This is a genomic window from Sorangium sp. So ce327 (genome assembly GCF_051530205.1).
Taxonomy (GTDB): Bacteria; Myxococcota_A; Polyangia; order Polyangiales; family Polyangiaceae; genus Sorangium; species Sorangium cellulosum_B.
Genome location: NZ_CP150330.1, coordinates 5,832,821 through 5,890,491, shown reverse-complemented (window position 1 = coordinate 5,890,491; position 57,671 = coordinate 5,832,821). Strand labels below are relative to the sequence as shown.

General features: G+C 72.0%; 43 protein-coding genes (2 of these 43 running past the window's edge). 23 read left to right on the top strand and 20 right to left on the bottom strand.

The window, feature by feature from the left end:
- On the top strand, positions 1-985 hold the final stretch of the coding sequence (locus WME95_RS22120; RefSeq protein WP_437910442.1) for a hypothetical protein. The gene continues 1,100 nt to the left of window position 1, outside the view; the window shows 985 of its 2,085 coding nt (coding positions 1,101-2,085); the start codon falls outside the window, past its left edge; the stop codon is at positions 983-985.
- An 87-nt stretch (positions 986-1,072) separates the two neighbouring features.
- On the opposite strand, the gene WME95_RS22115 is transcribed toward WME95_RS22120, so the two are convergent.
- Entirely contained in the window at positions 1,073-2,959 is a 1,887-nt protein-coding gene (locus tag WME95_RS22115) for an aconitase family protein (RefSeq protein WP_437910441.1), read from the bottom strand.
- 610 nt (positions 2,960-3,569) lie between these two features.
- Here WME95_RS22115 and WME95_RS22110 point away from each other — a divergent pair.
- The 5 genes from WME95_RS22110 to WME95_RS22090 all read left to right on the top strand — a co-directional run bounded on the left by WME95_RS22110 (position 3,570) and on the right by WME95_RS22090 (position 10,361).
- Complete coding sequence (locus WME95_RS22110; RefSeq protein ID WP_272099801.1) at positions 3,570-3,917, top strand: roadblock/LC7 domain-containing protein; 348 nt, start codon at positions 3,570-3,572, stop codon at positions 3,915-3,917.
- Entirely contained in the window at positions 3,914-4,381 is a 468-nt protein-coding gene (locus WME95_RS22105; protein WP_437748006.1) for a type II 3-dehydroquinate dehydratase, read from the top strand. Before WME95_RS22110 ends, WME95_RS22105 begins: the two co-directional genes overlap by 4 nt.
- Before the next feature lie 39 nt (positions 4,382-4,420).
- The gene (gene accB / locus WME95_RS22100) at positions 4,421-4,945 is read left to right on the top strand and encodes an acetyl-CoA carboxylase biotin carboxyl carrier protein (RefSeq protein WP_437910440.1); all 525 of its coding nucleotides are present in this window, start codon (positions 4,421-4,423) and stop codon (positions 4,943-4,945) included.
- Between the two features lie 21 nt (positions 4,946-4,966).
- Complete coding sequence (gene accC, locus WME95_RS22095; RefSeq protein ID WP_437554476.1) at positions 4,967-6,313, top strand: acetyl-CoA carboxylase biotin carboxylase subunit; 1,347 nt, start codon at positions 4,967-4,969, stop codon at positions 6,311-6,313.
- Positions 6,314-6,530: 217 nt separating this feature from the next.
- Entirely contained in the window at positions 6,531-10,361 is a 3,831-nt protein-coding gene (locus WME95_RS22090; RefSeq protein WP_437910439.1) for an FAD-dependent oxidoreductase, read from the top strand.
- A 136-nt stretch (positions 10,362-10,497) separates the two neighbouring features.
- On the opposite strand, the gene yhbY is transcribed toward WME95_RS22090, so the two are convergent.
- Positions 10,498-10,800 (bottom strand): ribosome assembly RNA-binding protein YhbY, encoded by a 303-nt coding sequence (gene yhbY, locus WME95_RS22085; RefSeq protein ID WP_437554472.1) that lies wholly within the window; start codon positions 10,798-10,800, stop codon positions 10,498-10,500.
- A 371-nt stretch (positions 10,801-11,171) separates the two neighbouring features.
- Here yhbY and WME95_RS22080 point away from each other — a divergent pair, with 371 nt between their 5' ends.
- The 3 genes from WME95_RS22080 to meaB all read left to right on the top strand — a co-directional run bounded on the left by WME95_RS22080 (position 11,172) and on the right by meaB (position 13,474).
- The gene (locus WME95_RS22080) at positions 11,172-11,966 is read left to right on the top strand and encodes an arginyltransferase (protein WP_437910438.1); all 795 of its coding nucleotides are present in this window, start codon (positions 11,172-11,174) and stop codon (positions 11,964-11,966) included.
- A gap of 62 nt (positions 11,967-12,028) precedes the next feature.
- Entirely contained in the window at positions 12,029-12,331 is a 303-nt protein-coding gene (locus WME95_RS22075) for a hypothetical protein (RefSeq protein ID WP_437910437.1), read from the top strand.
- 66 nt (positions 12,332-12,397) lie between these two features.
- A complete protein-coding gene (gene meaB / locus WME95_RS22070; protein ID WP_437910436.1) occupies positions 12,398-13,474 on the top strand; it encodes a methylmalonyl Co-A mutase-associated GTPase MeaB in 1,077 nt (358 codons plus the stop codon).
- A gap of 51 nt (positions 13,475-13,525) precedes the next feature.
- On the opposite strand, the gene WME95_RS22065 is transcribed toward meaB, so the two are convergent.
- The 3 genes from WME95_RS22065 to WME95_RS22055 form a co-directional block, all read right to left on the bottom strand.
- On the bottom strand, positions 13,526-13,807 hold the full coding sequence (locus tag WME95_RS22065) for a hypothetical protein (RefSeq protein WP_437910435.1): 282 nt from the start codon (positions 13,805-13,807) through the stop codon (positions 13,526-13,528).
- A 156-nt stretch (positions 13,808-13,963) separates the two neighbouring features.
- Positions 13,964-14,725, bottom strand: coding sequence for an endonuclease III (nth, locus tag WME95_RS22060; RefSeq protein ID WP_437910434.1), 762 nt, complete (start codon positions 14,723-14,725; stop codon positions 13,964-13,966).
- Positions 14,726-14,885: 160 nt separating this feature from the next.
- Entirely contained in the window at positions 14,886-16,100 is a 1,215-nt protein-coding gene (locus tag WME95_RS22055) for a Fic family protein (RefSeq protein ID WP_437910433.1), read from the bottom strand.
- On the opposite strand from WME95_RS22055, the gene WME95_RS22050 reads away from it, so the two are divergent.
- Positions 16,081-17,118: a hypothetical protein gene (locus WME95_RS22050; protein WP_437910432.1), complete on the top strand. Its 1,038-nt coding sequence runs from the start codon at positions 16,081-16,083 to the stop codon at positions 17,116-17,118. The genes WME95_RS22055 and WME95_RS22050 overlap by 20 nt on opposite strands.
- Here WME95_RS22050 and WME95_RS22045 read toward each other — a convergent pair.
- A complete protein-coding gene (locus WME95_RS22045) occupies positions 17,055-22,352 on the bottom strand; it encodes a protein kinase domain-containing protein (protein ID WP_437910431.1) in 5,298 nt (1,765 codons plus the stop codon). The two genes, WME95_RS22050 and WME95_RS22045, sit on opposite strands and share 64 nt — an antisense overlap.
- Positions 22,353-22,671: 319 nt before the next feature.
- Here WME95_RS22045 and WME95_RS22040 point away from each other — a divergent pair, with 319 nt between their 5' ends.
- From WME95_RS22040 to WME95_RS22025, 4 genes are all read left to right on the top strand, one after another.
- Entirely contained in the window at positions 22,672-22,971 is a 300-nt protein-coding gene (locus tag WME95_RS22040) for an FtsB family cell division protein (RefSeq protein WP_437300928.1), read from the top strand.
- Positions 22,972-23,250: 279 nt separating this feature from the next.
- Positions 23,251-24,885, top strand: a complete 1,635-nt coding sequence (locus WME95_RS22035) for a hypothetical protein (protein ID WP_437910430.1) — start codon at positions 23,251-23,253, stop codon at positions 24,883-24,885.
- Between the two features lie 490 nt (positions 24,886-25,375).
- The gene (locus WME95_RS22030; RefSeq protein WP_437910429.1) at positions 25,376-26,944 is read left to right on the top strand and encodes a pre-peptidase C-terminal domain-containing protein; all 1,569 of its coding nucleotides are present in this window, start codon (positions 25,376-25,378) and stop codon (positions 26,942-26,944) included.
- 363 nt (positions 26,945-27,307) lie between these two features.
- A complete protein-coding gene (locus tag WME95_RS22025) occupies positions 27,308-28,426 on the top strand; it encodes a DUF1566 domain-containing protein (RefSeq protein ID WP_437910428.1) in 1,119 nt (372 codons plus the stop codon).
- A gap of 97 nt (positions 28,427-28,523) precedes the next feature.
- Here WME95_RS22025 and WME95_RS22020 read toward each other — a convergent pair whose 3' ends face one another.
- The 3 genes from WME95_RS22020 to WME95_RS22010 all read right to left on the bottom strand — a co-directional run bounded on the left by WME95_RS22020 (position 28,524) and on the right by WME95_RS22010 (position 33,785).
- A complete protein-coding gene (locus WME95_RS22020) occupies positions 28,524-29,402 on the bottom strand; it encodes a class I SAM-dependent methyltransferase (protein WP_437910427.1) in 879 nt (292 codons plus the stop codon).
- A gap of 45 nt (positions 29,403-29,447) precedes the next feature.
- The gene (locus WME95_RS22015) at positions 29,448-31,016 is read right to left on the bottom strand and encodes a serine/threonine-protein kinase (protein ID WP_437910426.1); all 1,569 of its coding nucleotides are present in this window, start codon (positions 31,014-31,016) and stop codon (positions 29,448-29,450) included.
- Between the two features lie 366 nt (positions 31,017-31,382).
- Positions 31,383-33,785 carry a DEAD/DEAH box helicase gene (locus WME95_RS22010; RefSeq protein WP_437910425.1) on the bottom strand — a complete coding sequence of 801 codons (2,403 nt, stop codon included), beginning with the start codon at positions 33,783-33,785 and terminating at the stop codon, positions 31,383-31,385.
- A 642-nt stretch (positions 33,786-34,427) separates the two neighbouring features.
- On the opposite strand from WME95_RS22010, the gene WME95_RS22005 reads away from it, so the two are divergent.
- From WME95_RS22005 to WME95_RS21985, 5 genes are all read left to right on the top strand, one after another.
- Positions 34,428-34,781 (top strand): DUF4398 domain-containing protein, encoded by a 354-nt coding sequence (locus tag WME95_RS22005; protein WP_437910424.1) that lies wholly within the window; start codon positions 34,428-34,430, stop codon positions 34,779-34,781.
- Between the two features lie 26 nt (positions 34,782-34,807).
- Positions 34,808-35,275, top strand: coding sequence for a DUF4398 domain-containing protein (locus tag WME95_RS22000; RefSeq protein ID WP_437910423.1), 468 nt, complete (start codon positions 34,808-34,810; stop codon positions 35,273-35,275).
- Between the two features lie 191 nt (positions 35,276-35,466).
- Positions 35,467-36,150, top strand: coding sequence for a signal peptidase II (gene lspA, locus WME95_RS21995; protein ID WP_437554446.1), 684 nt, complete (start codon positions 35,467-35,469; stop codon positions 36,148-36,150).
- 184 nt (positions 36,151-36,334) lie between these two features.
- On the top strand, positions 36,335-37,084 hold the full coding sequence (gene lspA / locus WME95_RS21990; protein ID WP_437910422.1) for a signal peptidase II: 750 nt from the start codon (positions 36,335-36,337) through the stop codon (positions 37,082-37,084).
- Positions 37,085-37,086: 2 nt separating this feature from the next.
- Positions 37,087-38,025 (top strand): prolipoprotein diacylglyceryl transferase, encoded by a 939-nt coding sequence (locus WME95_RS21985; RefSeq protein ID WP_437910421.1) that lies wholly within the window; start codon positions 37,087-37,089, stop codon positions 38,023-38,025.
- Positions 38,026-38,296: 271 nt separating this feature from the next.
- Here WME95_RS21985 and tatC read toward each other — a convergent pair whose 3' ends face one another.
- Genes tatC through rlmN form a run of 3 tightly spaced genes read right to left on the bottom strand, consistent with a single transcriptional unit; the run spans position 38,297 to position 41,180 of the window.
- A complete protein-coding gene (gene tatC / locus WME95_RS21980) occupies positions 38,297-39,187 on the bottom strand; it encodes a twin-arginine translocase subunit TatC (RefSeq protein ID WP_437910420.1) in 891 nt (296 codons plus the stop codon).
- Positions 39,184-39,894, bottom strand: coding sequence for a Sec-independent protein translocase protein TatB (gene tatB / locus WME95_RS21975; protein WP_437910419.1), 711 nt, complete (start codon positions 39,892-39,894; stop codon positions 39,184-39,186). Before tatB ends, tatC begins: the two co-directional genes overlap by 4 nt.
- 44 nt (positions 39,895-39,938) lie before the next feature.
- On the bottom strand, positions 39,939-41,180 hold the full coding sequence (gene rlmN / locus WME95_RS21970; protein ID WP_437910418.1) for a 23S rRNA (adenine(2503)-C(2))-methyltransferase RlmN: 1,242 nt from the start codon (positions 41,178-41,180) through the stop codon (positions 39,939-39,941).
- Positions 41,181-41,231: 51 nt separating this feature from the next.
- Here rlmN and WME95_RS21965 point away from each other — a divergent pair, with 51 nt between their 5' ends.
- Entirely contained in the window at positions 41,232-41,534 is a 303-nt protein-coding gene (locus WME95_RS21965) for a hypothetical protein (RefSeq protein ID WP_437910417.1), read from the top strand.
- Positions 41,535-41,608: 74 nt separating this feature from the next.
- Here the strand turns inward: WME95_RS21965 and WME95_RS21960 are convergent, their stop codons facing one another.
- The 3 genes from WME95_RS21960 to WME95_RS21950 are packed head-to-tail and all read right to left on the bottom strand — an operon-like array spanning position 41,609 to position 44,158.
- The gene (locus WME95_RS21960; protein WP_437910416.1) at positions 41,609-42,136 is read right to left on the bottom strand and encodes a hypothetical protein; all 528 of its coding nucleotides are present in this window, start codon (positions 42,134-42,136) and stop codon (positions 41,609-41,611) included.
- On the bottom strand, positions 42,133-43,797 hold the full coding sequence (locus tag WME95_RS21955) for a hypothetical protein (protein WP_437910415.1): 1,665 nt from the start codon (positions 43,795-43,797) through the stop codon (positions 42,133-42,135). The genes WME95_RS21960 and WME95_RS21955 overlap by 4 nt, the downstream gene beginning before the upstream one ends.
- Positions 43,798-43,801: 4 nt before the next feature.
- Complete coding sequence (locus tag WME95_RS21950) at positions 43,802-44,158, bottom strand: DUF6531 domain-containing protein (RefSeq protein WP_437910414.1); 357 nt, start codon at positions 44,156-44,158, stop codon at positions 43,802-43,804.
- A 47-nt stretch (positions 44,159-44,205) separates the two neighbouring features.
- Between WME95_RS21950 and WME95_RS21945 the strand changes: the two genes are divergently transcribed.
- Positions 44,206-45,669, top strand: a complete 1,464-nt coding sequence (locus tag WME95_RS21945) for an alkaline phosphatase D family protein (protein WP_437910413.1) — start codon at positions 44,206-44,208, stop codon at positions 45,667-45,669.
- 103 nt (positions 45,670-45,772) lie between these two features.
- On the opposite strand, the gene WME95_RS21940 is transcribed toward WME95_RS21945, so the two are convergent.
- From WME95_RS21940 to mxcG, 5 genes are all read right to left on the bottom strand, one after another.
- Entirely contained in the window at positions 45,773-47,155 is a 1,383-nt protein-coding gene (locus tag WME95_RS21940) for an OmpA family protein (protein ID WP_437910412.1), read from the bottom strand.
- Between the two features lie 238 nt (positions 47,156-47,393).
- Positions 47,394-48,311 carry a trypsin-like serine protease gene (locus tag WME95_RS21935; RefSeq protein ID WP_437910411.1) on the bottom strand — a complete coding sequence of 306 codons (918 nt, stop codon included), beginning with the start codon at positions 48,309-48,311 and terminating at the stop codon, positions 47,394-47,396.
- A gap of 195 nt (positions 48,312-48,506) precedes the next feature.
- On the bottom strand, positions 48,507-49,760 hold the full coding sequence (locus WME95_RS21930) for an MFS transporter (protein ID WP_437910410.1): 1,254 nt from the start codon (positions 49,758-49,760) through the stop codon (positions 48,507-48,509).
- Positions 49,761-49,770: 10 nt separating this feature from the next.
- Entirely contained in the window at positions 49,771-51,093 is a 1,323-nt protein-coding gene (locus WME95_RS21925; protein WP_437910409.1) for an aminotransferase class III-fold pyridoxal phosphate-dependent enzyme, read from the bottom strand.
- A gap of 45 nt (positions 51,094-51,138) precedes the next feature.
- Complete coding sequence (mxcG, locus tag WME95_RS21920) at positions 51,139-55,545, bottom strand: myxochelin non-ribosomal peptide synthetase MxcG (RefSeq protein WP_437910408.1); 4,407 nt, start codon at positions 55,543-55,545, stop codon at positions 51,139-51,141.
- Positions 55,546-56,137: 592 nt separating this feature from the next.
- Between mxcG and WME95_RS21915 the strand changes: the two genes are divergently transcribed.
- Complete coding sequence (locus WME95_RS21915) at positions 56,138-56,338, top strand: hypothetical protein (protein ID WP_437554410.1); 201 nt, start codon at positions 56,138-56,140, stop codon at positions 56,336-56,338.
- A gap of 172 nt (positions 56,339-56,510) precedes the next feature.
- Positions 56,511-57,671 carry the 5' portion of a TonB-dependent siderophore myxochelin receptor MxcH gene (gene mxcH, locus WME95_RS21910; protein WP_437910407.1) on the top strand. It continues 1,440 nt past the right edge of the window, so the window shows 1,161 of its 2,601 coding nt (coding positions 1-1,161); it begins with the start codon at positions 56,511-56,513; its stop codon lies off the right edge, out of view.

Sequence of the window (57,671 nt, the reverse complement as noted above, 5' to 3'; positions counted from 1 at the left end):
CCCTGTCGACATCCCCGACAAGAGCGCGACGATGGTCCTGCTCCTGGCCCGGCAGGTCCCCGGCGAGTCGATCTTCCTGTTCGCGCCCGACGGCGGCGTGCCCGCGTCGAGCTCTCACCCGTTCCGGGTGGCGCGCTTCACGAACGACACGAAGGGGCTGCTGGAGCGCGGCCCCATCGCCGTCTTCGAGAACGGCGCGTTCCTGGGGCAGGGCATGGTCGAGCCGCTGCCGCCGGGGGCCACGACGACGGTGCCGTTCGCGCTGGAGCGGGGCCTCGCCGTCGACACGACGCGCGACGAGAGCGCGGAGGGGGCGCGCCTCGCGAAGATCGAGGGCGGCGCGCTCGAGATCGAGCGCGACTGGGTCACGCACACGAAGTACGCCGTCCGCAACGGCGGCGACCTCGCGGCGAGGACGCTCGTGAAGCACCCCCGCTTGCACGGGACGCGGCTGCACGCGCCCCCGAAGGGCACGGAGGACAACGTCGGCACGGGCAGCGCGCTCGTTCCGATCGACGTGCCGCGGCGGGGGACGGCCGTGCTCGACGTGGACGAGCGACGGCTCTTCCGGCAGCAGATCGACTGGCTCGACCAGCTCGCCGACGACGCGGTGCAAGGCTACCTGAAGGACCCGCGCGCCGACGCGGCCGTGGCCAAGCAGCTCGGTCAGGCCTGGGACATCCGGGGCAAGCTCCGCCCCGCGATCGACGAGCGCGACAGGATCCTCGCCGAGCAGCAGCGCCTCGAGCAGCAGAGCCACGAGCTCCGCCAGAACCTCAGGGCCATCGAGAAGAACAAGACCGCCGACGAGCTCCGCCGCGACCTCACCGATCGGCTCGCGAAGGCGTCGGCGCGCCTCGACGAGATCACGAAGCGCGTCATCGTCCTCGAGATGCAGATCAACGAGCAGCAGATCCGCTTCCGCGATCTCACGAACGAGATCAAGCTCCTCGCCCCGCTGGCCCCGGTGCGCGCGGCTCCCTGAGCGCTGCTGTCCGGCTCCCCGGTTCCCGGTGGAAGGCGGCTCCTCGCTCCTGCGGGGGGCTGCCTCGCCACCGGGATCCCGGCCCGGCTACCTCGCTGGTTTGCCCGCGCTGGGCGGCTGCCGCACGGTGCCTGCGTGGGTCCAGCTCCGCTCCATACCGGTCGCGAGCCAGGCGATCTCGACGCGCTCGCTCCCGAAGATCGCCGCGACGCGATCGCCCCACTGCGCGGGGGCGGGGAGCTCCACGCTCTTCTGGTCCTTGATGCTGCCGAGGGCCTCCGTGCCGACGAGGAACGTGGCGATCCCCTCGCTCGCGAACGCCGACACCGCGGTGCTCGGGACGAAGGGCGCGACCACCGCGCGCACCGTCGAGAGATCGGTCGCGCGCTCCGCGACCGCCCGCACCTCGTCGAGCGTCGACAGGACGAGCGCCACGCCGCCGGCCGCCTTGCCCTCGGCCGGCGCTGCCTGCCCCTGCGGGTCCGCGGCGGCCGCCGCGGGCGCCTCGGCCGGCGCAGGGGCGGCGCGCCCGCGCGCCCCGACCGCGGCGTGCCCGTTCACCTTCGGCACGCCGGCGAGCACGTCGAGCGTCAGCGGCCCCTTCCACGGCACCGCCGCGGGCGCCGGCGGCGGCTTCTTCGTGCTCACCTGCTCCCCCTTCTTGTCGCGGAGGATCAGCACGTCGTCGGTCGGCAGCGCCCGCGGCACGGTCACCCGCACCGGCCGCTTGAACGACCGCGGATCGCCGACCGCGCCCGTCGCCACCGCGTAGGCCAGGGTCTCCGCCGAGGCCACGACGAACGACGGCGCCCCGGCGATGCGGGGCTCCGGATCCGCGGTGCGCAGCGACAGGCTGCCGGGCGGCGGCGGGTAGATCTCCGACGTGACGACGCGCCTGTCCGGCTCGACGATGCGCGCGCCCGTAGCGACGAGATCGACGAGCGCGCCCGACTGCGCGAGCACCTCGAGCACCTGCCGCGACGGCGGCGCGACGAGCAGGTCGAGCCGCGACGGGACGCGCTTCGACTTGAGCAGCAGCGCCGCCGCGAGCATGTCGCGCAACGTCACGCCGGAGTCGCCCCCGAGGACGACCTGCGCCACGGGCTTGCCGGCGAGATCGCGGACGGGCCGGACCACGCCCTCCTCGTCCATGAGGAGCGGATCGACCGTGCCGAGATCGATCGAGACGACCTCCTCGCACGGCGCGCCCGGGTCCGGCACGAGCGCGCGGTGGGCCTTCGATCTGCGCTGATCGCGGAGGAAGACCTCCGTCTTCTCGTCGCTCACGAACAGCGCCGCCGCCGCGCCGACCTGGGGCGCGATGCCGCAGAGCACCGCGCGGTCGCCCACGGAGAGCAGCCGCGCGCTCGGCCCGGCGAACTCGAGGATCACCGGCGCGTGGTGCTCGCCTTCGATGCGGCGCACCACCTCGTCGAGGTTCCTGCGGAGCAGCTCGAGGGCGACGTCCCGCGCGCAGACGAAGGGCCGCACCCTGCCCGAGAGGTGGATCTGCACGCTGCGGGGCGGCCGGAGCCAGACCGAGCCCGTGGCGAGCGCCTGCCCGAGCTGGCTCGGCGAGACGACGAGCGACAGCATGCCGATGCCGCCGACGGTCGTGAGGCGCGGGTCGTCCGTGAGGGCGAGCCGCGCCGGCGCCGCGAAGCGCTCCAGGTGAACGGGCGCAGGGAACCCGATGCCGGGCCGCGCGATCGGGATGTTGTAGGTCGGGAACTCGGGCGACACCGAGTGCGGGCTGCCCTCGTCGATATCCGCGAGCGAGCTCGCGTCGGCCACGCAGGTGCCGTCGTAGGCGACGGCGACTTCGACCGGCGTCTTCTTCATGCCCGTGGCGATGGCCTCGGCCAGCGCGCGCGACGGCGCCCTGGAGAGGATCACCTGGTCGACCTTGACCTGGACGAGATCACCGCGCAGCTGAGGATCCGTCGCCCGCCCGGCAAGGATCTTCTGGGGCATCGTGCGGGGGGGATCCCCGGCTCGAGCACGCATAGATGTTGGGCCGTCCTTGTTTTTCTTGATGAGATGGCGGGTACGGCGCACGCCGCTCCCGACCACGTTTGACGTCGGCCCCCCGGCGAGACGCGCCGGTGGGATCCGCCTCCGGACCTTGCCGCGAGGCGAAAGAACGGCCGCACGTTAGCCGCTCGCCTGGACGAGGGTCAAGGCGTGCTTTGGAGCGGGCCCCCAGGGGCGGGAATCGCCCGGCTGGGACCAGGATGCAAGAGGCAAAGCGCCCGCCCGGTCCAACGTTTCGCCGCGCTTCGCCTGTCGCGTCGTGTCGCGTCGTGTCGCGTCTGTTGCGCTGGTCCACGATGGCAGGCGGCCGGTACGAGCCTTCGCGGCGCTGCCGCGCAGTGCCATCTGTCGTCGACGCCGTGCGCGCCCGTCTGCCATGGGCCTGGCCGCGTGCGTCCGGCTGCCATCGGCTCGGGCGCGCGCGGCCGAGCGGGTCGGGCGACGATGAGGAGCGCCGGCTCTCCCGCGCCGCGGCGCGAGATGCCGGGCCAGGTTCGTTTGTTTTCCCGATCGTGCCGCGCTTGGGTAATCTCGGCGCATGTTCCAGGCCGTGCTGAAGGAAGTCGTAGAGAACACCGAGGGCGGCATCGCGACCCTTCTCATGGATTTCGAGGGGATCCCGGTCGACAGCTACTCCAAGCCGGGGGCCGCGTTCGACATCACCACCATCGGCGCGGAGTTCAGCGTCGTGTTGAAGTCGATCCAGCGCGCCGCCGAGATGCTCGACGCGGGCAACGCCGCCGAGATCGCGATCCAGGCCGAGAAGGTCACGACCCTGATCCGCGTCGTGAACAACTCGTACTTCGTGGCCTTCTCGATGACGCCCGACGCGAACATCGGCAAGGCCCGGTACCTCCTGCGCACCAAGGTGCCCGTGCTGCTGAAGGAGCTCGCCTGAGCGGCTTCAGCATCTCGGTCATCTCCGGGCCGAACCTCGATCGACTGGGCAAGCGCGAGCCAGCGATCTACGGCACGGCCACGCTGGATGACGTTCACCGCGCCGTCGAGGAGGCCGCGAAGGCCCGCGGCGCCTCGGTGTCGTGCATGCAATCGAACTGCGAGGGAGAGCTCGTGACCGCGATCAGCCACGCTGGCGATCGCGGCTTCCACGGCATCCTCCTCAACGCCGGTGCCTACACGCACACCTCCATCGCGCTCTATGACGCGATCCGCGCGAGCGCGCTTCCTACCGTCGAGGTGCACATCTCCAACCCGGACGGCCGTGAGCCGTTCCGCCGTCGCTCCCGCATCGCGCCTGCGTGCATGGCGCGCGTCGCGGGTTTCGGGCCGAGCTCGTATGTCCTTGGGCTGATCGGGCTGCTCGGGCATCTGGAGAAGCTGCGATCCGACGAAAGAGGTTGAACATGCGCCGTCACTCTGGTTGAAAGGCGGCAAACATCGATGGCCGAACGTCCTTCCATGAACATCAACCTCAAGCAGTTGCGGGCGCTGGTACGCATCTTAGAGAAGCGCAACGTGAACGACTTCGAGTTCGAGGACGAACACGTTCGCATTCGCCTCACGCGCGGAGGCGTCATCCCGCAGGGCGCGGCGCCGCATCTCGCGCCCGCCGCCTTCCAGCTCCACAGCGCGCCGGTCGCGCCGCCGCCGGCGCCGCCCGCGGCGGCACCTGCGCCGGCCGCCGCGCCCGCGCCGGCGGCCCCTGCGGCGGCGAGCGACGAGGGGATCTCCTATGTGACGTCGCCGTTCGTCGGCACGTTCTACCGATCGCCGTCGCCCGATGCGCCCCCGTTCGTCGATGTGGGCAGCGCGATCCGCGTGGGTCAGGCGCTCTGCATCATCGAGGCGATGAAGCTGATGAACGAGATCGAGGCGGACTCTCCGGGCACGATCGTCGAGATCCTCGTCGACAACGGCAAGCCGGTCGAGTTCGGGCAGCGTCTCTTCAAGGTGCGGGGCAGCTAGAGCTGCCCGGGCGAGGGTGCCGTGTTCCAGAAGATCCTGATCGCCAATCGCGGCGAGATCGCGATGCGTGTCATCCGCGCCTGCCGCCTGCTCGGCATCCGCACGGTAGCCATCCACTCCGAGGCGGACGCCGCGGCGCTGCACGTCCGGTTCGCGGACGAGGCCGTGTGCGTCGGTCCGGCCGAGGCGTCGAAGAGCTACCTCAACATCCCGCAGATCATCGCGGCGGCGGAGGTCACGGGCGCCGACGCCATCCACCCAGGCTACGGGTTCCTCTCGGAGAACGCGAAGTTCGCCGAGCTTTGCAAGAAGTGCCGCCTCACCTTCATCGGGCCGACCGCGGAGGCGATGCGGACCTGGGGCGACAAGGTGTCCGCGCGCGAGGTCGCCAAGCGCTTCGGCATCCCCATGCTCAGCGGCACGGGCGTGCTCAAGAGCGCGGCGGACGCGGCCGAGCAGGCCGAGCGCGTCGGCTATCCGGTGATCCTGAAGGCCTCCGGCGGCGGCGGCGGCAGGGGCATGCGCATCGTCCGCGAGGCCGGCGAGGTGCAGCGCTCGTTCGAGATCGCGACGCAGGAGGCCCTGAGCGGCTTCAAGAACCCGGACGTCTACCTCGAGCGCTACGTCGAGGCGCCGCGCCACATCGAGTTCCAGGTGCTCGCGGATCAGCACGGGGGCGTGTGGACGCTCGGCGAGCGCGAGTGCTCGCTCCAGCGCCGGCACCAGAAGGTGATGGAGGAGTCGCCCAGCCCGGCGATGGACAACGAGAAGCGCTCCCGGATGGGCGACATCCTCCGGGGTGCGATCCTCGAGACCGGCTACACCGGCCTGGGCACGCTCGAGTTCCTGATGGATGAGCGAGGCGAGCTCTTCTTCATGGAGATGAACACCCGCGTCCAGGTCGAGCACCCGGTCACCGAGATGGTGACCGGCGTCGATCTCGTCGCGCAGCAGATCCTCGCCGCTGCAGGCGAGCGCCTCTCGCTCCCCGACACGCGGCCCTGGAGCTTCCGGGGCCACGCCATCGAGTGCCGGATCAACGCCGAGGATGCGCGCTCGTTCGTGCCGTGGCCGGGCCTCATCACGGAGTACCACTCGCCCGGCGGCGTCGGGATCCGCGTCGATTCCGGCGTGTACGGCGGTTTCCGCGTTCCCAGCTCCTACGATTCGCTGGTGGCGAAGGTGATCGCGCACGGCGCGAACCGGGCCGAGGCGATCGCCAGGCTCCGGTGCGCGCTCGACGAGTTCATCATCGGCGGCATCCGCACGAACATCCCGCTGCACCAGGCGTTGCTGCGAGATCCAGAGGTCGTCGCCGGCAACATCTCCACGCATACGATCGAGCGCGTCGTCTCGCAGGGATTCTGACGCGGCGCACCGGCGCGGTTGACGTGTCGATGCGCGCAGCGGTTGCGTGATCGAGTGCTCGACGCGCTGACCAGCGCAGGGCGAGCTCGATTGAATGTTGCTCGAGCAACAGGTCGAAAGTGCGACCTGGTGCTACTTTACGTCGCTCTCGAGGCTGCGCGGGCAAGCCCTCGTCGGGTGAGCGAACCCCTTGAACTAGAAAGCATTTGCCGCGGGTATGGAAGCGAACGCTGGAGTGCAGGCTGACTTCTCTTCGTGGGTGCAGGCGACCTCCGATGCCTCCGAGCTCGAGCTCGGGCTCCCTGGCTTCGGCTACGCCGATCTCTTCGACCCTGCGAAGCTCGCCGAGCTGACGGAGCGGTTCGAGGAGTATTTCCACGCAGCAGACGAAGGCGCCTACGCGCGCTTCGACGCTTACCGGGCCTCGCTGCGCGCGGCGCAGGCGGACGCCTCCGGCGCCGGCGCGGGCCGGCCTGCGCTCACGCCGGAGCAGGTCTCCGAGGCGCTCCTCGCGGCGGCGCCCCACGTCGGCCGCTTCGTGGCGACGCTCTTCCGGGTCGAGCGGGAGACGCAGGCGCAGATCGACGCGACCCTCGAGCGGAGCGCGCTCTGGGACTTCAAGCGCGAGTTCTCGAAGAAGCGCCTGTTCAAGCCGAACCCGGGGAAGTCGTGGCGGGGCACGCACGTCGAGGCGGCGCACGCGGCGCGGCGGTCGCTCGCGGCCATGGGCGCGCCTGCGAGCGCGCTCGACGGCGGCTCCGCCGCGGAGGAGCTCGCGATCGCCCGCGCGACGCTCGCCCTGATCGAGGTCGACGAGATCGCCCGCAAGGCCGCGAAGGCCGGCGGCGCGAAGTGGACGGACGAGCTCCGCGAGCGGGCGGCGAAGGTGCGCGCGGCGCTGCGGGAGGACCCGGCGCTCGCCGAGGGTGTGGCGCCGGCGGCGGCCGTCGCTGGCGCGGAGCCGACCGAGGCCGAGGACGGGGCGGTCGTGGCGCTCGCGCTCGACGCCGTCGAGGCGTGGCTCGCGGCGCGCCGCGCGGACGAGCACGATCCGGCGCGTCGGTGGCCGACGCTGAAGGCGCCGCGCACGCTCGACTACCAGGAGCTCGTGCAGCTGCAGAGGAAGGGCGCGAACGGCAGCCCGGGCGCCGCCGAGCTCCTCGTCGGCCCCGAGCACGAGCGGAGGGACCGCGACGGCTTCGCGCTGACGGACCGTCGCGCGCCGCCCCGCGAGGTCGAGAGCCAGGTCGACTACTGCCTCTTCTGCCACGATCGCGACAAGGACTCGTGCTCGAAGGGCCTGCGCGACAACAAGACCGGGGCGATCAAGGCGAACCCGCTCGGCGTCGAGCTGAACGGCTGCCCGCTCGACGAGAAGATCAGCGAGATGCACACCATGCGGGGGCGGGGCGAGTCGATCGCCGCGCTCGCGCTCGTCTGCCTCGACAACCCGATGTGCCCCGGCACCGGCCACCGCATCTGCAACGACTGCATGAAGGCGTGCGTCTTCCAGAAGCAGGAGCCGGTGGACATCCCGCAGATCGAGACCGCGGCGCTCACGGACGTGCTGTCGCTCCCGTGGGGCCTCGAGATCTACGGGTTCCTCACGCGCTGGAACCCGCTCGACGCGCTGCGGCCGCACGCGCTCCCGTACAACGGCAAGAACGTGCTCGTCGTCGGCCTCGGCCCGGCCGGCTACACGCTCTCGCACCACCTCACGCGGCAGGGCTTCGCGTGCGTGGCGATCGACGGGCTGAAGATCGAGCCGCTGCCGGTCGAGCTCACGGGCGACGAATCGCGCCCGCCGCGCCCGGTCAAGGATTTCAAGCGGCTCTACACAGAGCTCGACGAGCGCGTCCTCCTCGGCTTCGGCGGGGTGAGCGAGTACGGGATCACGGTGCGATGGGACAAGAACTTCCTCACCGTCCTGTACGTCACGCTGGCCCGGCAGCGGCTGCTCCGGATCTACGGCGGCGTGCGGTTCGGCGGGACGATCGATCTCGACGACGCCTTCCGGCTCGGGTTCCACCACGTCGCGATCGCGGCGGGCGCGGGGCGCCCGACGATCATCCCGCTCAAGAACAACCTCGCGCGCGGCATCCGCAAGGCGTCGGACTTCCTGATGGCGCTCCAGCTGGCCGGAGCCTACAAGCGCTCGGCGCTCGCGAACCTCCAGGTGCGCCTGCCGGCGGTGGTGATCGGCGGCGGCCTCACGGCGATCGACACCGCGACGGAGCTCGCCGCGTACTACGTCGTGCAGGCCGAGAAGACGGCCGACCGGCTCGACGCGCTGATCGCGGAGCGCGGAGAGGCCGCCGTCCTCGCGATGTTCGACGAGGAGGAGCGGGAGTTTTTGGCCGAGCAGCGGCGCCACGCGGAGGAGATCCGCGACGAGCGCGCGCGCGCCGCGCGCGAGGGGCGCCCGCCGCGCTTCCAGGGCCTGATCGACGCGTGGGGAGGCGTCTCGCTGGTCTACCGGAAGCGGCTCATCGACTCGCCGGCTTACCGGCTGAACCACGAAGAGGTCGCCAAGTCGCTCGAGGAAGGGATCCGCTACGTCGAGAACCTCGCCCCGGTCGAGGCGGTGCTCGACGAGCGCGGGTGCGTCTCCTCGCTCGTCTTCGATCGGCAGGAGATCGTCGACGGCAAGTGGCGGAGCGCGGGGCAAGCGGTCTCGATCCCTGCCCGCACCGTGTGCGTCGCGGCCGGGACGAGCCCCAACGTCACGTACGAGAAGGAGCGCCCGGGCTCGTTCGTGTTCGACAAGTGGCGGCAGTTCTTCCAGCCGCACCGCGCCTACGTCGATGAGGGCGGCGCGCTCAAGGTGGAGCCGGCCAAGCCGCGGGAGGGCTTCTTCACGAGCTACAACGACGGCGAGCACGCGGTGAGCTTCTACGGCGACAACCACCCCCACTACGCGGGGAGCGTCGTGAAGGCGATGGCGAGCGCCAAGGACGCGTACCCGTCCGTCGTCGCGCTGTTCCGCCACGACATCGCCCGGCTCGGCGAGGAGCCGCAGGCCGCGCGCGACGCGCGGCGGCGCGACCTCTTCGCCCGCCTCGATCACGACCTCGGCGCGGTGGTCGAGCGGGTCGAGCGGCTCACGCCGACGATCGTCGAGGTGGTCGTGCGCGCGCCCGCGGCGGCGCGGAAGTTCGAGCCCGGGCAGTTCTACCGGCTGCAGAACTACGAGGTGCGCTCGCCCGTGATCCGCGGCACGCGGCTCGCGATGGAGGGCCTCGCGCTCACGGGCGCGTGGGTCGACAAGGAGAAGGGGCTGCTGTCGCTCATCGCGCTCGAGATGGGCGCGTCCTCCCGCCTGCTCGCCGCGCTGCGCCCGGGCGAGGAGGTCGTCGTGATGGGGCCGACCGGGACGCCCACGGACATCCCCGAGGGGGAGACCGTGCTGCTCGCCGGCGGCGGGCTCGGCAACGCCGTCCTGTTCTCGATCGCGAAGGCGCTGAAGGCGCGCGGCGACCGCGTGATCTACTTCGCCGGCTACCGGCGCGGCGAGGATCTCTTCAAGCAGGACGAGATCGAGGTGGCGACCGACCAGGTCGTCTGGTGCACGGACGGCGGCGCCGAGATCCCGCCGCGGCGCGCGACCGACCACCACTTCCGCGGCAACATCGTCCAGGCGATGAGGGCCTACGCAGAGCGCCAGCTCGGCGGCGAGCTGGCGGCCCTCTCGGAGGTCCGTCGCATCATCGCGATCGGCTCGGACAAGATGATGAACGCCGTGCGCGAGGCGCGGCACGGCGTGCTGGCGCCGCACCTGGATCCGAAGCACGTGGGCATCGCGAGCATCAACTCGCCGATGCAGTGCATGATGAAGGAGGTCTGCGCGCAGTGCCTCCAGCGGCACGTGGACCCGGAGACGGGCAAGGAGACGCTGGTCTTCTCGTGCTTCAACCAGGACCAGCTCATCGACCACGTCGACTTCAAGAACCTCGCCGCGAGGCTCCGGGCCAACACGGTGCAGGAGAAGCTGTCGAACGCCTGGCTCGATCACCTGCTGGCCGAGCGCCCCACGCTCCGGCACGTGTGACGCAGGCTCGGGCCTCGGCGACCCGAGGCCTCGCCCCCGCGGAACGCGGGAAGGCGGCCTCGGCAGCGCCTCGTCGACTCGAGGCGCCCGAGGCCGCGCAGGGTGGGGGTGCGCGGCCGCGCGCGGCCGTTCGCGGTCAGCTGCCCGCGGGCAGCTTGATCTTCGGCTCCTTGGGGTGGCGCCGGTACAGCAGGATCGTCCGCCCCAGCGTTTGCGCCACGGCGGCGCGAAGCCGCCCGGAGAGGGTGTCGGCGACATCGTCCAGCTCGTCCGGGCACTCGGTGCCCAGGCGTACCTTCACGAGCTCGTGCCGCTCCAGGGCGGCGTCGACGGCCGCGACGACGCCGTCGGTCAGGCCGGCCTTGCCGAGCTGCACGACCGGTTCGAGGTGATGCCCCAGCGCGCGGAGGTGGCGGCGCTGCTTTCCTGTCAGATCCAAAGCGTTCGGCCTTTCTTGAGGCGGTCGCGCGATTCGGGCGCTCGATGGTCGAGGGACGTCCCTGTCGCGGTCGCGCGCGCGGTCATACTGGCCTCCGGGCCAAGCGAAAAGGGCGCGCCGCGCGGGCTCTTCGCACAACGCGTGATCGCTCAGGCGCCAGCGCCGGTAAACCGGAGCATGCAGCATGTGCGGGGTGCACGTGGGTTTGCATGGGTAGATGTGCGATAAGGGCCAGCGCGGCGCAAGCGCTCGGAGCTCCCAGGGGGACCCGGGCGCTCTGGGTTTTGCTTGACGTGGCCATGCAACAGGCATCCCCTTGATCTAGTGGCCGGCAGCTCGAGGGGGGCTCGAGCGCTCGGATCGACACCGACATGGGCTCATCGAGCGAGCGAGATGCGGTAGCGGGGCAGGACGCCGAGCTCCCTCGGCTGGATGAGGGAGCGGACCCGATCGAGCTCACGGTCCATGACGAGGTGAGCCCCTGTCCGTACCTGCCTGAAGCCGAGGCGCGGATGCCGCTGCGCGTGCCCATCCGTCCGCTCACGCGCGCGGAGTTCGACCAGCGGCTCGTCGCGGGCAACCGCCGCCATGGCAAGCTGCTCTACCGCACCCAGTGCCCCTCCTGCCGGGCGTGCGAGCCGATCCGGATCGTCGTTCGTGACTTCGTCCCCGGCCGCACGCAGCGCCGGGTGCTCCGCCGTGGAGAGCGGGTGGTGGACGTCGAGATCGGCCCGCCCATGACCACGCGGGAGAAGATCATCCTGTACAACCGGCACAAGCACGGCCGGGGGTTGATGCGCGATGACGGTCCGCTCGGCGCCGAGGGGTACGAGGCGTTCCTCGTGGACAGCTGCTGCGAGACGTTCGAGATGCGCTATCGCGTCGGCGGCCGTCTCGTCGGGGTCGCCGTCGTGGATCGGGGGCAGGATTCGCTGTCCGCGGTCTACTCGTTCTACGAGCCCGAGCTTGAGCCGCTGAGCCCCGGTGTCTTCTCGATCCTGAAGCAGCTCGAGCTGTGCCGTTCCTGGGGCCTCCGGTACCTGTACCTCGGCCTGTACGTCGAGCGCTGCTCGCGCCTGGTCTACAAGGCCCAGTACCTGCCGCACGAGCGGCTCATCGATGGCCGCTGGCGGCGCTTCGAGCGGCAGCCGCCTGCGGCGCCATGACAGGAGCACGCCGCTGGATTTCGCGAGCGCGCCGCTCGGCGTCTCGTGGCAAGGACGTACCCATGTGGAATCGCGCTCTCGCTTTCACCTCGTGCGCTGCGCTCTGGGCTCTCTTCGTCGTCGCGTGCGGCGACACGAGGCCGATCTTCGACACCGCCGCCGGCGGCGCCGGGGGCGCCGGCTCGTCGGCAGGCGGGGAGGGCGGAGCAGGCGGCGGGTCGTCCGGTGGCGGCGGTGAGGCCGGCGGCGGCACGGCCGGCGGCGACGGTACGGCCGGCGGTGGGGGTACCGGTGGCGGTGGCGGCACGGCCGGTGGCGACGGTACGGCCGGCGGTGGTGGCAGCGGCGGTGCCGGGGCAGGGTAGGCAGGCCGGCGCCGCGTTGCCCGCGGGCCGGTTGTGTTCCGGCATCGCCGGGCCTAAGCCGCTCGCGTGCATCCGCTTGCAGACAAGGTCCTCGCCCGCGACATGCGCGCGACGGCGCGGGCCTGCCGGCTCGTCGACGACCGCGTCGGCGACCATGCCGCGATCCTGAAGGATCTCTTCCCCCATACCGGCCGCGCCTGGGTCCTCGGCGTGACGGGGAACCCGGGGGCAGGCAAGAGCACGCTCACCGATCGGCTGATCAGCGTATTCCGGGGGCAAGGTCGCCGGGTCGCCGTGGTGGCGGTCGATCCCACGAGCCCGTTCACCGGCGGCGCGATCCTCGGCGACCGCATCCGCATGCAGGCCCATTTCGACGATCCCGACGTGTTCATCCGGTCGCTGGCGACCCGGGGCGCGCTCGGCGGGCTGTCGCGCTCGGTGGTGGACGTCGTGCGGGTGCTCGACGCCTGGGGCGCGGACGTCGTGGTGGTCGAGACCGTCGGCGTCGGGCAGGACGAGCTCGAGATCACCCGGATGGCGCACACCACCCTGGTCGTCGCCGCGCCGGGGATGGGCGACGAGGTGCAGGCGATCAAGGCGGGCATCCTGGAGTGCGCCGACGTCTTCGCCGTGAACAAGGCCGACCGGGACGGGGCCGACGCGGCGGTGCGCGATCTGGAGCTCATGATCGCGCTCGGCGGCGAGGTGGCTGCGGCCTCCGGACGGGCGCGCGGGCACAGCGCCGCGGCGCTCCACGCCCGCGCGCAGAGGGCGCCCTCTCCAGGTGGCGAGCCCGTCGAAGGTCCGTGGGAGCCCGTGATCGCGCGGACCGTGGCCACACGTAACGAGGGCGTGGCGGCGCTCGTGGACAAGCTGGAGGGGCACCGGGCGTGGCTGTTCGGGACCGAGGCCGGCGCTGCGCGCCGAGAGGAGCGCCTGCGCGAGGCGATGCACGTGCAGCTCCGCGACGCGCTCACCGACGCCGCCGTGGCCGCGCTCGGTCCCGCGCTCGAGGCCGCGGTGCATGCCGTCGCGCGGCGCGAGGTCGACCCCTACACCGCGTCGGAGCGGCTCGTCGCGGCCTTCCGCAGCGCAGGCGCCGTCACGGGTGGCGCCGCCGTCGCGCCCGGCGGCGAGACCTGAGCGGCGGCCAGGAGGCCGGGGCGGCCGGCTCAGATCGGCCGCGCGGCAGCGCTAGTCGATGCAGCGATCCAGCGCGTCTTTCTCGGGTTTACAGGACGTACTCCACTTGTCGTCGCGGTTGCACATCCCGGTGTCGTCCTCGCACTCCAGGAGAGCGTCGTACTGGTCGACGCAGCCGCGGCGGTCGGCGTCCACGTACCTGTCATCGTAGCGATCGAGGCAGTCGCCGTACTCGCGGTCGCTGCACCCCTCGCAGTCGCATTTGTAGTCGCAGAGATCGTCCTCCAGAGGGCTGCACGCCGCGGTGAAGAGGCAGGCAAGGCTGAGGATCATGTGCGAAGCCTTCATCGGCCCAAGGTTATCCCGCGTCCTCGGCTCCAGCGCGATAAACAGCTCGCTGGGCGCCGAGCGACGATGAGCCGCGCTCGCCCGCTTCCCACCTTCCGCCGGTGCGCTCGACACCCACTTTGCGCGCAGCGCGGCTGGCGCTCACGGCGCGGCGCCGCGGCGGCGTGGCGGCTTGCGCCCCACGTTCTCTGCGCGGAACGCGCTCGGGCACGCGTCGCTGATCCCGCAGCCTCCGCACGCTGGCTTCCTCGCGAAGCAGATCCGGCGGCCGTGGAAGATCAGCGTGTGGGACAGCATATCCCAGTCGCGCCGCGGGAAGAGCGCCACGAGGTCGCGCTCGATCTGCTCTGGCTTGTCGCTGGTCGTCCACCCGAGCCGCTGCGACAGGCGCTGCACGTGGGTATCGACCACGACGCCCTCCGGCGCTCCGAAGGCGACGCCGAGCACGACATTCGCCGTCTTGCGCCCGACACCAGGCAGCTTCACAAGCTCGGCGAGCGTCCTCGGCACCTCGCCGCCGTGCCGCTCGATGAGGCCTCGCGCGAGACCCACGATGTTCTTCCCTTTCTGGTTGAACATGCCCATCCCGAGCCGCTTGAGGAGCGCGCCCACCTCGGCGGCATCGGCGCTGGCGAGGGCGCGGGCATCGGGATACGCGCCGAACAGGTGGGGGGTCACCTTGTTGACCAGCACGTCCGTCGTCTGGGCGCTGAGCACCGTCGCGACGAGAAGCTCGAACGAGGATCGATGATCCAGCTCGCAGTGGGCGTCCGGGTGCAACACGCGCAGCCGCGCGAAGGTGGCCGGAGGGGTGCTCGGCGCTGCGCGCGCCGGCCTCGGCCGAGCCGCGTCGGCGAGCGCTGTCGCCTTCTTGGACCTCGACGCGCGCGTCGTCGCCGCCATCGGAGCACCCCCGCGAGCCGCCTTGTCCGGCCGCTTCACCGGGGGTGCGACGCCCTCGTCTCGATGTTTGTCTGCGGGATCGACAGCGACGGACGCGGGCGGTCGGCGCGCGCCTCGCCCCGTCAGGACGAGGTCTCGCGCGCGACCGCCCTCTGCCGTTTCAGCTGACGAAGGCGCGCTTCCGCGTCTCATGCTCATCGAGGAGCTTCTCGACGCTCGCGAGCGCGTTTTCCACCGACTCTTGCACCATCTGCAGCACCGTCGTCGCCGAGCCCTTCAGCGCCTCGTAGTAGCGCTGCCGCTCGGTCGAGTGGATGATCGACGGAGGCAGGCCCGTGCGGAGCAGCAGCATGTTCATGAACAGCCTCGCGACCTTGCCGCTGTCGTTCGGGAACGGGTAGACCCGCAGCAGATCGTAGTGCGCGCGCGCAGCGATCCGGATGCCGTTCCGCGTCTTCCGCGTCTCGGGGTCGTTCAGCCAGTCGATGATCTGACGCACCTTGTAGGCGATCTTGTCCGGCGGAGCGTACTCGTGGAAGTAGAGCCGGTGCTGGGGGATATCCTTGCGGTATTTCACCGTCTTGAGGTCCCCCTCCTCCGGATGGAGGATCAGGTACAGCTTCTTCATGCAGTCGAGCGTGAGCGGGGCCCGCTTGTTCTCGCCCTGCTCGCGCACGTACGCGATGGCCTCCTTGTGCCGCCGGATGTCATCGTACGTCGGCTGAAGGCTCGAGTCCGTCACGAGCGGCGCCGGGCCGGCGAGGGCCGCGCGCAGCTCGTCGAACGTGTAGACCACCCCTTCGAGCGCGCTGTCGTGGTAAATCCACGACATATCGAGGCTGTCGATGTAGCGCCGCCGGAAGTCCTCCGACTGCGCGCTCAACCGCTGCTCGATGATCGCGCTGCGCTCCTCGATGGTGGCGCGCCGAGGCGGCGGCAGCATCGGCAGCGGCAGGGTGACCACCCGCGGCGCCTCCCGGAGCGGGGCGCGACCCGGACGGCGCTCGATCGACGCCCCGGCGCTCTTCCCCTTCGCCACGCCCGGCCGCGCGCTCTTCTTGTCGACGACCGGCTTGTCGCTCGTGCGTGACGGCCTGTCGCTCGTGCGCGACGGCCTGTCGCTCGTGCGCGACGGCCTGTCGCTCGCCCGGCGCGGTCGCTCGGCCTCGCCCGGCTCGGCCTGCTCCCTGACGTCCTTGAGCTTCAGCTTCTCCTTGAGCTTCAGCTTCTCCTTGGGCTTCGGCTGGTCGTCGAGCCTCAGCTTCAGCTTCTTGCGGAGCTTCGTCGGCTCCGCCGCCGGCGCCGCGAGCGCCCGCTCGGAGCGCGCCGCGATCTTTCTCCGGACGAGCCTCGGCTTGGCGGCCTTGACCCGCACGAGCCTCGGCTTGGTGGCCTTGGCCCGCGCGACCTTCGTCTTCGCGGCCTTCGCCTTCCGCGCCCGCCCGGCGACCGCCCTGGTCTTCGCGGCCCTGGCCTTCGCGGCCCTCGGCTTTGCGACCCTGGCGCGGGTCACCCTGGCCTTCGTGGCCTTGGCCCTCGCCGTCTTCGCCCGCGTCGCCTTGGCCTTCGCCGCCCTCGCCTTGACCTTCGTGGCCCTGGCCTTCGCCCTGGCCTTGGTGGTCCTGAGCTTGGCGGCGGCGCGCGTCGACCTGGCCTTCGTCCTGGCCGCGGCCTTCTTCGCCTTGGAAGCGCTTGTTCGCTTCGCGGCCGCGCGGGTGGCCTTCTTCGCCCTCCCGACCGCCGTTTTCTTCCTCGCGCCCGCACGGGTTGCCCGCGCCGGTGCGCGCGCCGCCTTGCGCCGCGCCGGGGCCGCCGACTTGCGGGCGGTCGCCCGTTTTGTCGTGGTTTTCCGGCGCTTTGCCGCCTTCACGGCAGCGGTGCGTCGCGCAGCAGGACGAGAGGACGCGGCCTTCCGCTTCGGCTTGCGCGCGGCTGAGCGGGCGGCAGGCTTTGCCTTCCGCGTCCGCGCTGTCGAGGCTGCTCGCCTCGAGCTTGCCGCGCTGGCCTTGGTCGCTCTCTTCCGGTCTTTTTTCGAAGTTTTTCGGGTCTTCTTTGCCGCCATGGGCGTGCTTTCACACAATCGCTCAGGCTGCCCGCTGCCACGCTGCGGCGAGCTAACATACGATCGAAAAGGCCTAATGCCGGCCAGCAGCCTAGCAATTTGGGGATTTATCCGTCAACCAGTCCGGTGCGGAAGTGGGCAGGAAGCGACATCCCGCAGCTGGATCGTCAATGATCCAGTTGACCGGCTCTGCCAGATCGCGCGCGCGGTCCTGCCTGGCGTAGCTCGAGGCCGGGCGCGAGCGCTCCGCGACCGAGGGGCCGGCCCTCAGCTATCGATGTTGATGCCGAGCCGCTGCCGGACGGCGAAGTATTCCTCGCTGGCCGCGTAGAGCGTGAGCTCCTTGAGCCTCTCCTTGTGGGGGAGGGCGGCGCTCGCCTCGTCGGTCGCCTTGATCATCTCCTGCGCCAGCTCGAGGTCGTTGGCGAGGAGGAAGCCCGCGCGGTCGGCCGTCAGATCGACGCCGGACACCCAGCGCTTCAGGTCGATGGCGCCGGCCTGGAGCAGCTTCGTCACGGCGCTCGCGAGCTGATCGCGCGCAGGCCCGACGAGGATGGGCTCCAGGACCGCCAGGTCCTCCATCACCGGCCCCTCCAGCTCCTTCGCGATCGGGAACGTGGGCGAGATGAGCTTGATCGCCGCGAACAGCCAGGCGCGCAGGCCGGTGCCCGTCGGCACCAGGTGCCGGAGGTACATGCCCGGGCGGTAGTAGGTGAGGTGGCGGGCCGCGATGAACGCGGCGGCCTGCGTGGGCAGGTCCATCTGGAGCGCCGCGGCGCCGAGCACGATCGCCGGGACGTGCGCGTGGAGGAACGAGACGCCGCCGCCGTCGTTCGGATCCTGGAACGTGAGCGGCGGCGCGAGGCCCAGCACACCCGCCGCGTAGTAGAGCGTCTGCGACATCGGGTAGGGGTGGCGCGAGAGATCGAGCTGGTAGGCGAGCTGGTAACCGAGCTCCTCCAGCGGCTGCCCGTTCTTCCTGAGCACGGCCGGCTCGATGACGCCGAAGACCGCGGTCAGGAGCGGATCCGCGTCGGGGTGGACGAGCGTGGTCGCCCACGCGTGGTCGTCGAGCGGCTGCTGCGCCGCCGCGGCCGTGTCGGGGCGCAGGCGCCGGAAGAAGCGCTCCTCGTCCGGCTCGGCGGCGCTGAGGCAGCAGAGCACCTGGCACAGACAGAAGGCCGCGTCGGCGCGCTTCGCCTCGGTGTACATCTTCCGGAGCAGCCGGTACGCGTCCGGCTTGTACGGGTTGCGCCGCAGGATCGGGGCCTGCGCGGCCACCGCCTTGTCCAGGTACTCCGCCGGGTTGCTCGCGTAGAGGTTCGCCAGGAGCTCGTTCCGCGCCTCGCTGTCCGGATCGAGCGTCTGCGCCGCCTCGTAGGCGTCGATCGCCTCGCTGATCCAGCCGAGCTTGTCCTTGTAGACGGCGCCCAGCCGGTCGAACGTCTCGAGCATCTTCGCCGTGTCGTTCTCCTCGGTCGCCCTGTCGAGCTCGACCTTGAGCAGGCGCTCCACCTCCTCGTGGTCACCCTTCTCGCCGCGGAGGTCGATCGCCTCCGCGAGCGCCCGGGTGAGGGACGGGTCGAGCGCCAGCACCTCGTCGTAGAACGTGGCGGCCCGGTCGAGATCGCCGAGCTGCCGCGCGCTCACGATCGCCGCCGTGTGCAGGTACTTCGCCTTCTGCCGGCTGTCGTCGATCTTGGCGGCGAGCTTGAGGACGATGTCGACGAGCTTCGACCAGTCCTTCTCCTCGCTGTAGAGCTGCATCAGCTTGGTGAGGATCTTCCGGTCGTCCGGGCGCTCGTCCAGCGCTGCCACGTAGCTCTTCGCGGCGCGCGCCCGGTCGTGGAGGTGCGCCGCCAGCAGGTCGCCGATCTCGAGCAGGAGCGCGCTCCGCTCCTCGCCGGTCACCACGTCGAGCCGCCGGTGCTTGACGCGCACGACCTCCTCCCAGTCCCCCTTGGCCTCGAAGACCCTGGAGAGCAGGGCGAGCGGGGCAGGGGACTCCGGGAGGAGATCGGCGGCGCCGTTCAGCGCGGCCACCGCGCCGTCCGGGTCGCCGGCCGCGAGCCTCGCCTCGCCGAGCCCGAGGAGCGCCTCGGCCCGATCGCGCTCCGGCAGGCCGGCGCCGAAGCGGTCCACGAGGCGGCCGTAGAGCTCCGCGGCCTCCTTCTCCCTGCCCGCGTCGAGGTTGACCCTTGCGGCCCGCGAGAGCGCCGCCGGATCGTCCGGCGCGAGCGCGAGCAGCGCCTTCACGGTGCCGATCGCCTTGCCGCTCGAGCCGCTCTTGCCGAGCGCGTCGACATAGCGGAGCAGCAGCTTGAGCCCCTGCTCCTTCGGCAGGACGTCGACCCGGCTCGCCAGGAGCTCGTAGTGCCGCGCCGCCTCGAGGAAGCGGCCCGCCTCGAACGCGAGATCGCCCGAGATCATGAGCCCGAGCACGCCCGTCGGATCGAGATCGACCGCCCTCGTCGCCGCCTCCGCGGCGCGCCCGTCGTCCTTGAGGCGCTCGCGGAGGAGCAGCGCCATCTCGCCGTACAGGCGGCCCTTGGCGAGGTTGCCCTCCGCGACCTCGGCCTCGCGCGCGATGAGCTCGACGGCGCTCGTCGCGTCGCCCCGGGCGAGGTAGGCCGCGCGCAGCGCCGAGGACGCGCCCGCGTTCTGCGGCTGCGCTTCGAGGGCCATCTTGTAGCGCTCGATCGCCCCGTCCCGATCGCCCTTCTCCTCGAGCAGCTTCGCCGCGCGGATCCAGAGATCGGCCCTGCTCTCCGCGGTCTTCGCCGTCGCCGCGAGCGACTCGATCGCGCTCAGCGCCGCCGCGGCGTCGCCCGTCGCGGCCCGCACGTGCGCGAGCGACTCCAGGGCCCCGGCGTGGTGGGGATCGATCGCGAGCACCCGCTCATAGGCCTTGCGCGCGCGCTCGGGCGAGCCGACCTGATCGAGGAGCACGCGCCCCATCGCGAGCAGCAGCTCCTCCCGGCGCTTGTCGTCGGGCACGATGCCGAGCTGCCGCTCGTAGAGCGACACCACGTCCTCCCAGCGCTCGAGGGCGCGGTAGTGCCGCCCGAGCGCGGCGAGCGAGCCCTCGTGCGCGCCGTCGATCCTGAGGATCGCCTCGAGGGCCTCGGCCGCCTTCGCGTGATCGAGGAACTCCTCGTCGTGGATGCCGGCGATCCGCTCGTAGAGGTTGATCTTCTGGCGCGGCGTCGCGCTGACGTCGATCTGTCGCGCCAGGTTCTGGAGGAGCGCCGCGTAGCTGCCGGCGCGGCTGTGGATGCGATCGAGCCCGCGCAGGGCGGTCAGGCTGGCCGGATCGAGCTCGAGCGCCGCCTCGTAGCGGCGCGTCGCCTCGCCCAGGTCGCCGAGCCGGTCCTCGTAGAGCTCGGCGAGCTTGCACATCGTGTCGACGCGCTCCTCGCCCCGCAGCGCCTCCGCGCGCCGCTCGAGGATCCTGGCGTAGCCCGCGTGATCCTCGGCGCGCCGGTAGATCCTGAGCAGCGCCTCGCACGTCCTCGTGTGCCCGGGGTCCTCGGTGAAGATCTGCTCGTAGAGGTCACGCGCGCGGCCCGCGTCGCTCAGCTTCGTCTCGAGGAGCTCGGCCGCCGCGGCGCGGAGGTCGCGCGCCTCCCCCGGGGTCGCGGCGCGATCGGCCCGCGAGAGCAGCACCTGGACGAGCTCCTGCCACTGCTGGGCGCGGCGGTAGACCTGCGAGAGCCCCTCCAGCGCCTCCTCGTTCGCGGGGTCGAGCCCGAGCACGAACTGGAAGCACGGGATCCCGAGGTCCGCCCGCGCGATCTTCTCCGCATACCAGGGCCCGAGCCGGTTGAAGAGCGCGAGCTTCGCCTCGGCCGGCATCGCCTCGTCGGTGCTCGCCTGGCTCAGGATCTGGAGCGCCTCGGACCAGACCTTCATGTCGTTGCCCGCCGCGCGCTCCAGGTCGACGGCGTACGCGTCCTGCTCGGGATCCTGGGCGAGCGCCTGGGCGAAGGCGAACACCCCCTGGTCCTTGTCGTCGAGCTCCTGCACGTACAGGTGCCCGATCTCGTTGAGCGCCCGGGCGCGCTCGCCGGCGGTCTCGGCGCGCTCGCTCCGCTGGAGGAGCATCTCCACGAGCTCCTCGTGCTTGCCCAGCGCCTTGCGGAGCTCCTCGAGCGCGCTGAAGGCGATGTCGTCGCCCGGGGCGAGCTCGAGGAGGCGCAGGTAGACCGCCTCCGCCTTGTCGTGCAGCCGCCCCTTCTCGTAGATCCTGGCCGCCCGGAAGTGCAGGAGCTTCTTCGCCGCGACGGCCTGGTCGTCGCCCTGCCCTGGCGTCGAGCCCGCGTCGATCTGCTCCGAGGCCATCACGAGCGCCTCGGCCACGCGCCCCGGGTCGGCTCCCCGATCGACGGCCGCCTCGACGGCGAGCGCGAGCTCCGTGTCCATGGGGCTCGCGACGAGCCGATCGATGAGGTCGTTCAGCTGCGCGCCCTCGATCGCCGACTCCTGCTGCTGCGGCTTGCCCAGCGGCTCGATCGCGTCGAGCACCGCGCGCGTCCCCCTCGGCCGGGCGTCCTGCGCTTTCGCGAGCAGGCGCCCCGAGAGCTCGTCGATGTCCTTGCCCACCCAGCCGCGCGGCGCGACCGCGCTCGGCGGCGGCGGCGGCTCGATGAGGTGGGCGACGGCGATGTCGACCGCGGCGGCGCCCGAGAACACGGGCTTGCCTGTGAGGAGCTCGAAGAGCAGCGCGCCGAAGGCGTAGAGATCGCTCGCGGGGCCGACGCTCTCGCCGCGCAGCTGCTCGGGGCTGGCCGCCTCGACGAGCTCCGGGCTGGACCACCCGGCGCCGAGCCGATCGCCGCCGACGTCGACGAGGATCGGGAGCGGCTCCCCGTCCTCGCCGCGGGCCACGACGACGTTCTCGAGCTTGAGCGCGCCGTGGACGAGGCGCTGCTCGTGGAGCGCGGCGAGCCCGCCGAGGATCCCGCGGAGCAGCGGCTTCGCCTCGTTGATGTGGAGCGGCCCCGAGCGCGCGAGGCGCGCCGAGAGCGGCAACCCGTCGACGTGCGCGTACGCCACGAACGCCCGGCCGCCCACGATCCCCGCGTCGATGCCGCTCGCCAGGTTCTCGTGGTGCACCTGCGCGGCCAGGCGGACGTGGGTGAGGTACCTGCGCACCGCCCGGCTGTCCCGGGTCGCCTCGCGCCGGAGCACCTTGAGCGTCCGCGGCTCGGTCCCCCGGGTCGCCGCGTAGACGAGGCCCCGGGGGCCCTCGCCGATTTTTCTCGTGACGATGTAGTCGCCGAACGCCTCGCCGGGCCCGATCTCCTCGGGCAGGCCGAGCCCATGGACGCCGAGGGCGCGGACGCGCGCGTCGACCTCTGCGCGTGAGGCGATGACGGCATCGATCAACGCATCGATGGCGTCGCGCTCGACGCAATGATCCGTGAGGGCGCGCGCGAAGGAGGCCTTGGAGGCGCTGCCCCCGATCTCGGCCGGGCTGAAGCCGAGGAGGTCGGACGACAGGGCCATCAGTTCATCGAGCGAAAAGAGGCGCTCGAGCTCGCCTCGGACGATATCAATCGACATGGGACTCCTCGGGCCGAGCCCTCGTGCCGGCGTTGCGCGCGCAGCGGACCTGCCGGACGGCGGGGGACGTGGGTCATGCTAGCGAAGCTTGGGGCTCCATGCGACATCCGACGAACGCCTGTTTTGCAGGGGGATCCGGCCGCGCGCGGCGCGACGGCGGCGCTCGACGTGGGCGCAATCGACGTCGATCGACGTGGCGTGCGGGGCCCTGCTCACCGCGCCTGCCCCGCCGGGAGGCCGGGTAACCGGGTAAAAGATAACGCGGAGTTGCAGGAACCCTGGAGGAAAGTTGACAGGAGCGCGGAGGACGTGCGAGCGGATGTCTGTGCGTCGAATAGCGCAGTTCCTGGAGCGGACCCTCCCCATCGCGGTGCTCATCGTCGCCGTCGTGGGCGCACCGATCATGATCTTCTCGCCGCAGGGGCTGCCCCGCCTGCGGGAGCTCGAGAGAGAGCTCGCCGACGTCGAGGAGGAGAATGCCGAGCTCGGGCGGCAAATCGAGGCGCTCCGCGGCAAGGTGGCGCGCCTGCGCGACGATCCGACCGCCGTGGAGAGGATCGCGCGCGACAACCTGGGTCTCGTGCGGCAGAGCGAGGTGGTCTTTCAGTTCTCCCGCTGAGGACTCCGGGTCTCTCGGTCCTCCCCTGGCCTGCTGTCCTATCGGCCACACGGCTCCGCCGCGGAGGCGCTCGGCGCCAGGACGTGAGCCAGCGCTCGGCGCGAGCCCATGAGCTCGCCTGGCTCTCTCCCTCGCCCAGCGCGCGCCACCCGGCCGCCTGGGGTGGTGAGGGAGCGGGCCCGCTGGCCGCTCGCCGCCCGTCCAGAAGGAGCAGCGTCCGTCGTGATCGGATGCGGGGCGCTGCACGCTGGCAGCGTCCTTTCTGGTATTGTGCAGCGAGTGTCGCTAGACCTGGGCCGCCTCCTCATCGCCGCCGGCGCCGTCTCCAAGGCTGAGGTCGAAGCCGCCCTCTTCGTGGCGGTCCTGCGGGGCATCCCGTTCCCTCGCGCCCTGATCGACCGCGCCGCCCTCAGCGAGCGCGCCCTGGAGGAGGAGCTCGATCGCAACGGCGGCCTCGCGCTCCGGCAAGTCGTCGGCGCCCGCGATCTCGTCGCGCGCTTGCCGCGCGCCATGTGCCGCCGCCTCGGCGCCGTCCCGATCCGCATCGATCCCGGCGTCGGCACCATCGACGTCGCGGCGGCCGATCCGCTCGATCGCCACATCGCCGACGAGTTCAGCTTCCACCTCGGCGCGCCGGTGCGCATCTTTCGCGCGCCGATCACGGCGATCGAGGAGGCCATCCGCGCCCTCGATCTCGACGAGCGGGAGCAGGTCCCCGCCCGCGCGCGGCGCGCGACCCCGGCGTTTCCGCACGGCGCGCCCCAGTCGACCATCCCGCCGCCGCCGTCGTCCGAGGTGCCCATCCCGCTGATCCGTCGCTCCTCGGTCCCGTCGTTCGACGAGGCGAGCCTGGTCGATGCGCCGAGCGGCAAGCATGGCCACCGCGGAGCGGCGCAGAACGGTCACGCTCAGCGCGCGGACACGCCGGCGGCGCACGAGGACGCGATCCTGCCGCTCCGCCAAGCCAAGGCGGCCCCCGGCGCGCGCGGCTCTCCCTCGAGCGCACGCCGCTCAGCGGACGCCGAACGCGGCGCCGGCGGGAGGGCGACCGGGCGTCAGGCGGCCCTGCGCGCGCCGGCGGTCGAGCCGCCGGCCGTCTCCTTTCCGCCGCCGCCCGTGGAGATCTCGCCGCCCTTCAAGCTGCTCGCCTCGATCCTGCCCCAGGCCTCGCCCGGCCCCGACCGCGCGCCGGACAGCGCCGGGCGGGAGCCGGCCCCCTCGACGCGGCGCCTCGGCCGGCTGCCGCTCGACGCGCCCTCCGGCCTCGCGCCGCGCTCGCGCCGCCGCTCCGTCGATGCGGAGGCCCCGTCGCCTGGAAGCGGCAGGGCTCGCCCGGAGAGCGCCGCGCCGCCGTCGAGCAGGCGCTCCGGGCGGCTCCCGGCGCTGCCCCCCGCGCCCGAGCCGGAGCTCGGCGATCCCCTCGACGACGATCCGCCGCCGCAGCCCTTCGTCGATCTGAGCGACGTCATCGACGCGCTGTACCTCGCGCGCACGCGCGACGACGTCATCCGGCTCGCGCTCCGGGGGCTGCGGCTGTTCGCCGGGCGTGTCGCCATCTTCGCCGCGCACCGCGGGGTCTTTCGTGGGTTCGCGTGCAACGCGGAGTTCGGCGACCAGGAGGCGCTGCGCAAGCTCTCCCTCCCGATGGATCAGCCGAGCGTGCTCGCCACGGCCGTGGCGACCCACCTCTACGTCGGCCCGATCCCCGGCACCCCCACCCACGCGCCGCTGCTCGACGTCATGGTCAACCCGAGCCTCGACGTCGCCGCCGTCGCCGTGCAGGTCGTCGGCCGGCCCGCGATGATCCTGGTCGCCGATCGGATCCTCGACACCTCGAGCGGCTCGCGCCGGATGGTCGAGCTCGCGCGCGCCGTCGGCGAGGCCTTCAGCCGGATCCTGTCGGCGCGCGGGTGAGCGCCCGCCGTCGTCCCGCGCGACGAGCGCTGCGCGCCGTCCCGACGCTGCCCTGAAGGATCGCGCCGCGATCGGCGCTCGCGGACGTGCCCGCGGGCCGTCGGCTGCCGCGGCGCTCGCAGCTGCGCCCGCGCGCGCTGCGTTGCAGCCGTCGCGTTGCATGCGTGCGTTCCGCGCCTTTCATCGACGCAACGGAGGCAGGAGGATCCCGATGCTTGTCCTGGTGCAAGTACGCGTCGCACTAGCTCAAGATGTGTTGTTTTCCAGTGTGTCTGTCCGACGTGATCTGTTCGCTTCGCGTGGTACAGGAATTTTCCTGTGACAAGGGAACCGTGTCCGCTCTCTTCGAAATTTTTTACAACCATGAACCCTTTTTATGAACGGCGGTCAGATTTGGCTATCCGACTGAGGGTCAAATCGGGTTAAGGCATTTGGGTCTCATCGAGTTCGCGTGGACAGCGTGATTCGCCTCCCCCGAAAGGAGCTCCAAATGCATCCTGCAAAGACGCACGAGAGCAATGTGATCGCCCGTAAGCTCGTTCTGGTGATCGCTGGTTTGACCGCTGCCGCGGCCGGTTGCTCGGCAGACGTCGGCGGCGCCGACACCGAGGAAGTTGGCACGAATCAGCTGGGATTTGAGCGATTCGAGCGGACGGTGTTCCGGGAGCCTGACACCGGCATCTACATTGTTAACGGGGACACGCCGGTCGTAGATATCAAGCATCTGCGCGAGTTCTGGGAGGCGCATGTGCGCGGTGGTGCGCTGATCGTCAACCAGGAAGGCGGGGAAGACGTCATCTGGACGGCGGAGCAGCGGCACAACCTCTCGTACTGCGTGAGCACGAGATTCGGGGACAAGTACGAGGAGGTCGTGACGGCGATGGCGGATGCCGTCAAGGCATGGGAGGACGTCGCGGACGTCGACTTCATCCATGTCGAATCTGCCGACTCGCGCTGCACCTCGAGCACCAGCGAGGTCCTGTTCGACGTGAACCCCGTCAGCGCCGGCGGCCAGTACCTGGCGCGCGCCTTCTTCCCCGGCCAGTCGAGGTACTCGCGGAACGTGCTGATCGACAGGACCGCTTTCGACAGCACGCGGCCCACGATCACCGGCATTCTCCGCCACGAGCTCGGCCACACCCTTGGCTTCCGTCACGAGCACACCCGTCCTGAGTCGGGCACCTGCTTCGAGGACGACAACTGGCGTTCCCTCACCGAGTACGACGGCGCGTCCGTCATGCACTATCCCCAGTGCAACGGCACAGGCGACAGCACGCTCGTCCTCACGGAGAAGGACGTCGCGGGCGTCCGGTCGCTCTATGGCACGTCGAGCGGAGACGGCGGTGACGGCGGAGGTGATGGAGGCGGCGGGGAGCCGCCGACCGGGGAGCCGCCGGCCGGGGAGCCGACCACCGAGAACTTCAGCGGCCGCGTCGCCCGGGGAGCCTTCGATGCGGTCGGGCCCGCCGAGGGGTTCGAGGTCGTGGCCGGGACGACCCTCACCGTCGTCATGACCGGGACCGGAGACCCCGATCTCTTCGTGAAGTTCGGTGATGCGCCGACGGCGAGAGCGTTCGATTGCCGGCCCTACCTCAGCGACGCCAACGAGACCTGCACGCTCGATGTGCCCCAGGGCCAGACGAGGGCCTTCGTCAAGGTGCACGGCTTCACGGCCTCGACCTACGACATCGAGGTGCGCTACTCCGCGCCGAAGGCGCCCGGAGGCGAGCCCGGAGGTGAGCCCGGAGGCGGCGGCACCGAGACGTCGACGAGCTTCGACGGCAGCGTCTCGCGGCGCGAGACGGCGTCCCACGGGCCAATCTCGGTGGTCCCGGGCACGACCTTCCGGGCCGTGATGAGCGGCAGCGGGGATCCCGATCTCTACGTGCGGTTCGGCGAGCAGCCCACCCTGAGCGCCTTCGACTGCCGGCCTTACCTCGACGGCGCGGACGAGACGTGCGAGCTGACGGTCCCGGAAGGGCAGTCGGAGGCCTTCCTCCTCGTGCAGGGGTACGCGGAGAGCACGTACGCGGTGAAGGTCGACTACACGACGCCGTGACGCGGCGGACCCTCGGCCCGCAAAGGCGGAGAGGGCGCCAGACGCAACCTGCGTAGAAGAGGTCGACGCGGCGGAGAGGCACCGAGGTGCACGGGATCAACCCCACTCTCCGCCGCGCGTCGTTCTTCCATCATGCTCGCTTCGCCTCTCATGGACTGACCGGCCCGCGCGGGCGGCGCGAACGCCGCCGACGCGGGCGCGGGCGCAGGCAACCGCGCGCGGGGGGGAACGAAGCGGCGGGCGGGCGGCGGGCGGCGGTGATGCGAGCCTGCAGCGCGAGGCGCCTGCGAGGAAGTCGACCCCCGCGCCCCGGTGAATGATAGGCTGCTGGCCCGGATCCTCTCCTGGCGCCGCCGCTTGCCCATGCCGAACGAGACCCCTCACGCCCTTCGCTTCACCTGGCTGTTGGCCGCGCTGCTCGTGGAGTCCGTCACGCTCGCCGGATGCATCGGAGAGCCCTTTCAGTTCGGCAGCAGCGGCGGCGGCGAACCGATCGGCGGTGGCGGCAGCGAACCGATCGGCGGCGGCGGCGGCGAGCCGATCGGCGGCGGGGGCGCCGGGGGAGGGACCGGCGGCGGAGGGCCGCCGCCCGTGCCGGTGACATGGCCGGACTCGCCGACCACGCGCTGCTCGAACGGGACCACCGTGCTCGAGGCGTGCCCAGGGCCCTCGGCGCCCTTCTTCGGACAGGACGGGAACTACGAGATCGCCGTCCCCTCCTACACAGAAGCCGACGGCGCGGTGGAAGACTCGGTGACCGGGCTCACCTGGGAAAAGGTGGTGGAGAACGGGATGTTCACGCTGGTCGGCGCGCAGGAGCACTGCGCGGCGCTCAGCGCTCAGGGCATCGGCGGCCTCTCGGACTGGCGCCTGCCGACGCGGCTCGAGCTCGTCTCCATCCTGGATTTCGGCCATGCCACGGCGTTTCCCGATATCTTCTTCACGTCCACCCAGGACAGCTTCTACTGGTCCGCGACCGACGTCGCCGCGGACAGCTCGTTCGCCTGGGGGGTGCTGGCCAGCGATGCGTCCCTCGGCTTCTTCCCGAAGGACGACACGGCCGCCGCGCGGGCGCTGTGCGTCGGAGGTGTGAAGGGGATCGCGCCGGCCGATCTCTCGCCCGGCGAGGACTGGGTGCTCGATCGCTCGACGGGGCTCGTCTGGCAGCGCCACGCCTCCCAGACCCGGTTCATCTGGAGCGACGCGCTCGCGCACTGCCAAGACCTCGGCCTCGCCGCGAAGAGCGACTGGCGGCTGCCGAGCGCGAAGGAGCTGCTCTCGATCGTCGATGATCGGCGGTCCGGGCCGGCGATCGACCTGGCGGCCTTCCCGGGGACGCCGTCCGACGTCTTCTGGTCGTCGACGCCCGCCATCGGCAGCGCGGAGAAGGCCGTCCTCGTCAACTTCACGAACGGCGCATCGCAGGACCACACGGTCCGCGATCGGCGGCTCGTGCGCTGCGTTCGCTCCGACGACGGGTGAGCGCCGCTCAGGCGCCGAGGGGCGGGTCCGATGGCGGATGGCATGCGCCGCCGCCGCCCCCCCGCTGCCCGCGATGAGCCCAGGCCGCGGCGGCGGCTCAGCCCCCGGGCTTGACGAACTTCAGGACGAAGCGGTCGCTCGTGCCCCGCTTGTCGCCCGCCACCATCGGCGAGGCGTTCCAGTCGCGCGTGTCCGCGGGGCTCCGGAGGAAGGTCGCCTCGGCCGCGAGCCGGAAGCCCGCCCGCTCGATCTCCTCGCGCACGATCTTCTCCTCGATGCGGTGGAGCGTCTTCACCTCGGTGACGCCCGTCCCGGCGCGCCCGGCATGATCGACGATCGCGAACACGCCGCCGGGCTTGAGCGCGCGGAAGACCGCGCGGTTCATCGCGGCCCGGTCCGCCTCCATCCACACCGTGTCGTGGTAGAAGAGCACGAGGAAGACGGCGTCGAGATCCCGCGCCTCGGGCGGCAACGGGTCGTCGAGCTCGCGATCGACCCGGACCACCGACTTCATCACGGGCTTCCTGAGCCGCTCGCTCCACGGCTTCTCGGCGAAGCGCTCGAGGACGAAGCGGTTGTTCTGCGCATAGACGACCCCTCCCGGCCCGACCGCCCGCGCCAGGAGCTCGGCCGAGTAGCCGCCCCCCGCCGCGAGCTCCGCGACCTTCATCCCCGGCTGAATGCCGAAGAATGCGAGCGTCTCCGCAGGCTTACGGCCGGCGTCGAGCGCCCGGTCGGCGTCCGCGCGATCGGCGGCATCGACGACGGTGCGCAGGGCAGCAGGCACCTCGACCGAGGCGACCGATAGCGGCGCCGGGGCGACCGCGTCGCCCGGGGCGGGGGCCGCGGCAGCGGGCGGCGCGTCGGGCTGAGCCGGCGGCGCGGCCGTCGGAGGCGGCGGAGCTGCGGGCGGCGAGGCGCTACACCCGGCGAGCGCGGTCAGGGCGAGGACGAGGAGAACGTGAGGGCGTCGCATGCCGCGCTGCTAACCGAGCGGACCGAGCGCCGCAAGCGATGCGGCTCACGGGGGGGCCGCGGCCGGCGCGGTGGCGGGGGCGGTGCCCGCGGCCGGCGCGGCACCTGCGGTAGAGCCCGCGGCCGGCGCAGCGCCCTCGGCGGGGCTCGCGGGAGAAGGAGCTCTTCGCAGGGGCAACAGCGCGGCGTGCACGGCGGCGGTGATCTGCGGCTGCACTGCCCGAACGGCGCGCTGCACGGCCGCGGGGGAGGCTGCGCTCGGTCCGCCGCGGCCGACGCGCACGCTGGCGACCGCGATCCCCGCCAGCGCTGCGCAGGCGATCGCCGCCGCGAGCAGGCGCTGCCGCGTCGCCCCGGCCGGCGGCAGGACCGCGCCCGGCGCCGAGGAAGGCGGCCGCGCCTCGTCGCGCGGCCTCGGCGTCAAGGAGACCGCCCCCCTCAGGCTCGACGCCTGGAGCGGCTCGAGCGAGCTCTCCTCGACGGACGCCGGCGCCACGGCGTGGAACCCGCCGCTCACCGGGGCGCTCGACGGCGCCGGGAGCGCCGCGTCGATGCCATCGAGCGCATCGAGCGCCTCGGCCTCACCACCGAGCACCTGCGACGCTGGGCCGGGGCGTCGCGTCGCGCGCAGGGTGAAGGGGCTGTCCGCGTCGGCGCGCGTCAGCTCGCCCCCCTCCAGGTCGTCTTCGTCCTCGGGGAGCTCGGGCGTGTGGGGGCCCGGCGGACGCGACTCCGGCGACTCCTTCAGCGCGGCGCTCACGAGCGCCCCGAGGTCCTCCGGCGTGCCGATCTCGTGGCCTGCCTCGCGCAGCGCCTCGATCGCCTCCAGCATCGCGCGCGCGTCGGGGAAGCGGTCGTCCCGGCGCGGCGCGAGCGCGCGCGTGAGGATCGCCTCCAGCGCGGGGCTCACCTCGGGGCGCAGCTCGCTCGCCCGCAACATCTGCCCCTCGCGCGCCGCCGCCATCCGCGAGGCGGCGCTGCTCCCGGGGAAGGGCCGCGTCCCGGTGAGCATCTGGAACAGGACCACCCCGAGGGCGAACACGTCGGCGCGCGCGTCGACGCGCTCGCCGTCGAACTGCTCGGGCGGCATGTAGCTCGGCTTCCCGACCAGGTCGCGCCTGGCGGCGTCCCCCACGTCGCCCCGCGTGGCGATCGCCACGCCGAAGTCCGCGATCTTCACGACGCCGCTCAGCGAGATGAGCACGTTTCCAGGGCTCACGTCGCGGTGCACCATCAGCCGCCCCTCGGCGGCCGAGCGCTCGTGCGCGTAGCCCAGCCCCTCGAGCACCTGGGCGGCGACGAAGAGCGCGATCGGCACCGGGACGGACTCCCCGCGCGCCCAGAGCCCCTTGCAGAGTCGCCCGAGATCCGTCCCGGACACGAGCTCGAGCACGAGGTAGAAGTCGCCCGCATCGTCGACGCCGAAGTCGAGCACCTCATCGATATTCGGGTGCTTGAGGCGGGTCATCATGCTCGCCTCGGCGATGAAGAGCTGCCTGAGATCGTCGCTGCCGGCGTGCATCGGGACGATTCGCTTGATGGCGACCGGGACCTCCTCGCCGTCCGGCCCGAGCGCGACCGCGCGAAACACCTCGCCCATCCCGCCGCGCGCCATCCGCGGTCCAATGGCGTAACGCCCCAGAACAACCCCCCTCGATGGCGCGCTCTCCACGGTGCCCCGACTCTAGATTGCACCGAGGGGCGGGGTAAAGGGGCGACAGCGCTCAATCTCCAGAGACGCTGCGGTCGATTGCAGAAATCGACTCGTGGTGTTCCCCTCTGCGCCGAAACATGGCTGTCACATCGTCAGCGCGGGCGGCGGCGACACGTCCACGACGAGCGCTCATCGCGAGCGTGGCAGGGGCTCAGGGGCGCAGAGCGAGGTGGGTGTCGCTGGATCTGCGTGGGCCGGGCACCCGTCCGCTCAGGACATGATGCGCGGCGCGCCGCTGCGAGCGCCCGGAGGCGCTCGGCGCCGGGCTCACGCCTGGTGGAGCAAGATCGCGAGGAGCCCGAGCGACGCGCGCTTGCGCTTCGCGTCGATGCTCTCCGTGGCGCCGACGCAGAGCGGACAGCCGGCCTCGTCGCAGCGGCAGCCGGCGATGAGCTGCCGCGTGCGCGCGAGGAGCTCGTCGCGCTGCTCGTAGATGCGCTCGGAGAGCCCGACGCCGCCTGGCACGTTGTCGAACAGGAACAGCGTCGGATCGAAGACCCCGGCCGCCTCTCCGCCGGCCGGGACCTCCCGCGCCTCGCTCCCGTCCTCGAGCGTCTGGCCGATGTCGCGCGGATCGCACATGAGCGAGAGCGTCGCGACCGTCTCCAGCGCCCGCGCGATCCCGCGCAGGCCGTCGATGGCGGTCGCGCGGCCGAGGCCGAGCTCCTCGCAGAGCGGCTCGGGCACGGTGAGCCAGAACGAGGTCGTGTGCATCTGGATGTCGGGCAACCGCACGTCGCCGTATCCCGTGTTCTCGTGCGTGTAGAACTTGATCTTCTTGTACCCGACCACCTTCTCCACGATGCTCACCTCGCCGAAGGCGGCGGTCGCCCGGCCGAGCGGGGCGGCCGCGCTCTCGTCGAGGATGCTCACCTTCCGGTGGGTGAGCGCGGTCGTGAAATAGTCGGGGACGACCTTCGTCACGAAGGCCTTGTGGTTCTCGTAATCGAGCCGCTCGACCTGGTACTGCTCGCCGTCGTGCTGGTAGATGGCCTGTTCGTGGAGCATCGTCGGCGCCGCGCGCCAGTCGAGCTCCGCCAGCGTCTTGCCATGGGCCTTGTCGATGATGACGAAGTTGTCCCAGCCCACCGAGCGCAGGCTCACGTGGTTCGCCGGATACGCGTCGCTCGCCCAGTGGAAGCGATCGTTCGACTCGTGCACGACCCCGTTGTCCTGCAGGAAGCGGAGCGCCGCCACGGTGTCGTCCGGCGGCATCGCCGCGTAGGGCTCCCCCTTGAGGAACGGCAGCTCGAACGCCGCGCATTTGAGGTGCTGCACCAGGATCTCGGTGTTCTGCGGATCGATCCGGGCCGACTCGGCGCCGCGCTCCAGCAGGTAACCCGGGTTCCTCGCGAGGTACTGGTCGAGCGCCGCGCTGGTGGCGCACAGGACCGCGATGCTCGTCTTGCCGCGCCGGCCCGCCCGGCCGAAGCGCTGCCATGTCTCGGCGACCGACCCGGGGTAGCCGGCGCAGATCACCGCGTCGAGCTCGCCGATGTCGATGCCGAGCTCGAGGGCGTTCGTGGCCACGACGCACAGGATCTCGCCCTCGCGCAGCCCCCGCTCGACCCGCCGGCGCGTCTCCGGGAGGTAGCCGCCGCGGTACGCCATGATCGCGTCCTCCGCCCCGATCTCCTTGCCGACGCCCTCGCGCAGGTACTTCAGCATGATCTCGACCGAGTTGCGCGACTGGCCGAACACCAGCGTCGGCACGCGGGCGCGGGCGAGATCCCCGGCGAGGCGCACCGCGCTCTTCAGGGTGCTGGCGCGCACCCCGAGCTCCGCGTTCACCACCGGCGGGTTGTACAGGAAGAAGCGCCGCGGCCCCCGCGGGGCGCCTGACTCGTCGATGAGCTCGAGCTCGTCCTCGGCGATGCCCAGCAGGCGCGCGGCGTGCGCCCGCGGGTTGCCGATCGTCGCCGTCGCGCAGAGGAAGGTCGGGCTCGATCCGTGGAACGCGGCGACGCGGCGCAGCCGGGCGAGGACGTGGGCGACGTGCGACCCGAACACGCCGCGGTAGGTGTGGAGCTCGTCCAGCACGACGTAGCGCAGGCGCTGGAATGTCCGCGCCCAGTGCGCGTGGTGCGGCAGGATCCCCGCGTGGAGCATGTCGGGGTTGGTCATCACGATGGGGCTGCGCTCGCGCGCCGCCCGCCGGGCGTCGCCCGGCGTGTCCCCGTCGTACACGATCGCCGGGATCGTGAGCCCCGCCTCGCGGATGAGGGCGTGCAGGCCGGCCTCCTGATCCCGGGCGAGCGCCTTGGTGGGGTACAGGTAGATCGCGCTGCCGCCCTGGCCCGACGCGGCGCCCTCGGCGAGCGCGTCGAGCACCGGGAGATGGAAGCAGAGGCTCTTGCCGCTGGCGGTGGGCGTCGCGACGACCACGTGCCGCCCCGCCCGCGCCGGCTCCGCCGCGGCGCTCGGGCCTGCCGGCGTCGCGCGGGCCGCCGCGAAGGCCCGCGCCTGGTGGTCGTAGAGCCGATCGATGCCGCGCCGCTCCAGGGCGCCACGGAGCGCCGGCGAGAGCGCGTCGGGCATCGGCGCGGTGCGCGCGTCGGCCGGCGGAAGCTCGCGATCCGCGGTGAAACAAGGGCGGACATAGCCGGAGGCAAGCCACGACGAGATGACGGTCTCGACGCCGGTCTCGATCTTCCAGGGGGGCGACGGCATGACGCAGGTATACTAAACAGATGCGCCGTGTCACTCAACCGGATCGGGCGCGACGCACACGTCGGCCGCCGTGGCGCGGCGCTGGCCTGCGCGGCCGGGATCTCGGAGGCGGCGCGCGGGTGAGGGGAGGGCGGCGCGCCGCGGGTGAGGGGAGGACGGCGCGCGGGTGAAGGGCCGGCGCGGCAGGCGCGGCGGATCGGCGCGGCAGGCGGGCGTGGCGGGCCGGCGCGGAACGCGGTCGCGGCGGGCTGCCGCGGCAGGCGGGCGTACAGCGGAGAGGGGGCATCTCCCGTCCTCGAACGAGATCCGGTGTCTTGGGCTCTCCTGTGGTCCAGTTGCCGCACGCGACGCACACGGGGGCTCCGGCGAATGGCTCGTTTGCGCGCAACGGATGGGAAGCGCGGATACGGCGCGTGAGGCGATGTCTCAGTGTCGTCGTGATTCCTTCTGCACCGACGGACGCAGGGCGGCGCCTCTCGCGTGCGCGCTCAGGCGCCGCCCCGAGGCCGTCGGCCCTGGTGTGCTGGTTGCCTGAGGACGAGCCGATCGACGACGGAGATCCGGAGTCGATGATCCCATCCGCTCTCTCACCCGCCTTCTCCGGGCGACCTCTCGTCCGGGGCTGGCAACGAGGTGTCGCACATGAAAAACGCAGTGTTCTTGACGCTCTTCGGCGCGTCGCTGGCGGGGTGCGCCGCGTACGCTCCAAGCTTCGGCGAGCGGCTCGGCGCGTCGGAGGCGATGATTCGAGCCGCCGAGGAGGTCGGAGCCGAGGAGGAGCCGCGGGCGGAAGCCCACCTCCGCCTCGCCCGGGAGCAGGTGCAGCGGGCGACGCGGCTGTCGGAAGGCGGCGTGCCCGATCGGGCGCAGCGCATGCTCCTGCGCGCGCAGGCGGACGCGGAGCTCGCGCTCGCCCTCACGCGCGAGGCGCAGGCTCAGGCCCGCACGCACGAGGCGCTCGAGGAGGTCGGATCCATCCAGCGGCAGCTCCGCTAGGGCTCGCCGAGAGGAGGCGCGGAATCATGCGAACCAATCACGGGACAGTGGCCATTCTGCTCGTCGGCGGTCTCCTGGGGTGCGCGAGCGCCCCGCTCCCGCCGAAGGAGCTCATCGAGGCGAGGAAGAGCTACGAGCGCGCCCGGGCGAGCGCGGCGGCAGAGCTCGCGCCCGCGGACCTGCGCGGCGCCACCGAGGCGATGGAGCGCGCGGAGCGGGCGTTCGCCGGGGGGAGCGAGCTCGCCGAGGCGAGGGATCTCGCGTACCTCGCGGGGCGCCGGGCGCAGCTGGCCGAGTCGCTGGGGCGCGCGGCGGCCACGGAGCGGCAGCGCGGCGCGGCCCTCCAGGCGTACGGTGAGGTGCACCTCGCGCTGCGAAGGAGGGGGGCACCGGCGGTCGACCCGGCCGGTCCGACCGATCCTCCCGGACGGGAAAAGGCGCCGGTGCGACCGCGCGCCCCGGAGCGTCCGGTGGTGATCCTGAACCAGCGGTGAACCGGCGCGGCGATCGGCGGAGGAGGCGCGGGCGAGCGCGGAAGACGGAACCGGAAGGCGCGAGGGGGAAAGCGGACGAACAGACGAACGGACGAACGGACGAACGGAAGAGCAGAAGACGACCGCCGCCGGGCATCGCCCTGCTCGAGGCTGTTTGCTCCGTGCCACGCCATCGCGTAGAAGCGAAGACGATGTCCTCGGACGCACCGCAAGCGTCGCCCGTCGCGCACCTTCCCGACGACCTCCCCAGCGAGGAGCGCGCCTCGCTCCGCTTCTTGGCCGTCGTGGCGCTCGTCTCGTGCGCCGCCGACCTGGTGACGAAGGGGTGGGCGCACGCGCGCCTCGCCGGGTTCGACCCGAAGCGGTCGGGCGCGAAGGTCCTCACGATCATCCCGGACCACCTCGATTTCATCTTCGCGCAGAACCCCGGCGGCGCCTGGAGCTTCCTGCGCGGCCTCCCGGACGGCCTGCGGCGGCCGTTCTTCCTGTTCGTCTCCGCCGCGGCGATGGTCTTCATCTTCTCGATCTACCGGCGCGTCCACAGGGACCAGACGGGGATGAAGTGGGGGCTCGCGCTGGCGCTCGGCGGCGCGATGGGCAACCTGGTCGACCGGATCCGCTACGGCTGGGTCATCGACTTCATCGACGTGTACGTGATCCGCGGAGGCCGGGAGTTTCACTGGCCGACGTTCAACGTGGCCGACATCGCGATCGTCGCGGGGGTCATCCTGATGTCCAAGGACATGATCGTCGCGACCCGCAGCGCGAGCGCGCCGTCTCCAGACACTCGCGGCGCCTCGGAGGGCCCGGCGGGCGGCGACCCCACACCTCCGCTATCGACGGAAGCGCCTCCGCCTGTGCCGCCGGCCAGCTGAAGGACGCGAGCGGGCGGCTCGGCCGGAGCAGACGGCGCGCGGCGCGGCGCCCGGGTGTGGCGCGGCGCGCCCAAGTCACGCACGTCACGTGACACGCGCAAGGCGTGAAAGACGCGCGCGGCGGCGCCTGCGGAGGGAAGCCTTTGCCGGAGCGCTCGGTTTGTCGTAGAGGAACGCGCTCCGCATGACTGAAGACGCGACGCCGCGAGACGCTCCCGTTGAGACCGAAGGTGCCCACGCGGAGTCGCATCGCTCCGCGCCCGTGAACGCGCCGGCCGGCGAGCCGCCGGCCTCCGCCGGGGAACGCGACAACGAGGGGCGCGGCTCCTCGCAGGAGGGGGACGCCGACGACGTGGTCGCGCCGACGAAGCCCGCCTACCGGCCGTCGTACGTGTTCCTGATCGTCGTCGCGGCCATCACCCTGGCCGCCGATCTCGGCACGAAGTGGTGGGCCAAGGACCGGCTGGAGCCGCAGGCGCTCACGGACCTCACCGCCGCGCGGCCGCTCTCGTTCCGGAAGATCGAGGTGATCAAGGATCACCTGAACATGATCTTCGCGAAGAACCACGGCGGGGCGTGGGGCATCCTGGGCGACGAGAGCGAGGCGATCCGCCGCCCGTTCTTCCTGGTGGTCTCGCTCGCGGCGATCGTCTTCATCGTCTCGCTGTACCGCAAGCTCCACCCCTCCCAGATCGCGCTCAGGTGGGGGCTGCCGCTCGTGCTCGGCGGTGCGCTCGGGAACCTGGTCGACCGCATCCGTTACGGGTACGTCATCGACTTCATCCAGGTCCGGCTCACCTCGACGTTCGTGTGGCCGACGTTCAACGTGGCCGACATCGCGATCGTCGTCGGCGTCGGGCTGATGGCGATCGACATGTTCTCCCCCCACCGCCCCGAGCTCAAGGCGTCCGGCGCGAAGGCGTCCGCGGGCTGATCATGCGGCCCGAGCTGTTCCGCCTGCTCGACGTCGCGTTCCCTGCCTACTTCCTTCTGCTGCTGACCGGCTTCCTCTTCGCGACGGCCATCGGCGCGCTGTGGGCGCGGCGGATCGGCGAGAACCCGGATGTGATCGTCGACCTGGGGCTCGCCTGCCTGCTCGCGGGCGTCGTCGGCGGCAGGCTCCTCCACGTCGTCGCCGACGGATACTTCTGGGATTACGTGCACCTCTGCACCGACCCGTCGCTTGTCGACTGGAAGGTCGAGCAGGCGCTCTGCGCGTCGCGGTACCACGGCGTGTGGGACGCGGCGAAGGGGGTATGCCACCCGATCGAGCGCGATTGCCTCGCGTGGGCGAAGTTCTGGGCCGGCGGCCTGACGTACTACGGCGGCTTCGTGGGCGCGTCGGCGATGGCGTACTGGCTGCTCAAGCGCGATCGGTTCCCGTTCTGGAAGGCAGCGGACATGGCGGGCTTCGCCGTCCCGCTCGGCCTCGGGTTCGGCCGGATGGGCTGCCTGCTCGCCGGCTGCTGCTTCGGCCTGCGCACCGACGGGGCGTTCGGGCTCTCGTTCCCGCCGAACAGCCCCGCGAGCGAGGCGCAGTTCAAGCTTCTCGAGCTCACGAGCCCGCGCCTGCCGTCACACCCGGTGCACCCGACGCAGATCTACGAGTCGGCGATGTCGTTCGCCATCGCGGCGATCTGCCTGCTCTACGTGCACGGGCGGAAGCGGTACGACGGGCAGGTCTTCGCGACGTTCCTCGGCCTCTACGCGCTCGGGCGCTTCGTGCTCGAGTTCGCGCGCGCCGACGACCGCGGGGGCTTCGTCGGCCTGTCCACGTCGCAGCTCATCGGGCTCGCGATGGCCGGCGCCGCGGTCGCGATCCACGTGGCGCGGAGCCGGAAGGCAGCGCCCGCGGCGGCTGCGCCCGCCGCCTGACCTGCGCCGCCGCGGAGGACGGCGCGCGGAAGGAGCAGCGCAGCGGTCTGCTGTGCGCCACGCCGCGGCGGAGGACGGCGCGTGAAGGAGCCTGCGCCGCCGCGGAGGACGGCGCGCGGAAGGAGCAGCGCAGCGGTCTGCTGTGCGCCACGCCGCGGCGGAGGACGGCGCGCGAAGGAGCAGCGCAGCGCTCTGCCGTGCGGCGCGCCGCGGCGGAGGACGGCGCGCAGCCGACGCCGCGCAGGCGGCCCGGCCGGCGCCGCGCCGCCCGTCAGCCCTTGGTGACTTCCTTCTCCTTGCGCGCCTTGTACGCCGCGCGCTGGGCGTCGGTCGGCGGCTTGCCGAAGAGGTACGCGAGGCCGATCGAGAGCACGTAGAGCAGGCACATCGGCACGGCCATGACGAGCTGGCTCGTGATGTCCGGCGGCGTCAGGACGGCGGCGAGAATGAAGGCGCCGAACACGAACCAGCGGCCGAACAGGATGAGCTGGAGGTAGTTGACGATGCCGGCGATGGAGAGAAAGAGCACGATGAGCGGGATCTCGAAGATGATCCCGAAGCCGAGCAGGAGCTGGGCGACGAAGTCGAGGTAGTCGCCCATCATCACGGTCGGCGTGATCGTCACCCCGTCGCCGCCGACCGTGCCGGCCAGGCTGAGGAAGTAACCGAACGAGATCGGGAAGGCCGCTCGCCAGCCGAACCAGCCGCCGCCGACGAACAGGATCGTCGAGAACAGGACGAACGGGATGACGTACCGCTTCTCTTTGGCGTAGAGGCCGGGCGCGACGAACGACCACAGCTGGTAGAAGATGAACGGCGAGGCCATCGCCGCGCCGCCGATCATCGACAGCTTGAAGTAAGCGACGAACGCGGCCGCGGGCGCGCCGAAGTGGAGCGAGGGGTTGCCCGACAGGTTCTGCTCGCGCCACGCCTGCACGAACGGGACGGTCAGGAAGTGCAAGAGCTCCTCGCGCACCTCCCACCCCACGACGCAGGCCGCGAAGAAGACAAGGATGCTCCGGACGAGCCGCTTTCTCAGCTCGTCGAGGTGCTCCCAGAACGACATCGGCTTGTCTTCGCCCGGATCCTCCGCGGCGTCGCTCGGCGCGCCCTCCGCGCCCGGGGAGCCGCTCTTCACCGCCGCCGCCTGCTCCTGGCTCATGACGTCGCTCCGTTTCCGGTCGCCACGCCCTGCGTCGCCGCGGCGGTCTGTGCGGTCGCGGTCGCTGTCGCCGCGGTGGTCTCTGCGGTCGCGGTCGCTGTCGCCGCGGTGGTCTCTGCGGCCACGGGCGTTGTCGCCGCGACGATCTCTGCTGTCGCGGGCGCTGTCGCCGCGGCGGTCTCTGCGGCCACGGGCGCAGTCGACGCGGCGGACTCGACGCCGACCGTGGCGTCCGCCTCGTTCGCGGTCTCCGTGGGGGTCGCGCTCTCTGGTGTGGCCGGCAGGCCGGCGGCGCCGTCCAGGGCCGCGTCCAGCGTCACTCCGTAGGCGTCACAGCCGAGGACGGGGTACTCGCGCTCGCGGGGCGGGTTCACGACGGGCGGCGGCGGCTCGGGATCCGGCGGCCTCACGCGCGGCGTGGACGAGGCGATCGCACCGGCGGTCACGGCGCCGACGACGGGGTTCACCAGCGTCTCGATCACATTGACCCGCGACAGGGCGCGGAGCTCGCGGAGCTCACGCTCGAGCCCCTCCTGGCGGATCAGATCGTCGATGCCGCTCTGCGTCCGGAGATCCGTGCTCAAGCGGCGGAGCTTGGCGATCCAGCTCCCCGCCGACCGCATCATGGCAGGCAACCGCCGGGGACCGACCACGATGATGCCCACGATGGCGAGCACCATGATTTCGCCGAAGCTGAAGCCGAACACGCGCGCAAGCTAGCGCGCGTGGGAGCAGGGATCCATAGCGACGCTCACGCTGGCCTGGGCGGCGCGCTCGGCCCGACGTCGGCTGCGCCCGCGGTCGCCCCGGCGCGGGGCGGCGCCCGGCGGCCGCCCGGTCGCCGCGCCTCCGCCGAAGGCCGCGCGAGCTGCCCGCACGCCGCGCCGACGTCGCCCCCGCCCGAGTAGCGCACGATCGAGCCGACGCCGGCGGCGGAGAGGACCGCGCGGAAGGCGTCGAGCCGCGCCGAGCGCACGAACGGATCGGCCGACGCGCCGCGTTCATCGCCGCCGTCCAGCGAGGGCAGGGGATCGTCGGGCGCGCCGATCGCGTTGTAGGGGATGAGGCTGAGCCGGGGAGAGATGCCGTGCTGCGCCGCGAAGCCGCGGACGAGCGCGGCCAGGCACGCGGCGTCCTCGTCCGTGTCGTTCTGGTCCGCGAGGAGCGTGTACGCCCACATCGGCGCGTGCCCACTCGCGCGCGCGTGCTCGCCCACGGCCGCGAGGACCTCCTCGAGCGGGTGCGCGCCGTCGATCGGCATGAGAAGGCGCCGTTTGCCGGGGCGCACCGAGCCGAGCGACAGGCCGAGCCGGACCGCGGGGACCTCGGCCGCGAGCCGCCGGATGCCGGACGGGAGCCCCGCCGTGCAGACGGTGATGTTGCGCATGTCGATGGCCTGCGCGCTCGGCTCGGAGAGCACCCGGATCGCCTGGATGACCCGGTCGGCGTTGGCGAGCGGCTCGCCCATGCCCTGGAACAGCACGCCGTGGACGCGCGCGCCGCCGCCCACGGTGGCGTCGAGATCGCGACGGATGAGCCGCACCTGCTCGACGATCTCCCAGGCCTCCAGGTTGCGCGTGAGGCCCATGCGCCCGGTGGCGCAGAAGGCGCACGCGAGCGCGCAGCCGACCTGCGAGCTCACGCACGCCGAGTACCGGCCCGGCCGCTCGAGCGGGATGCGCACCGACTCGACCGTCGCGCCGTCCTCGAGGCGGAAGGCGTACTTCACGAACGGATCCTCGGCGCTCGCGCGCCGCTCGACGAGCGCGAGCGTCCTGATCTCGCCCGCCGAGCGCGCCGCGTCGAGCGCGGCGCGCCGGACGGTCGCGGGCGCGCGGGCGGGGAGCTCGCCGAGGCGGTGCGCCAGGGAGACGATGCGGCGCGCGTCGGTGAGGTCGATGCCGCACGCGCCGGCGAGCTCCTCCGGCAGCACGGCCTGGAGCGCGAGGCGGGGGCGGCGTTCGTCCGGGCTGCTTCGAGGGCTGGGATCCACGGCGGATACCGACTAGCGCGCCAGGGCGGCCCAGTCTACGGCCGCGCGCGCATGTTTCGGCGGATCCACCGGAGGGGGCGCGGGGTCGCGCCGTTCCTTACGTCGGGGCTCGCCCTCGCGCGGCGCGGCGCGAGCTACGACGTCGGCGCCTTGTCGCTGGGGGTGGGCGTCGTCCTGAACCGGCCGCTGGAGGAGCTGCCTGGGTCGCTGGGGATCGACCTGCACGGGCAGCTGTCGGTGCTGCCAGAGGTGGCGGTCGAGAACGACAACCCGGCGGATTTCGTGGGGGATTACCGGGCCGACGGGACGATGCTGAATCTGGGGGGCGACGGTGACGGCGGCGTTCTGAGGTGATGTTGTGCGAGGAGCGAGCCTCTGCGGCATGCCCGTCGGCGTGCCAAGACGATTGAGCGCCGGCCCGTACTACCTCAATTATCCCAAAAGGTCGTCGCCTTCCATCCCCCTGTCTCGCCGTCCAGAACCTGGATGTGCTCGTGGCGGGCCGTGTCGCTCAGCTCAGTCAAGGCCTCGTCGCTGCCAGAAATCGCGACCTTTGTGGTTGTCCAATGTTGCTTAGCCCATTGGACAACAGGGATCAGCTCGCGAGAGCTGCGCGCCCGTAGCTCGACTACGGGCGTACTGTGTGGTGGGGCGGACTCCCAGACAGTGTATGTTGAGGAGACATACAGTCTTGCTCTCGGATCGCTGCACTCTGGCACGAGCGGGACGTTGAAGTGCCCAGGGAGATCGTGCCATGCTCTGAGCGGAATCGTCAGGAGCGGGCTCTCGTGTGACATCGCGTCGAGATGAGAGTTGAACGCGATGCGCTCTAGCCATGAGATCGTACTTCCGCAAACAAAGCCGAAGTGGCCGTAGGCTACGTCGCAGAGCCAGATCGCCCCGGTGGCGTCGCGCAGGTAGGATTCAAACTCCGGGCCACCTCCGAGACAGATCATGTCGATATTCTCCCACGTGTAGAAGGGCCATTCGACCCGAACGATCCGAGATGATCCAGGCGCGACGACGACGTTCTGGGGAGCCGCTTGCCGCGCGGCGCGCGGAAGATCCTCGAGGCACCAGAGCCCAAGCCACATGTCCCCCTCGCCAGGTCGAAGGAGCAGGGTTCGCCCGAGCTGCCGCACATCTTCGGGCACGCTTGATGTTCCCCCACCCACGCAGGCTCGCCCGGCCGCACCACCGGCCCTGCCTGCGGGCTCATCACCCTCACCCCCGCGACGAGCCCATCCGGTGTCACGTCCTCGGCGATGCGTCCGCCTGCCGGCAGCGCCCGCTCCACCAGGTTGCCCGCCGGATCGTAGGCCAGGCGCAGGGCCCCCGCCGCGCCCAGCACGACCTCGACCACCCGCCCCGCCGCGTCGCGCGCGATGTCCATGGTCCCGAACGGACCCGCCGTCCGCACCGCGTTACCGAGGGCGTCGTACGCCGTCTCCGTCATCGTCCGCTGGTTGCCGCGCGGGACGGTCTCGCGCACCACGCGCCCGCGCGCGTCACGCGTGTACTCGCAGCTGACCTCTCCGCTCGTCACGTACTCCATCCGGCCGAGCGGGTCATAAGCGATCTTGTCCCTTCGCCCGTCCGAGAAGCTGCGCTCGATGAGCCGCCCGCACGCGTCGTAGACGAGCTCCACGTGACCCGCGCCGTCCCGGATCTCGGTGATCCGACCCATCGCATCGTGGCGGTAGGTGATCCGGCGTCCATCGAACGTCTGCTCCTCGACGACGCGCCCCTCGCCCCGGCGCGCGTACCGGTGCTCGTCGCCGGCCTCGTTCACCACGCGCACGAGATCCTGCTCGCGATAGTGGAAATACCGCACCGAGCTGCCATCGGGCCGGACCACCTCGGTCACCACCCCGATCCCTCCCCAGCGCAGCGTGGTCACGCGCCCGTCGGCGTCGACGATGCGCGAGAGGCGGCCGTCGGCGTCGTGATCATAGCGCTCCGTCGCGCCGCTCGGCCGCCGCGCGGACACGAGCCGCCCGCACGCGTCGTAGGCGTAGGCCGTCTCGAGCCCCCGCTCGTCCACGAAGCCCGTCACCCGTCCCAGGAAATCGTACCGAATCCGCCGCGTCGACCCGTCGGGTTCGATCACGGTCACGCGGTTGCCGAGCGCGTCGTACTCCATCCGGGTCACGCCGCCGTTCGGGAGGGTCGCCTCGACCAGCAATCCCCGCGGGTCGTAGCGGAACGCCGCCACCAGCCCGAGCTCGTCGGACACCTCAGCGACATCCCCTTGCGCGTTCCGCTCGTAGCGGGCGACCCCTCCGAGCGCGTCCCGCACCTCGGCGATGCCGCCCAGCTCGTCGTAGGCGTAGTCCGTCTTCGCGCCCATCGGATCCACCTCTGCGCGCAGCCGCCCGATCGTGTCGCGCTCGCAGCGCCACGCGTGCCCGAGGGCGTCGCGGTACTCGAGCACGTTGCCCGCGGCGTCGAACCGGTACGAGTGCAGGCCCCCCTGCCACACGACCTTGTCCGCCTTGTCCAGGGGATTTCCCTCGATGCGCCGCTTCGACCGCGAGGTGATCACCTCGGTGAAGACGCCGTGATCCTCGATCTTGACATGGCAGAACCCCCTCGCCCTGGTCTCGCCGTCATCCAAGGTGTCAGGCAGCTCGCGGTCGAGCGCGTAGTTGCCGGGTCGCTCGCACCACGTCTCGACGCAGCGGCCCCGGTCGTCGTAACGAAATTGCGCGACGAGCCCCCCGGGCTCCCGGCGCCGGATCAGCCGGTGCTCCTCGTCGTGCTCGTTCCGACGAGTAGCTCCGCTCGATGAACAACGGGATGGGCCCCGGCAGCGCGAGATCGACGACCTTGGCCGTGTAGACGCGCCCGGTCACGGGATCGACCGGATCCCCCGCCGACGTGCCTCCGCCGCGCCTCGCGAGCGCCTCGGGCGAGCCGAAAAACTTGCGTCCGGCCGCCCGCGACGAAACATAGGGGAGAGTGCCCGCCAGGACCACGACGCCTCTTCCCTCAGCCTGACGAGCTCTCGCCAGAGAGGCGGACCATGGCGTTCAAAAGCGCAGTCATCGGACACACGACGCAGACAACCAGCAGGATCTTGGCCGTCTTCGAGAGGCCCAAGGGGAGGGCGAGGCTGGCGTTCGCGGACGACAACGGCGTTCGCACGCTCGACGTGCCGATCAACAGCGCGCCGCCCTTCGGGCTCGCCACGTTCGAGCTGAGCGGGCTGAGCGGCGAGAGGGTTCGTTATGGCATCGTGGAGCACGACGCAGGAGATCCGCTCCCCACACCCGCCGACAACCTGAGCATCAACGGCTCCGCCTTCCGCACCGTCACGAACGGGCCGATTCGAATCGGCCTCGTGAGCTGCAACGACATCGACAACCACGAGTTTCCCAAGGAGCGGCGCGGGGCGATGTGGCGGGCGCTCAAGGCCCTCGTGGACGAAGGGAAGGTGAACCTCCTGGTTCACGCCGGTGACCAGATCTACGGCGACGGTGATCCCACGGGCTGGTCGGCCTCGGAGGGGCGCACCGCCGCGTACCGCAGGCACTACGTGCAGACGTGGTCGCACCCTGACGTGGCGGCGGTGCTCGGGAGCTGCCCGAACGTCATGATGTGGGACGACCACGAGATCTACGATGGCTGGGGGTCGAACAACAACGACGGCACCCCGCAGGCCGTGGAGCGCTACAGGGCCGCGGAGCAGGCGTTCAAGGAGTTTCAGGTGGCGCTGAGCCCGAGGGACCGCTTGAGCAGCTCGGGGTTCGGCTGGATCGCGAAGCACGGCGACATCGCCATCCTCGCGGTCGATGGGCGGTCGCAGCGCTCGTGGAAGAACGGGGCGATCCTCGGCAAGCAACAGCTCGACGACCTCGAGCTCAGGCTCAACGAGCTCGCGGCGCTCGATCTCAGGCACCTCTTCGTCGTGGTCGGCACGCCCGTCGTCTACCTGCCGCTCGCGGCCGCCGAGGCCCTCACGAACACGTTCAACATGGCCTCCATCGACGACATCCGGGACGGCTGGGCTGCCTCCAACAACCAGAACGAATGCAGGCGTTTCCTTATGTCTCTCATGAATTTCGCCGGCTTCAGCCCTCGCACCCAGGTGACGCTCATGGGCGGCGACATCCACGTCGGCACGATGGCGCACATCGACACGGTCCTCGGATTCGGGAAGCCGCGCTCGCGACCGCGCCTCTATCAGGTGACCGCATCCGGCATCGCGCGCCCTGCCCCCAAGGGGATGTCCCGCATCATCCTCTCGCTGCTGACGAACGGCGGCAGTCAGAACCTGTTCAACGGCGACATCAAGGGATTCCTCCGGGAGATCTCGGGGGCCGATCACAGGTACTGCGTCACCCATCGCAACTTTGCGATCCTCGATCCGAGCGACGGCGCAGACGACTGGGACAAGAACAACAACCTGGTGGTCCGCTTCCACGTGGAGAAGGACAACGGCGGCGTCGGCGTCCTCGAGCAAGTCCTCCCGAGAGTGCACACGTAGGCGCCGGCCGGGCATGCGCCGGCCTTATGACGGCGCCGGTACCCTGCTTCCGCAGGCCGGCGCCGGTACCTTGCTCCTTCCGTGGAGGGGGTGAGTCGCCGCTTCAGAGGCTCAGGACCATGACGTCGATCCGGCGGTTCTGCGCGCGTCCGCCGGCGGTGTCGTTCGACGCCACCGGTTGCTCGGCGCCCATCCCGGCCACCTCGATGCGATCGGGAGCGATCTGTCGCGCGGTGAGCTCGTTGCGCACCGCCTGGGCTCGCGCCAGCGACAGCGATCTGTTCCCCTCGGCGCCGCCCACGGCGTCGGTGTGCCCTTCGATGCGCACCCGCGCGGAGGGATAGGCGTCGAGGATGACGGCCAGCGCTTCGAGCTTCGGCCGCGAAGCTTCGGTCAACTCCGTGGTCCCGAAGCGGAAGGTCACGCCTTCCATCGAGAAGCGCTTGGGGCCATCCGCGGCTCCGGCGTCGAGGTACCGCGCGATCTCCGCCTCGGAGCCGTGCTCGTCGACGGAGAGGACCTTGCCGCCCGGGAGCGTCATCTCTCCGGCCGTGATCCTGAGCTGCTCGACGATCTCCGGCGCGTTGGACGGCGCCTCGCCGGGCGCCTCGGCGCGCGGCGCCTCGACCTGTGGCGGCGGTTCGGCCTGCGGCGGCGCGGCGGGCTGAGCGAGCTCGTCCCTCGGAGCCGCCGCGATCGGGGCTTCGTGCGTGGGCTCGGCGGCGGCGCGCTCCGCCCTGCGTTCGCGGGCGAACGCCCAGAGGCCTCCGAGCACCGCCGCTGCCAGCAAGGTCGGGAGCAGCCATTCTCGCGTCTGACGCTGACGGGCAGGCCCTTCACGCGAGGGGAGCGGCGTTGACGACTCCGTCGTTCGGGACGGGACGGGCGATACCGCATCGTGCGGCCGTTCGCGCGCCGCCGCCGCGACGAAAGGAGCGCTCGCCGCCATCGAGGGAGCGAGGAATCCGGCGAGGCCCGCGGGGGCGCGCGGATCGTCCTTGAAGGATTGCTTGTGGTGAGAGAGCAGATCGGCGAGCCCTCGCGCGGTCAGCCCTCTCGACCTCACCTCGCGGCCGAGGACACACGCGACGATCGGAGCGACCAGGCCGAGCATCGCGGTCGAGCACCGCTGCTCTGCGCCGGAGGAGCGGGAGATGAGATCGATCATCCCGCTCGCGCGGTCGCCGAACAGGCGGGCGATCATCGACTGCCCATGGTGCGAGAGCTCCTCGGCCTGCTCGGCGCGGAGGGGACCTGCCCTCCCGAGCAGACCTTCGTAGTCCCGCTCGGTGATCATCCTGAACAGCTGCGCTGCGCCGCTCTCCGAGGAGGCGACCTGAGCCATTCCGGCGAGCAGCGTCGGCACCGAGCTCTCCGCGGCGCCGCGCACGTTCGTGGGCGATTCATCGCTCAGGCCCAGCCCCTTCGTTGCGACCGAGATGAGCTCGGGCGTCAAGAAGCCCCTGGTGGTGTCCAGCAACGACATGGTTCCGATCCCTCCGGGAAGTGGTCATCGGCGCGGGCGAGGCAGCGTCATCGCGCACGCGACCCTGTCCGCATGAGCGTCGATGCCGTGCCTGTCTTCCGCTGACTCCGCGCGATGCGAGCGACGTGCCGGCACGCCCGCGCATCGCGCGCTGTGCCGCGGGTGCACACGGCCTGCACCTGCCGCGTCCTGCCCCTCGCGCTCGGCGAGGCGAGCCGGCGGCGATGGCGCGCGGCGCTCAGCGTCGTGCGAGCGCGGCCGTGCGGGCCTCGGCCGTCAGCGCGGCGAAGGCGTCCGTGCGCGTATACACGTGGTTGCCAGCCGCGGTGCACCCCGCGCCTCGCGACGTGATGCCCACCACGTCGCCGCGGTCGGCGTCGATCACCGGACCTCCCGAGTCGCCGGCGCAGGTCGCCCCCTCGATCTCGAACTCGCGCGGACCGAGGACCTTGCCCGTCGCCGGATCGGCGCGGGGCCCGACGGCGGCGACGAGGCGCGGACCGCGCGCGGCGCGGACGCCGAGCCGATTGGACGCTCCGCCGCCGTACCCGACGGCGACCACGCTGTCGCCTGGATCGAGCGCCCCGACCTCGCGCATCCGCAGGGGCGCCACGTCGGTGAGGGGCCGATCGAGCACCAGATAGGCGATGTCCGCGTCGCAGAGGACGCGCTCTTTCCCGTGCAGCGTGGCCACCGCGCGCGCCCGCGCGGCGTCGCGGGAGACATCGATATGGTCCCCGGTGTAAATGGCGATCTCGGAAGGATCGATGTCTCCGCCGACGTGATCGCCGTTGTGCGACTTGCCCGAGCGATCGCAGCGAGGGGCCGCCGTCAGGTTGCGCGAGATGCAGTGACGCGCCGTCAAGACGAGGTTCGGCTCGACGAGCGCGCCGCTGCACAGGCTCACGCGTCGCTCGCCGCCCCGGGGATCGCGGTGCGATACGGCCACGGCGACGACGGAGCGCGCGGCGCCGTCGATGAGGGGCTCAGGCGCGCCCTTCGCGCGGGGCGAAACCTCGGTGATCGGCGCGACCGCCGCCGCCGGAGGAGGCGAGGCTTCGGCCGGGATGACGGCGACGACGATGCGTGGGACGAGGGCCGCGACGAGGCAGCCAAGGCATCCCGCGAGGCGCGGGACGACAGACGGAAACACCATGGATGAGGTCACCGACAAAGAGCATGCGAGGAGCGGCCGTGCAAGCCGACCCTGGAGCTTTTCTCCAGCATCAGAAGGGGAGGTGCCCCCGATGGGGTGTTGTTCCCACAGGGGAGAATCAGAGATGGAAACCAGGTCAGTCAGGTGAGCGGCGCCCGGCTGGAGGCGCGCTCTCTGGACTCTCGCGCTCGTCGACTAGCCCCGGCCCTCCAGCGCGCGCGCGGCGCCGGCGCCGCTCGACGCGCCGAGGGCGACGTGTCGCTCGATCACGAAGATCAAGCACGACGACGCGAGCGTGAAGGCGATCGCCAGCGCGGCCACGGCGCCCATGCCGTCGAGGCGCTGGTCGGGGAGCTCGTGCAGCATCCTTGCCGCGAGGAACGCGGCGAGCGCCGACGAGAGGTGATCCACGGCCGACTGGATGGATCCGAAGCGCGCCCGCTCGGAGGGGAGCGGCACCTTCGAGGCGAGCGTGCCGTGGGAGATGTTGCGGATCGCCGTCCCGGTCATGAAGGCGACGAAGACGACGAGCACGGGCAGCCCCGGCACGTACGAGTGGAACCCGGCATAGAGGACGGCCACGAGCATCGCCGCCCCGACCAGGCTCGTGCGGAACGCGCCGACGCGATCGATCAGCGCGCCCGCGGTGCGCATCACGACGAAGGTGAGCGCGCCGCCCACGAGGTAGAGCAGGCCGAGCCGCTCGCGCGGATAGCCGAGGTTGTTCTGCACGTAAGCCGAGATGTTCGGGATGACGAGGAACGACGCCATCGTCATGACCGCCGTCGTCGCGTACGAGAGCAGCACGAGCGGGCGGCCGACGAGCGCGCGGAGCTCGCGCAGGGCGTTTTCCTCGGCGCGCGCCCGCGCCCCGGCGAGGTGGCCGCGCATCGAGGGGAGCAGCAGCAGCGCGAGCGCCGCGACGGTGAGCCCGAGCGCCGCGACGGCGAAGAACGGAGCCTGGAAGCCGCCGCGCCGCGCGAGCTCGAGGCCGGCCGGCACCCCGAGCACCGCGGCCAGGGAGTAGGCGCCCATCACGACGCCCATCGCCTTGCCGCGCCGCTCCGGCGGGATCGCGTCCGCGACGATGGAGAACGCGATCGAGGTCGCGGGCCCCCCGAAGGCCCCGGCGAGCACGCGCGCCGCGAGGAGGCTCGGCAAGCCGGTGGCGAGGCCGCCCGCGGCCGTGCCGAGGACGAGGCCGAGCATCGCGACGGCGAGCGCGCTGCGCCGGTCGAAGCGGTCCAGGAAGAACGCGCCGGCGACCCCCGAGACCGCCGCCGCCGCGGTGTAGCTGCCGCCGATCAGGCCGATGTCGGACATCGGGATGCCGAGCGCGACAGCGAAGTCCGGCCCGAGCGGCATGACGACCATGAAGTCGAGCAGGTTGACGAACTGGACCGCGGCGATGAGGAACAGGAGGGTCCGTTCGGAGCGAGCGTTCTGCACGACCGTGGGCTCAGCGCCGGGCCTTCGCGCCCGCGCCGCGCTCGATCACGCCGCGGCTCGCCAGCTCGATCAGCGCGTCGTGCGCCGCGTCGATCGTGTGATCGATCTGCGCCTCGGTGTGCGCGCCGCAGAGGAAGTTGACGTCGCGCCGCAGCAGGACGCCGCGCCTCGCCATCGCGCCGACGAACGGCTCCATGCGCTTCGTGTGGACGGCCAGATCCTCGGCCATGAGGAAGAAGGGGATCGCGTCGTACCCCACGACGCGCAGCGGGAAGCCGCCCTGCTCCGCGCGCCGGTTGATGCCCTCGCGGAGCCGCTTCCCGAGCGCGGCGACCTTCGCGATGGTGTCGGTCTCGCGGTACTCGCGCAGCGCCGCCCTGCAGACCTCGAGCGAGAGCATCTCGCCGCCGAACGTCGTCGACACCTGGAGCTCCGAGAGCCGGCTCATCACCTGGCGCGGGCCGGCGATCGCCGACAGCGGCATGCCAGCGGCGATGCCCTTCGAGAGGCACACGAAATCAGCCTCGATCCGGTAGTACTCCTGCGCGCCGCCGCGGGCGAGCCGGAAGCCGGTGACGACCTCGTCGAGGACGAACAGCACGCCCTGGGCGCGGCACGCCTCGCGCACCTCGCGCAGGTACTCCGCCGAGATGCACCGCTTGTAGGGCAGCGAGAGCAGCACGAGGGCGAGCTCCGGGCCCTTGCTCGCGATGAGATCGAGCAGCGGCTGCTCGTCGGCCTCGGCCATGAGCGGCATGCGGTGGGTGTACTCGCGCAGCACCGCCGGGACGCCGGGGGTGTCGAACATGAAGTGGTCGTGCCAGCCGTTGTAGCCGATGGTGACGACCTTCTCCCTGCCGGTCACGTGGCGGGCGAGCCGGATGGCCGCGGACGTCGCGTCCGCGCCGGTCTTGAAGAAGCGGGCCATCTCGGCGCCCGGGGTCAGCGCGACGAGGTCCTGCGTGGCGGTGACCTCGACCTCCGTCGGCAGCGAGTGAAGGATGCCCCTGTCGAGCCGCCGCCGGATGGCGTCGACGACCGCCGGGTGGTTGTGCCCCAGCGTGTTCGCCCCGAGCCCGCAGATGTAGTCGATGTACTGGTTGCCATCGACGTCGCGCACCAGCGCGCCCTCGCCGCCCTCGAGGTACACGGGGAACGAGCCGAGCGCGAACATCTCCGGCCGCTTCATGAGCGACTGCGTGACGCCGGGGATGAGCCGGCGCGCCTCGGCGAGCAGCGCGTTCGAGCGGTCGAGCCGGAGCCCCTCCGCGGCGCCTTGCGGCGCGCCGCCTCCCTGCTTCCTGTCCCGTGGGTCGATCGTCTGTGTGGTCATCGTTGTCGTTCTCTCTGGCTGGAGGTTCTCGTCCGTGAGCCGGTGTCATGCGGGGCGCGGCGCTCGCCGGGCCGCGCCGGAAGGGGGCGGCAGGAGGCCTTCCTCGACGCAGCGATCGAGGTAGCGGTAGAAGAGCGCGCGATCGATCGGCGGGCACGTGATGCCGGCGCCGGCCAGGCCGCGCTCCAGGTTGTCGCAGCGCACGCGCCCGATGCCGAAGGTCGCCTCTCCGTCGGCCGGGGCCGACTGGAGATCGAAGAACGCGAGCGTGGCGCTGTCCGCGGCGTCGGCGCCGTCCTTCAGCCGCGCGCGCCACGCCGCGACAGGGCGCCGCTCGACGGGGTAGCCGTAGTCGCGCGCCCAGTCGAAGAGCTCCGTCAGCCGGACCTCGGGCGCAGGGGCGACGTTGACCACGGCGCCCGTGGGCTGCGCGGTGAGGGAGATCCGCACGATCGCGCGCCCGACGTAGTCGACGGGCGTCCACACCTCCCTCACGTCGAGATCGGGCAGCACGCCGGCGGGGATGCCGGCCCGCAGCAGCCGGAAGACCAGATCCTGCTCGTTGACGACGCCGGTGTCGGGCGCGCCGACGACGCGGCCCAGGCGGTACACGGCGACCTGCAGCCCGCGCTCCGCGGCCTGCTGCACCAGGCGCTCGGCCGCCCACTTGCTCTGCTGGTAGCCGTCGCGCAGGCCGGGGTGCGGCGGCACGAACGCCTCCGCGACCTCGGGGCTCGCCGCGATGCCCGGGGCCACGGCGAGCGTCGACACGTGGTGCAGCGGCTTGGGGCGCACCGACGCGGCCAGGCGGAGCGCCTCGCGCGTGCCGATCACGTTGGCGGCGCGCAGGCTGCGGTAGTCGCGCACGAGGCTCACCACCGCGGCGTTGTGGTAGATGGCGTCGCACTCCGCGGCGAGCTGGCCGAACCGCGCGGCGCTCAGGCCGAGGCGGGGCTGCGTCAGGTCGGCGGGCACGGCGAGCACCCGCGCGTCGATGCCGCCCACCGGCAGGCGCTGCTTCGAGAGCGCCCGCCGGATCCGCTCCGCTGCGTGCGCCTCGCTCTCGGCGCGCACCAGGCACACAACGGTCGCGTCGGTCTGCGTCAGGAGCTCGTGGAGCAGGTGCGCGCCGACGAAGCCGCTCGCGCCGGTGAGCACGACCTGCCGCGGGCGACCGCCGCCGCCGGACCACGCGAGCGATCGGGGGACGACGTCCTCGGGGAGCTCGGCGTCGGCCAGCATGGCGCCGGGGGTCTCGCCGCTCGTCGGCGCCGCCGCCGCGCCCTGCGCCTCGTCGAGGGCGCGCGCGAGCGCCGCGACGGTCGGGTGGCGGAAGACCATCGCGACGGGGATCTCCCGCCCGAGATCGACGCTGAGCCGGTTGGCGACCTGGATGGTCTGCAGCGACTGGCCGCCGCGCTCGAAGAAATCGTCGTGCGCCGACAGGCCGCTCACGCCGAGCACCTGCTCCCAGATCAGCAGCAGCTGCCGCTCGAGCGCCGTCGCGGCGGCAGGCGCCTCCGCCGCCGCGGCGATCGGCGCCTCCCGCAGCGCCTTGCGGTCGATCTTGCCGGAGCTCGTCCTCGGCAGCCGATCGGTGAGCACGAAGGCCGATGGGACGGCAGCCGCGGGGAGCAGCGAGCGCGCGTGCCGGCGGAGCTCGGCCGGCGACGGGGCGGGGTCCCCGGCGACGAGGAACGCGGACAGGCGCTTGCCGCCGCCGGCCGAGGCGTGCCCGATGACGGCCGCCTCCCGCACGGAAGGGTGGCGCAGGAGCGCGGCCTCGATCTCGAGCGGATCGACGCGGTGGCCGCTGATCTTGAGCTCGTCGTCGACGCGCCCGACGAAGACCATCTGCCCGTCGGCCCGCTGGAGGACGAGATCGCCGGTGCGGTACGCGCGCGGGCGGCCCTCCAGCTGGTCGAGCACGACGAAGCGCGCGGCGTCGAGGTCCGGCCGCCCGAGGTACCCCCTCGCCAGCCCGGGCCCGATGAGGTGGAGCTCTCCCACGGCGCCCCGCGGGACCAGCCGGCGCTGCGTGTCGACGATGGCCGCGCGGACCCCGGGAAGCGGCGTGCCGATCGGCGCCTCGTGTCTGTCCTCTCGCGCCTCGTCCGGCGCGTCGCCGCCGCTCAGCGTGGCGGCCGAGGCGACGACGGTCGCCTCGGTGGGGCCGTAGGTGTTGAGCAGCCGCGCGCGCCGACCGACGGCGCGGCGGAAGCGCTCGACGCGCTCGGGCAGCGCCGCCTCGCCGCCGATGATGACGGTGCGGACGCCCTCGGGGAGCGACGCCGCGCCGGTCGAGAGGCCGTAGGCGAGCTCGTGCCAGAACGCGGTCGGCAGATCCAGGACGGTGATCCGGTGCCTTTCGCAGGCGTCGAGCAGCCGCGGCACGGATTGCAGCATCTCGTCCGTGCGCAGCACCAGGGCGGCGCCCGCGCACAGGGTCAGGAAGATCTCCTCGACGCTGGCGTCGAAGTGCAGCGGCGCGAACTGCAGCACCCGGTCGTCGCGGCGCAGGTCGTAGCGGTGGGTCGCGGCCGCCACGAAGTGGGCCAGCGCGCCGCGCTCGATCATGACGCCGTTCGGGCGGCCGGTGGAGCCGGACGTGTAGATGACGTACGCCAGGTGCTCCTCCGCGCCCTGGACCGGCGCCCGCGCCGGCGCGCCGTGGATCGCCTCGTCCAGGAGCACGAGGCGCGCCTCGCGATCGCTCCCCACCTTCGCGGCGTGCTGCGACGTCGTGACGACGATCGCCGGCCTGGCGTCGTCGAGGATCGCCGTTGTCCTCGATTGCGGCCCGTCCGGATCGAGCGGGAGGTAGCCTGCGCCGGCGTAGAGCGCGCCGAGGATCGCGGTGATGGCGCCGACGCTGCGCGGAAGGAGCACCGCGACAAGCGTGTCCGGCCCGGCGCCGAGCGCGGCGAGCCGTGCGGCGAGCCGCCGGGCGGCGAGGTCGAGCTCGCCGTAGGTCACGCGCTCGAGGCCGTGGTGGACGGCGGTCGCGTCCGGCCGTTCGCGCGTGCGCAGGGCGATCTGCTCGACGACGGGGCACGCCGGCGCGGGCAGGGGGCCCCCGTCGAGCAGCGCGCCGGGCTGCCCGGCCGCCTGCGCGCCGGGCGCGCGCGCCGCGGCCCGGGGGAGGTCGATCTCGGCGCGATCGAGGGCCTGCGCGGGGGCGGCGGCGACCGCCTCCAGGAACGCGAGGAAGCGCCGCTGGTGCGCCGAGAGATCCTCGTCGCCGTAGCAGGCCGGGTTGGCGTCGAGGTCGAGCCGCGGCCCGCGCCCGTCCGACCTCGCGTAGATGCCGAACGACAGATCCTCGACCGGGCCGGCGGAGATGTTGTGCGCGACGCCGCGATGCCCCGCGAAGCGCAGGTCGTAATCGAACGGCATGATGTTGACCACCGGGCCGAACAGCCGGCGGCCGCCGCCGATCAGCTTGAGATCCCGGCGGAGCTGCTCGTAGCGATACCGCAGGTGCGGCCGGATGGCCGCGAGCTCCGCCGCGACCTGCCGGGCGACATCGACGAGGCTCGCGCCCTCCGCGACCGGCACCCGCAGCGGGACGATGTTCATGACCATGCCCGGGATGCGCAGCGACACCGAGCCGAGGCGCCCCATCACGGGCAGCCCCAGGACGATCTCGGGCGCGCCGGTGAGCCGGTGCGCGTACGCCGCGGTCGCGGCGACCACGACGTCGGGCCAGGTCGCCTTCGCCTGGCGCGCCACGTCCTTCAGCCGGTCGACGGTGGACGGCGCGAGCGACGCCGTCCGGCGCAGGCAGGCGCGCGACGCGGGCGCCGGCTCGTCGCCGAGGCTCACCGGCTCGGGCCTGTCGGCGAAGCGCAGCGTCCAGAAGGCGCGATCGCGCTCCAGATCGGGGGAGGCGCGGTAGGCCAGATCCTCGTCGACGACCCGGCGCAGCGACCCGAAGGCGCCGCCTTCGCTCGATCGGCCCTCGACGCGCGCTGTGTAGATCTCGGCCACCCGCCGCGCGATCAGCGAGAAGCCGTAGCCGTCCAGCGCGATGTGGTGCGCGCGCTGGTACCAGAAGAGCCGATCGGGCCCCGCCGTGAACAGCGCCTCCGTGAAGAGGGGCCCGCGCGCGAGATCCACCGGCCTCGCGAGATCCTCGCGCATCCACGCCTCGGCCGCGGCGAACGCGTCCGGCGCGGCGCCGACGTCGACGCGGTGTACAGGGAAGTCAGGGGACGGGTCGAGGCGCTGGCGCGGCCCATCCGCCTCGCTCGTGAAGCGCACGTGCAGCGTCTCTGCCTCCGAGGCGGCCTGGCGTATCGCGGCCTCGAGGGTCGCGAGATCGATGGCCCCGCAGATCTCGACGCACTCGCCCGCGTTGTACACGGGGCTCGCGGGGTCGAGCTGCTGGCCTAGCCAGATACCGTGCTGCGCGGCCGACAGCGGCCAGCGCACGTCCTGAAGAGCGACCATGACGACAACCCTCCTGGTTCAACCGGCGCTCGACGGGACCGCCGCCAGAGGCACGCTCGCGGCAGGCGATCCGCGGCCCGCGACGACGGCGCAGAGGCGGCCGTGACGTCCGAGCCAGCGCTGTTGGAACGAAAGCGGAGCCCGCCGGGGCAGCGGGGCCCGAGCCCCGAGAGCACGCAGGGCAGGGGCGCCGGACATCGCCCCGACAGCGCACCCAGCTCGATGACGCCGCGATGGGGGTGGCCATCTCGGCGTCGACGAGCGAATGAAAATGAAAACTACTTTCAAGTTCGTTTATGGTGAGGTAGGGTGGGCATTGTCAAGAGAATTCGTTGGTACTCCCGCCGCGGGCCACCGTCCCGTGGTGGCCTGTCCGCGTCAGCGAGGCATGGCGCTGGCGACCCGAGCGCTCGCGAGATCGCGCCGGTTCGGCCGCGATCTCGCGCTGCTCGGACCTCCGGACGTCGCGACGCCTCGTGGACGCTCTCCGACCGCTTTCGCTTGACAACGCTGTTGGTAGCATGGCAGGTTCTGGATTGAAAGTGAAAGTGACTTTCATTATTGAAAGTGGGGTTCCACGATGGACAACCTGATGTCGAAGGCGACTGCTCCGCTCGACAGCCGGTGTGATCACTGCGGCGTTGCTGGACGTGCCGAGCCCAATTCCGTGCGCTGCGGCTGCGGCAGCCTGCTCGCCCGGTATGTGCCCGGCGGCGTCGAGCTGAAGTGCCGGCGATGCAAGCGCGTCGTCGTCGTCCCGGTCCCGGCGGCGGCGGAGGACGTGAGCGGTTGAAGCTCCCAGGGCGCTGACATGACAGCTCGCGGCGGCGGCCCCTGGCCAGCGCGGTTTGCGCCACCCGGAGAGGCCTGAAGAGCCGGCGAGCGAGACGCCACGACAACCAGCTTGCGCAGAGCCGGCCAGAGCGCCGCTTCGTCACGCTCCGGTGAGCATGCCCGGTGATCTCATGATTCGATTACAGCCCTTGCGTTGCGCCGCGCTGGCCGGGACTCTGCTCCTCGCCCCCTGCGGTGCCCTGTTGGCCTTCGCCGCGGACGCGCGGGCGAGCGAAGAGGCCCCTGCCGGAGAGGTCGGCGAGGGAGCGGTACCCGGGGCCGAGGCAGCGCCGGCGGCGCGCGCCCCGGGCGATGGCGTCGCGCTCGCGGTGCGCCCGCCCGAGCTCACGGGCGCGGTCGAGGCGGCGTATCCCCAGGCGGCGCGCGAGGCGGGGGTGGAGGGGAGCGTCGTGCTGCGGTTGACGATCGACGCGGAAGGGCGTGTCACCAGCGCAGAGATCGCCGAGCCCGCGGGCCACGGGTTCGACGAGGCCGCGCGGCAAGCGGCGCTGCGCTTCCGCTTCACGCCGGCCCGGCGAGGCGACCGGAGCGTCGCGTCGCGCATCCTCTACCGCCACGTCTTCCGGCTGCCTGCGCCCGCTCCCGCGGCCGCGCCCATCGCGGGCGCCGCCGGTGCCGCGCCCGTCACAGGCGTCGCCGGTGCCGCGCCCGTCGCTAGCGCCGCAGGGCCAGCGACGGGCGCGATCGAGGTGAGCGTGCGGGGGGCCTCCGAGGCCGAGCGGCTCCGGACCTCCGCGCAGGCGGTCCAGGTGATCGAGACCGTCGAGGCCAGGCGGCAGGCCGCGGATCTCGGCCAGGTGCTGGCGCGCGCCGAGGGCGTGAGCGTGCGCCGCCTCGGCGGGCTCGGCTCCGACGCGCGCTTCTCGCTGAACGGCCTCACCGACGACCGGATCCGCTTCTTCCTCGACGGCGTGCCGCTCGACCTCGCCGGGCACTCCTTCGGGGTCGCCAACGTGCCGGTCAACCTCGTCGAGCGCGCCGAGATCTACCGCGGCGTCGTCCCGCTGCGCTTCGGCACGGACGCGCTCGGCGGCGCGGTGAACCTGGTGACCGATCAGGACACGCGCGGCACGGGCGCGTCGGCGTCCTATCAGGTCGGCTCCTTCGGCACGTACCGGCTGACCCTTGGCGCGCGCCACGCGCACGCGCCGAGCGGCCTCTTCGCCCGCGCGAGCGGGTTCGTCGATCGCGCGCGGAACGACACCCCGATCGACGTCATGGCGTTCGACGAGAGCGGGCGCCTCTCGCCCGCGCGCGCCCGGCGGTTCCAC

Excerpts from the sequence above, each read along its gene's own strand:
- WME95_RS22005 (WP_437910424.1), top strand. The coding sequence starts at position 34,428 with ATGAAAAACGCAGTGTTCTTGACGCTCTTCGGCGCGTCGCTGGCGGGG.
- tatC (WP_437910420.1), bottom strand. The coding sequence starts at position 39,187 with ATGAGCCAGGAGCAGGCGGCGGCGGTGAAGAGCGGCTCCCCGGGCGCG.
- WME95_RS22000 (WP_437910423.1), top strand. The coding sequence starts at position 34,808 with ATGCGAACCAATCACGGGACAGTGGCCATTCTGCTCGTCGGCGGTCTC.
- accB (WP_437910440.1), top strand. The coding sequence starts at position 4,421 with ATGGCCGAACGTCCTTCCATGAACATCAACCTCAAGCAGTTGCGGGCG.
- WME95_RS22065 (WP_437910435.1), bottom strand. The coding sequence starts at position 13,807 with ATGATCCTCAGCCTTGCCTGCCTCTTCACCGCGGCGTGCAGCCCTCTG.
- WME95_RS22025 (WP_437910428.1), top strand. The coding sequence starts at position 27,308 with ATGCCGAACGAGACCCCTCACGCCCTTCGCTTCACCTGGCTGTTGGCC.
- lspA (WP_437554446.1), top strand. The coding sequence starts at position 35,467 with ATGTCCTCGGACGCACCGCAAGCGTCGCCCGTCGCGCACCTTCCCGAC.
- WME95_RS21915 (WP_437554410.1), top strand. The coding sequence starts at position 56,138 with ATGTCGAAGGCGACTGCTCCGCTCGACAGCCGGTGTGATCACTGCGGC.
- lspA (WP_437910422.1), top strand. The coding sequence starts at position 36,335 with ATGACTGAAGACGCGACGCCGCGAGACGCTCCCGTTGAGACCGAAGGT.
- WME95_RS22020 (WP_437910427.1), bottom strand. The coding sequence starts at position 29,402 with ATGCGACGCCCTCACGTTCTCCTCGTCCTCGCCCTGACCGCGCTCGCC.
- WME95_RS21965 (WP_437910417.1), top strand. The coding sequence starts at position 41,232 with ATGTTTCGGCGGATCCACCGGAGGGGGCGCGGGGTCGCGCCGTTCCTT.
- WME95_RS21960 (WP_437910416.1), bottom strand. The coding sequence starts at position 42,136 with ATGATCTGTCTCGGAGGTGGCCCGGAGTTTGAATCCTACCTGCGCGAC.
- WME95_RS22045 (WP_437910431.1), bottom strand. The coding sequence starts at position 22,352 with ATGTCGATTGATATCGTCCGAGGCGAGCTCGAGCGCCTCTTTTCGCTC.
- WME95_RS22080 (WP_437910438.1), top strand. The coding sequence starts at position 11,172 with ATGGGCTCATCGAGCGAGCGAGATGCGGTAGCGGGGCAGGACGCCGAG.
- WME95_RS21935 (WP_437910411.1), bottom strand. The coding sequence starts at position 48,311 with ATGGTGTTTCCGTCTGTCGTCCCGCGCCTCGCGGGATGCCTTGGCTGC.
- WME95_RS21940 (WP_437910412.1), bottom strand. The coding sequence starts at position 47,155 with ATGTCGTTGCTGGACACCACCAGGGGCTTCTTGACGCCCGAGCTCATC.
- nth (WP_437910434.1), bottom strand. The coding sequence starts at position 14,725 with ATGGCGGCGACGACGCGCGCGTCGAGGTCCAAGAAGGCGACAGCGCTC.
- WME95_RS22115 (WP_437910441.1), bottom strand. The coding sequence starts at position 2,959 with ATGCCCCAGAAGATCCTTGCCGGGCGGGCGACGGATCCTCAGCTGCGC.
- WME95_RS22075 (WP_437910437.1), top strand. The coding sequence starts at position 12,029 with ATGTGGAATCGCGCTCTCGCTTTCACCTCGTGCGCTGCGCTCTGGGCT.
- WME95_RS22040 (WP_437300928.1), top strand. The coding sequence starts at position 22,672 with ATGTCTGTGCGTCGAATAGCGCAGTTCCTGGAGCGGACCCTCCCCATC.
- WME95_RS22030 (WP_437910429.1), top strand. The coding sequence starts at position 25,376 with ATGCATCCTGCAAAGACGCACGAGAGCAATGTGATCGCCCGTAAGCTC.
- WME95_RS22090 (WP_437910439.1), top strand. The coding sequence starts at position 6,531 with ATGGAAGCGAACGCTGGAGTGCAGGCTGACTTCTCTTCGTGGGTGCAG.
- WME95_RS21985 (WP_437910421.1), top strand. The coding sequence starts at position 37,087 with ATGCGGCCCGAGCTGTTCCGCCTGCTCGACGTCGCGTTCCCTGCCTAC.
- WME95_RS22015 (WP_437910426.1), bottom strand. The coding sequence starts at position 31,016 with ATGGCGCGCGGCGGGATGGGCGAGGTGTTTCGCGCGGTCGCGCTCGGG.
- WME95_RS21945 (WP_437910413.1), top strand. The coding sequence starts at position 44,206 with ATGGCGTTCAAAAGCGCAGTCATCGGACACACGACGCAGACAACCAGC.
- mxcG (WP_437910408.1), bottom strand. The coding sequence starts at position 55,545 with ATGGTCGCTCTTCAGGACGTGCGCTGGCCGCTGTCGGCCGCGCAGCAC.
- WME95_RS21925 (WP_437910409.1), bottom strand. The coding sequence starts at position 51,093 with ATGACCACACAGACGATCGACCCACGGGACAGGAAGCAGGGAGGCGGC.
- WME95_RS22010 (WP_437910425.1), bottom strand. The coding sequence starts at position 33,785 with ATGCCGTCGCCCCCCTGGAAGATCGAGACCGGCGTCGAGACCGTCATC.